This is a genomic window from Peribacillus sp. NPDC097675, assembly GCF_050277655.1.
Lineage (GTDB): Bacteria > Bacillota > Bacilli > Bacillales > DSM-1321 > Peribacillus.
Window position 1 is genome coordinate 57,672 of record NZ_JBNNSK010000001.1, and the last position, 57,671, is coordinate 115,342.

Here is a 57,671-nt window from a genome sequence, read left to right on the forward strand (position 1 = left end):
CTCAATATTATGAGATGTCTATTAAAATTCATGAAATCGTGACTGGTCAAAAAAATCTTCCACCAAACGTAGATTTCTATTCTGCTTCTGTATACCACAGTTTGGGTATTGAGCATGACCTATTCACACCAATCTTTGCAGTGAGCCGTGCATCTGGATGGATCGCTCATATCCTTGAGCAATATTCAAACAACCGCCTTATCCGTCCACGTGCAGAATATGTTGGACCAGGTATGCAAAAATACGTACCAATTGAAAACCGATAAAAAATTCGAATAAATTAAATTTTTTTCGAAATTTATATTTAATTTCATCAAATTTGTAGTAAATTAATAGATGTGGGTAAAAAAGGTTAGTGGTTCTGTCGGAATTATAGGGCAGACCAGCTAGCCTTTGAATTTGAATCGGAGGTAAAGAGACATGACACAAAGCCAAAAAATCACAGTTACTAACGGTGTTCTTAACGTACCAAACAATCCAATCGTTCCTTTCATTGAGGGAGACGGAATCGGTCCTGATATTTGGGCAGCAGCAGTACGCGTTTTAGATGCAGCTGTTGAAAAAGCATACAACGGCGAAAAGAAAATCGAATGGAAAGAAGTTTTAGCTGGACAAAAAGCATTTGACCAAACGGGCGAATGGCTTCCACAAGAAACTCTTGATGTCATCAACGAATATCTAATCGCTATCAAAGGACCACTTACAACACCAATCGGCGGTGGTATCCGTTCATTGAACGTAGCATTGCGCCAAGTACTAGACTTATTCGTATGTCTACGCCCAGTACGTTACTTCGACGGTGTACCTTCACCAGTTAAACGTCCTGAAGACACTGACATGGTTATCTTCCGTGAAAACACTGAAGACATCTATGCTGGTATCGAATATGCAAAAGGTTCTGACGAAGCGAAAAAATTAATCGACTTCTTACAAAATGAGTTTGGTGTTAAAAACATCCGTTTCCCAGAAACTTCTGGTCTTGGTATCAAGCCAATTTCTGAAGAGGGTACAAAACGTCTTGTTCGTGCAGCACTTAACTATGCAATCAAAGAAGGCCGTAAATCGTTAACACTTGTTCATAAAGGTAACATCATGAAGTTCACAGAAGGTGCATTCAAAACTTGGGGTTATGAAGTTGCTGAAACAGAATTCGCTGACAAAGTGTTCACTTGGAACCAATATGACCAAATCAAAGAAGCTGAAGGCACAGAAGCTGCTAACAAAGCACAATCTGCTGCAGAAGCTGAAGGCAAAATCATCGTTAAAGATTCTATTGCCGATATCTTCTTACAACAAATCCTAACTCGTCCAAAAGAGTTTGATGTTGTTGCAACAATGAACTTGAACGGAGACTACATCTCTGACGCACTAGCTGCTCAAGTTGGCGGAATTGGTATTGCTCCAGGAGCTAACATCAACTATGAAACTGGACATGCTATTTTCGAAGCGACTCACGGTACTGCTCCTAAATATGCTGGTCTTGATAAAGTTAACCCTTCTTCAGTTCTTCTTTCAGGCGTTCTTTTACTTGAGCACCTTGGTTGGAATGAAGCAGCTAACAGCATCACTAAATCAGTAGAAAAAACTATTGCTTCTAAAGTTGTTACATATGACTTTGCCCGCCTAATGGAAGGTGCAACAGAAGTAAAATGTTCTGAGTTCGCTGACGAACTTATCAAAAACCTTTAATTTTTACTTATCACGCCTTTTGGAAAAGAGCCGATACCGGTTCTTTTCCGGAAGGCGTATAATTATATATTCAGACGTTAAAAATTTTCTGAAATATTTGCATATTTCAAGGGGGAATTCATATGTCTACACGTAAAAAAATTACAGTGGTTGGTGCTGGTTTCACCGGTGCAACCGCAGCATTCCTTGCTGCTCAAAAAGAACTTGGTGACATCGTTTTAGTTGATATTCCACAAGCAGAAAACCCTACAAGAGGTAAAGCACTTGATATGGCTGAAGCAGGTCCGGTCCTAGGATTTGATGCTACTATCATTGGTACTTCCGACTATTCGGATACAGCTGATTCAGACGTGGTTATCATCACTGCCGGCATCGCTCGAAAGCCAGGCATGAGTCGTGATGATTTAGTACAAACAAACCAAAAAGTTATGAAGGCTGTAACGAAAGAAGTGGTCAAACATTCTCCAAATACAACAATCATCGTTTTAACTAACCCAGTAGATGCAATGACTTACACCGTTTATAAAGAATCGGGTTTCCCTAAAGAACGGGTGATTGGACAATCCGGTGTTCTGGATACAGCACGTTTTCGTACATTCGTCGCTCAAGAGTTGAACGTATCGGTTAAAGATGTCACGGGTTTCGTGCTTGGTGGGCATGGTGATGATATGGTTCCTTTAGTTCGTTACTCAACCGCCTGTGGGATTCCTTTAGAAACTTTAATTTCGCAAGATCGTTTAGAAGCTATCGTTGCTCGTACGCGTACCGGCGGCGGAGAAATTGTCAACCTCCTTGGTAATGGTAGTGCCTATTATGCGCCGGCAGCTTCTCTGGTGGAAATGGCTGAATCAATCCTTAAAGACCAACGTCGCGTTCTTCCATCAATCGCTTACCTTGATGGGGAATATGGTTTTGAAGGAATTTACCTGGGTGTGCCAACCGTACTGGGTGCCAACGGAATTGAAAAAATCATCGAATTGGAATTGACAGAGAGTGAAAAAGCAGCACTTTCTAAATCAGTTGATTCTGTTAAAGCTGTCATGCAAATATTGAATTAAGATAAATTCTCTATACGAGACTGCCTAGGTAAACAGCAGGGAAGGCTAAGCCTTTCTCTGTCATTTATCTAGGTGGTCTTTATATATATGGAGGTGAGATTTCTTTAGGTGGAGGATTTTTTAAGTGTGATTTTTCGTTATTATTCTTTATAATAGAGTTGGATGAGTAGACAATGAAAAGTCTTTAGGGTAATACAAAATTCAGGAGGATCTAATGTCAAAGAAAATTCTCGTAGTGGATGACGAACAATCAATTGTTACCTTACTGCAATACAATTTAGAGCAGGCTGGTTATTCTGTTATTACAGCTTTGGATGGGGAAGAAGGTCTACGGGCTGCTGTGGAGCTTCGTCCTGATTTGGTCGTATTGGATTTAATGTTACCCAAATTGGATGGGCTGGAAGTATGTAAACAGCTTCGTCAACAAAAACTCAATATCCCAATACTGATGCTGACTGCCAAAGATGATGAATTTGATAAGGTTCTTGGTCTGGAGTTAGGGGCTGATGATTATTTAACGAAGCCCTTTAGCCCTCGTGAGGTTGTTGCACGGATTAAAGCGATACTCAGAAGATCACAGTTATCTAATGGTATTGAGAGTCAGGTTGATCAGGAGAATCAACCACTTAAAATAGGTGATTTGAAAATTTTCCCTGATCGTTATGAAGCATACTTTGATGAAGAACAATTAGAATTGACTCCAAAGGAATTTGAATTGCTTTTATATCTATTGAAGAATAAAGGAAGAGTTTTGACCAGAGATCAGTTATTAAGCACCGTCTGGAATTATGATTTTGCCGGCGATTCACGTATCGTAGATGTTCACATCAGTCACCTTAGGGAGAAAATTGAACAGGATACAAAAAAGCCTCTCTATATAAAAACGATAAGGGGCTTGGGTTATAAGTTTGAGGAGCCTAAAAAGGAATGACGACGTACCGTAAGAAACTTTTATTCACCCTTATCGCATTGGTGATGGTAGTCCTGATGGCCGTTGGTTTATTATTGGGACATCTTTTCAAAAGTTACTATATTAAGACATTTAATGAACGTATTCAAAATGAAACGTTTTTCATTTCTACATATATTAATGAGCATGGCGGAATCACATCCTTTTTGAAAAAAGGCAAAACGGATAAATTAACGCCATTGCTCGAATCCAACTTAACCATTCTCTCAGCGGACGGAGAAATCTTATATGATTCGACTTCTTCCGACGAGTTGCGTGAAAACCATGCGGATGTCTTGGAAAAGATTACCCTGGAAAAAGGGAAAAATCAAAGGGAAGGCTTCGAAGTGGTGGATGGAGAATCGGATCTTCACTATTATTGGAGTGCCATTGAAAAGGATGGTCAGCTAGAAGGGTTTGTCGTCCACAGTAATGAAATCAAGGCCATTCACCAGGTCAATCGACAAATGTGGAGCATATTGGTGGTTTGTTTAGGGACCGCCTTGATTATCATCTTAATGTTGGCAAGTAAGATTACTTCCTATTACACTCGGCCGATAGAAGAGGCTACAATGGCAGCTATCGAAATGTCGAAAGGAAATTATCGAACGCGTAAATTCGAGCAGCATTCTGACGAAACAGGCATGTTGACGTCTTCATTGAACAAATTGGCCAAAAATCTACAAGAAACAGAAATGGCGAGGGAAATGAACCAAGACCGTTTGGAAACACTTGTTGAGAATATGGGAAGCAGCGTCTTGTTAATTGACAGCAAAGGGTATACAACACTCATTAATCGGGAATACAAGAAAACTTTTGATGTGGACTCACATACGTTCTTATATAAAGACTATTACTCGGTGATTAAAGACGAAGAAGTCATAGCCTTAATCGAAGAGATATTCAGAACGGAAAAAACGATTAAGCGTCAGGTGAAAATTCCGCATTCTCTTAAACGTAAACATTTCGAAATCTATGGTGCCCCAATTATAGGTGATTATGATGAATGGAAGGGTATCTTGCTTATTTACCATGACATCACTGAATTGAAAAAGCTTGAGCAAATGAGGAAGGATTTTGTGGCTAATGTCTCCCATGAATTAAGGACACCGATTACTTCGATTAAAGGATTCTCAGAAACGTTATTAGATGGGGCTTGGAAAGATGAAGCAACGTTGAAACACTTTTTATCGATCATTCTAAATGAAAGTGATCGGCTCCAAGAGCTCATTCAGGCACTTCTTAATTTATCCAAAATGGAACAACAGGAATTTGTTCTGAAAGCAGACAAGGTAGATATCACAAGTACCTTGAAGGAAATTCAGGAAATGCTGATTGGCAAGTTACGAAAAAAGAGAATCTCCCTTGAAATTCAGGTTCCCAAGACTCCGGTATTTATTGAAGGGGAATCAGATCGAATCAAACAAGTGTTCATCAACTTAATTACTAATGCTGTAGCCTATACTCCTAATGGTGGGACTGTATCAGCGACAGTCAGGGAGAATGAACAAACCGTGGATATCATCATTCAGGATAATGGAATCGGGATTGAGGAGAAAGAGCTTCCAAGGATTTTTGAACGATTTTATCGAATTGATAAAGCAAGAAGTCGTGATTCGGGAGGCACTGGAATCGGTCTTGCCATCGTCAAACATATCGTAGAAGTTCATAAAGGTAAAATTACCGTAGAAAGTAAACCTGGAACCGGTACGACGTTCACGGTGACATTCAATAAAAGGTTGAAAGGGAAGATGTAGAGTTTACAAAGGCTTTACACTCCCTTAAAACGAACTTCATAATGGTGGGTTACAATTATTGTACAACCCCTCATCCAAGGAGTTTAGTAAGGCAGGGAGATACTCGTCTCTGCTTTTTTTTATGCGGAAAATTAGCGTGGTATGTCTGATGATTTATTAAATATTTTAAATTTTACGAAACTTTGATCCTTTATTTGCGTAAATAAGATATAACACCAAATAAGGGGTGATACATATCGTTAGCTTAAAAAGGATTTATACGATAACGGGACTTGTTATTCTCATTTTAATTCTCGGAGTGGTGGCCATAACCACTTGGTACACGGTGGATGAATCAGATCAATCCGTCATTATGACGTTTGGTAAAGTGGAAGAGACGATAACTGAACCAGGCCTTCACTTTAAGTTGCCTTGGCCGATTCAATCGGTTCATAAACTCTCAAAGGAAACCTTCAGTCTCCAATTTGGCTACAAGGAAGAAGGCGGCAAGGTAACGGAATACCCGAGAGAGACGAAGATGATTACCGGTGATGAGAACATCGTGTTGGCTGACTTGGTAGTTCAATGGAAAATTACCGATCCACCCAAATACTTATTCAATTCAGATGATCCACAGAAAATTTTGTATGACACGACTTCCGCTGCTTTAAGGAGCATAATCGGAAGTACGGAAATCGATGACGCCCTCACCTCAGGGAAAGCGAAAATTGAAGCGGACGTTCGTGAGTTACTATCAGAGTTAATGGGGAAATATGATGTTGGCATTTCCATCTCCGCGGTTAAGTTACAGGACGTGGAACTACCGAATGAAGAAGTGCGAAAAGCCTTTACGAATGTAACAGACGCCCGGGAGACAGCGAATACGAAATATAATGAAGCCAATAAATATTCAAATAAACGGATTAATGAAGCAGAAGGGGAGAAAGACGCCCTTATTTCTAAGGCTAACGGCGAAAAAGCTGCCCGTACCGAAGCAGCACGCGGTGATGTGGCGGTATTTGATAAGTTGTATAGTGAATATAAGGGCAATAAGGATATTACAAGAGATCGTCTGATAATAGAGACGCTTGAACAAGTATTGCCGAACGCGGATATATATATCATGAACGATGACGGAAATACTATGAAATATTTGCCGCTTCGTCCATTGGAAAAAGAAGAAACGAAAACATTGCCTGCGCCTAGTGAAGAGGAAACGAAAGCACCGGATAGTGTAAAGACTAATGAAGAGAAACCGAGTGACGGTTCGGCAGTGAAAGGGGGCACCCAGCCATGAGCGGAAAAGTGATAGATTTTAATGAGCTCAAAAAAGGTGACTTTCAATGGAGAGGCTATGTCAAGATAGGGATTTTTCTCATTATCTTCATCCTCTTAATGCTCATCATCATCACGAATGTGTATATTGTCAAAGAAGGGGAATACAAAGTCGTACGCCAATTCGGTGAAGTGGTTAGAATTGATAAAACGCCAGGCTTAAAGGCTAAGGTACCTTTCATTCAAAGTGTTGTGACTTTACCTAAGTATCAAATGAGTTCTGATGTGTCCGAAGCTGAAATCAATACGAAAGATAAAAAACGGATGCTGATCGATAATTATGCAGTCTGGCGCATAGAAGACCCGAAAAAATTGATTACGAATGCGAGGACGCTTGAAAATGCGGAAACGAGGATGGAAGAGTTCATCTATTCGGCGGTCCGTTCAGAATTGGGACAGCTGGATTATGATGAAATCATCAATGATGAGAAGTCTTCTAGAGGAAGTTTGAACGACCGAATCACGGAAAAGGTGAACGACCTACTAGTGAAGGATAATTACGGAATCAGCCTTACCGATGTCAGAATCAAACGAACTGATTTGCCTGCGGATAATGAGGAATCGGTCTATAAGCGGATGATATCCGAGCGGGAATCGAAAGCGCAGGAGTATCTATCAAAGGGAGACGCGAAGAAAAACCGAATCATAGCAGATACGGATCGAAAGGTAACGGAATTACTTTCAACTGCACAAGCCAACGCAGAAGTCATACGTGCCGAAGGAGAGGGAGAATCGGCCAAGATTTATAATAAATCCTTCTCCAAGGATCCTGAATTTTATAAACTATACCGGACGCTGGAATCTTACAAAAAAACGGTCGGTGATCAAACGGTGATCATCTTACCGTCTGATTCCCCTTACGCTAGCTTGTTAATGGGAAATACTAAATAATCATATGGCCGTTCATTTTTCTTTCCACTTCTACTCATGGTAGAATGGAAAGAGAAGATGAACGGTTTTTTGTGTGTTTATAGAAGCCGACCTACATAAAACGGGTGTGACTGGAGGAAGACAAATTTGAATAAAAAGCTAGTACTTATAGATGGAAACAGCATAGCCTACCGCGCATTCTTTGCGCTTCCGCTTCTGAATAATGACAAGGGGATCCATACGAATTCAGTATACGGATTCACCATGATGCTTAATCGCATTCTTGAAGAAGAAAAGCCAACGCATATACTCGTGGCTTTCGATGCTGGTAAAACGACATTTAGACATGCTTCCTATAAGGAATACAAGGGTGGGCGTCAAAAAACACCGCCTGAACTATCCGAACAATTTCCTTTTATCCGTGAGCTGCTTGACTGTTTTCAAATCAAACGGTATGAATTGGAAAATTACGAAGCCGATGATATTATCGGCACGCTTTCCCTTCAAGCCGAGAAAGATGGTTTTGAAGTGAAGGTCATTTCGGGAGATAAGGACTTAACGCAACTAGCTTCACCGAACACGACCGTTTCAATCACGAAGAAGGGCATTACGGAAATCGAAGAATACACACCAAAGCATATCCATGAAAAATATGGCCTTTCTCCCGTGCAAATCATTGATCTAAAAGGATTGATGGGTGATTCGTCTGATAATATACCGGGCATTCCAGGGGTAGGCGAGAAAACGGCTCTTAAATTATTACACCAATTCGAAACGGTTGAAAACCTGCTTCAATCGATTGATGAGGTAAGTGGCCAGAAATTAAAAGAAAAGATTGAAGAGCATAAAAATCTTGCCATCCTAAGTAAAGAGCTAGCGACGATTACAAGGGAAGCTCCTATAGAAGTGGCAGTGGACGAAACTGAGTACAACGGAATGGACCAGGAAAAGGTCATAGGTTTCTATAAAGAATTAGGTTTCTCCACGCTGCTTGATAAATTGGACGTTTCAGGGGGGGAACCGCTTGAACAGGAAGACATCTATGTTCAGACGAGTTCTGAAATGAAACCGGAAATGTTCTCTGATAAAAATGCCCTGTACCTCGAAATTCTCGAAGATAATTATCATCATGCAGAAATATTGGGCATTTCCATCAGTAATGAACAAGGGAATTTTTATTTCCCGGGTGAAACAGCCCTGACGTCTGATTTGTTCAAGGCGTGGGCGGAAGATGAGACCAAAAAGAAAACGGTCTATGATGCGAAGCGTACGGTTGTGCTTCTGCGGCATCGTGGAATTGACATAAAGGGGATCGATTTTGATGTATTTTTAGCATCCTATATCTTGGATCCTGGAGAGTCTGTAGATGAAGTGGCAGAAATCACAAAAACTCAGGGGCTGGTCCGTCTTGAAAGCGATGATGTTTTTTATGGAAAAGGAGCAAAGCGAAAGATTCCTGGAGATGCCGAACTTAGTGAGCATATTGCTAGAAAAGCGAAGGCTATTTTTGGATTAAAGGAACCGATGGTCGAAAAACTGCATGAATACGAACAATATGACTTGTTAACCGATCTAGAGTTACCATTGTCCATCATTCTTGCAAATATGGAGTGGCAGGGCGTTAAAGTCGATATCGGGAGATTGAACAAGATGGGACAGGAATTGGCTGTCCGCTTAAGAAGCATTGAAGAACGGATATTCGACTTGGCCGGAGAAGCATTCAATATTAACTCCCCTAAACAACTTGGGATGATTCTTTTTGAGAAATTGGAGCTTCCTGTATTGAAAAAAACAAAGACTGGCTATTCCACGTCAGCTGATGTACTCGAAAAACTTGAGAGTAAGCATGATATCGTTAAAGAAATTCTGCTGTACCGTCAGTTGGGGAAACTTCAGTCAACCTATATCGAGGGCTTGCTCAAAGTTGTGAATCGGGATACGGATAAGGTACACACCCGTTTCAATCAGGCATTGACCCAAACAGGGCGTTTGAGTTCCACGGACCCTAACTTGCAAAATATCCCGATTCGCCTGGAAGAAGGTCGGAAAATCAGACAGGCGTTCATTCCTTCTGAAAAGGATTGGATTATTTTCGCAGCCGACTATTCACAGATTGAGCTCCGCGTATTGGCGCATATTGCTAATGACAGCGGGTTGGTTGACGCGTTCAGGGCGGGTATGGATATTCATACAAGGACTGCGATGGATGTATTCCATGTGCCTTCGGAAGAGGTGACCTCGAACATGCGTCGCCATGCTAAAGCCGTAAACTTCGGAATTGTTTATGGAATAAGTGATTATGGACTTTCGCAAAGTCTTGGAATAACACGAAAAGAAGCTGGTGAGTTCATCGAGAGATACTTTAAAAGCTTCCCGGGTGTGCAAGATTATATGGAAGAAAGCATTCATGAAGCACGTAAGAACGGATATAGTACAACGTTATTACAAAGAAGGCGCTACATTCCGGAAATTACGAGCCGTAATTTCAATATACGCAGTTTCGCTGAAAGGACAGCGATGAATACCCCAATCCAAGGAAGTGCAGCAGATGTCATCAAGCTTGCGATGATCAATATGAACGAGCGTCTGAAAAAAGAAGGTCTTAAAACGAGAATGCTCCTGCAAGTACATGATGAATTGATTTTTGAAGCTCCACCGGAGGAACTTGAGATTCTGATGAAAATCGTACCGGAGGAAATGGAAAGTGCGATTGAACTGAATGTTCCACTAAAAGTGGATTATGCATACGGACCAACATGGTTTGATGCCAAATAAATAAAGATAGGTGATAATGAATGCCAGAACTTCCTGAAGTGGAAACCGTCAGAAGAACATTAGAGCAGCTTGTTTTGGGAAAGGAAATCGTGGAGGTTTCCGTCTTATGGCCGAAAATCATTAAGGCACCTGAACCGGTTGAGCAATTTCAAGATGCATTAAGGGGCCAGACGATTCAAGATATTGGTCGTAGGGGCAAGTTTCTCATTTTTACCTTAGATGATTATGCCATGGTCTCTCATTTAAGGATGGAAGGGAAATATGGAGTGCATCCAAAAGAAGAACCATATGACAAGCACACTCATGTCATTTTCACTTTCACGGACGGCAGTGAACTTAGGTATCGGGATGTCCGCAAATTCGGGACGATGCATTTATTTCGCAAAGGAGAAGAAATGGATCAAATGCCTCTTTTGCATTTAGGTCCTGAACCCTTATCAGACGAGTTCACTGTAGAGGGACTGAGTGCGAAACTTGCTAAAACAAGTAGGAAGATCAAGCCTGTTCTTCTCGATCAAACCGTTGTGGTTGGAATCGGTAATATTTATGTGGACGAATCATTGTTCCGATCCGGCATCCATCCGGAGCGTAAGGCCTCTTCCCTTACCTTGGAAGAAATTATAAGGCTGCATGCCGAAATCGTCGCTACCTTGAGCGAAGCGGTGGAAAAAGGCGGAAGCACAATCCGTTCGTATGTCAACTCACAAGGTCAAATCGGTATGTTTCAATTGGAACTAAATGTATACGGACGCAAAGGGGAGAACTGTAAGGTTTGTAATACCCCTCTAGAGAAGTTAGTCGTGGCCGGACGAGGTACACATATATGTCCGTCCTGTCAGCAGAATAAGTAGTCATATATAAAAACACATCGGATGGGCTCCTTCCATATACTAGGGTAGCAATAAGATGGGAAGGAGCAATCATTCCGATGTGGCTACAAATCATTTTCCTTGCTTTTGCAGTGAGTATTGACGGTTTTGGTGTAGGTTTGACATTTGGTATGCGAAAGATCAAAATACCCTTGAAATCAATTGCAGTGATATCAGTCTGTTCGGCGATGAGTTTGGGGATGGCGATGGTCATCGGTGAATTCATCAGTCAGCTAATCTCTGTCGGGGCCGCTGAAAAAACAGGGGGCATTATCCTTGTTCTTTTGGGTTCCTGGATGGTGTACCAATATTTCAAGCCTGAGAAAGAAACGAATGACGAGCGATATCATGAAAAAATCATCTTTAACTTCGAAATTAAATCACTTGGCGTGGCTATCAATATCCTACAAAAACCATTGAATGCCGATTTTGATAAATCAGGAACAATTACTGGAATCGAGGCACTTGTGCTTGGATTTGCCTTGTCACTCGATGCATTCGGTGCGGGTGTGGGAGCGGCCATGATGGGAATCTCCCCTATCATTCTTGCGCTCTGCATAGCCGTGATGAGCTTCATCTTTATAGGGAGTGGACTTCAATGCGGAAAATTACTTTCTAATAATAAACTTGTGCAGCATTTGACCTTTCTTCCGGGCTTATTACTGATTCTAATTGGCTTATTCAAATTATAAAGAGACGAGATAAAGGGGGAGCTTATGGGACAAATCATTGGAATCACTGGAGGCATTGCCAGTGGGAAAAGTAGTGTCAGCCAATATCTAAGGGAATTGGGATTCACGATAGTGGACGCAGATGTGGCTTCTCGTGCTGTCGTGGAACCTGGTGAAAGTGCCTATCTACAAGTGGTCAAGGCTTTCGGTGAAGGTCTTTTATTACCTGATGAAAGTATTGACCGGGCTAAATTAGGTTCCATTATATTTCATGATCAAGAAAAAAGACTGCTTTTAAATAGCATCGTACATCCGGCTGTGAGGAATTGGATGCGTCAGGAAACGGATAAGGCCCTTGCAACAGGATTGAAAACCGTATTTATGGACATTCCGCTCTTGTTCGAAAGCAAGCTGACGTCCATGGTGGAAAAAACCCTCTTGGTCTATGTAGATGAATCGGTTCAACTGGAGAGGTTAATGAATCGGAACATGTTAACTAAATCCGAGGCATTAGCAAGGATTCATTCGCAAATGCCTTTGAAAGATAAAAAAGCACTAGCGGATGCCATTGTCGATAATAATGGGAATAGGGAAGAAACGAAAAAGCAGGTTGATGACGTACTTAAGAAATGGAATGTCTTATAAAGAATTCGGAAAAAGGAAGAACCCGCAAAGGGTTCTTCCTTTTTTTTACTAAAAAAGAACAAATCCGCTTTTTTATTAACACATTTAGGATTAAATATGTTATACTAATTACATATGAAGGGTAATAAGTATAACATTAATATATTCAGGAGGGTCCGATAAATGAATTCAAGAATAGCAATTAACGGATTTGGAAGAATTGGAAGAATGGTTTTCCGTAAGGCAATTTTGGATGAGAGTCTGGACATCATTGCCATTAATGCAAGCTATCCTGCTGAAACGTTAGCCCATTTATTGAAGTATGATACAGTACATGGGAAATTTGATGGTATGATTGTTGCTGAAGATGATTCCCTTGTCGTGAATGGGCGACGTGTACAACTGATTAATAATCGCGATCCAAAGTTATTGCCTTGGAAAGAGATGGATATAGATATTGTAATAGAAGCTACGGGCAAATTCAATGACCGATCTAAAGCAGCGATGCATCTAGAAGCAGGAGCAAAAAGGGTCATACTTTCCGCGCCGGGTAAAAATGAAGACGTTACCATTGTGATGGGCGTTAATCAGGAAGCGTTAGAAATCGACAAGCACTTTGTTATTTCGAACGCATCTTGCACGACTAATTGCCTTGGACCGGTTGCGAAAGTGCTCGAACAGAAATTTGGTATAGACAACGGCCTAATGACGACCATTCATTCTTATACGAATGATCAAAATAACATTGATAACCCACATAAAGATCTAAGACGTGCTCGCGCTGCTGCTGAAAGTATCATTCCTACGACTACAGGTGCAGCTAAAGCTCTTTCGTTGGTGTTGCCTCAACTGAAAGGCAAGCTTCATGGTATGGCCATACGTGTACCGACGCCTAACGTATCATTAGTCGATCTTGTTGTGGATTTAAATTGTGATGTTACGATTGATGAAGTGAATCAAGCTTTCATTGACGCTTCAGAAAATGAGCTTAACGGAATTATGGAATATACAACAGAACCGCTTGTTTCAAGTGATTTTAAAACCAATCCTCACTCTGCAATCATCGATGGCTTATCGACCATGATGATTGGTGAAAGAAAAGTGAAAATCCTTGCTTGGTATGATAATGAGTGGGGATATTCTAACCGTGTAGTCGATCTTGTCAAATTAGTGGCTTCTGAGTTGAGTAAGGTTTCCGAAGTTCAGATGTCAGCGAATTAGAAAATGATTCAGGGCCCGTTACATCCTTAACGGGCTGTTTATTATGGGATGATTAGTCTAGTCATGAAACAGTTCTGTTGTCTAGGTAAGGATAAAAGTCTGAATGAAATAGTAATTACTTTTAACAATTAATGATTAATTTACCAAAAATGCTAAATGTAGTTGCAAAAGAAAACCATACATTATATACTATGAATCGTGAACTTCTTATATAAGAATGTTTACATAATGGCTACTTAAAGGGTTAGGACCTCTTTGGACTAACTTTCCCCCGTGGTAGTTATTAAGGATTCTGAATTTTTAATCACGGTTAAGGGGGAAACATAATATGGAATCAGCTTACACAATGGAAACTATGGGTAGACATGTCATTTCTGAACTTTGGGGTTGTGACTTTGAAAAACTGAATAATATTGATTTAATTGAAAGAATCTTCGTCGATGCTGCACTGAAATCGGGTGCTGAAGTTCGAGAAGTGGCGTTCCATAAGTTTGCTCCACAAGGAGTGAGTGGGGTTGTCATCATTTCTGAATCACATCTTACCATTCATAGCTTTCCAGAACATGGATATGCCAGCATTGATGTCTATACATGTGGCAACTTAGATCCAAATATCGCTGCTGATTATATTGCAGAGGCTTTGAATGCACAAACGCGCGAAAACATTGAACTTCCACGTGGTCTAGGTCCCGTACAAATGAAAAAAACTAAAATGAGTGTACTATAATATACGAATTAACAGAGATGCCATAAATGCATCTCTTTTTTGATGCAATTGAATGGTTTCCTTCACTTATATCAAGCTCAACTAGCGGACATTACGGGGGATTTGAAAATTACCTGCTGCTGGAAGTTTCACTTTTTACTTGTACTGGTTGCCCCTTTTATATAAGATTAAGATTAAATAGTATTCCTTAGGGAAGTTTGAAGGAATATCACTTAAAATACGGAGCTGGTAATGATGAAATGTCCATCATGTCAATACAATGGAACTAGGGTGCTCGATTCCAGGCCTGTCGACGAAAGTAAATCAATTCGACGGCGCCGCGAATGCGAGGCATGCAGTTTTCGATTCACGACATTTGAAAAGGTCGAGGAAACACCGCTGATCGTCGTGAAAAAGGGTGGAGCACGGGAAGAGTTCAGCCGTGACAAAATCCTGCGCGGACTTATCAGGGCTTGTGAAAAACGTCCAGTTCCGTTAAAGGAACTAGAGCAAATCACAAGTTATGTTGAAAAGGAACTGCGCAATCAAGGTATATCGGAAGTGAAAAGTGATAGTGTCGGTGAAATGGTGATGGATCAACTGGCTGAAGTGGATGAAGTTGCTTATGTGAGATTTGCTTCCGTTTACAGACAATTTAAAGATATAAATGTTTTCATCGATGAATTGAAAGATTTGATAAATAAAGAAAGAAAGTAGAGCTGAAGATTTACTTTGGCTCTTTTTTAACTATATCTTTTGAAAGGTTTGAAGGAAGATGTCCATGCATTGGCAGGAACTGCTCCCCGCGGATTCATATTTGGTTTCCTCTGCGGGGCTGCTTCATGATTATGATCGGAAAATACTCACACGACTGTACCAGCCACTTATAGGACCGATCTGTATTAGCCTATACATGACGTTATGGAGTGAGATGGAGGAGAATCGGCTTTGGTCGGAGGCTTCCTCACATTATCAATTAATGAATACGATCGGCCTTAATTTAAGCGATATTTACGAAGCAAGGCTATTACTCGAAGGTATTGGATTGCTGAATGTGTATAAGAAATCCAAAGGGGATACGAAGGAATTTATTTATGAACTAAATCCCCCTTTAACACCCCAGCAGTTTTTCACGGATGGGATGCTGAATATATATTTATATAAAAAAATCGGAAAGGTCCAGTTCAATCGGCTAAAAAGATTCTTTTGTGTGGACACTATCGCAACAGATGAATTTGAACATGTGACGAAATCATTCGCAGAGGTGTTTGCGTCGGACCATCTAGATTCATTGTACGTGACGGATGAAGCGAAAAACGAATGGGATCCAGTACCTGACCAGCGATTCGTTGATCAATCTGACGGAGTTGAGCCATCAGGGTTCGACGGCCTGTTTGATTTTGGCCTTATGTTTGCAGGCATGAAGAACTCAATCGTGCCCAAAAAAGCTTTTACACCCAAAATAAAAAATACGGTGGCCAAACTTGCCTTTTTATATGGAATCAATCCACTTGAGATGCAAAAACTAGTGATGGATGCAGTAACATTGGACGATGAAATTGATGAAGAGTTACTCCGAAAAGCGGCAAGGGACTGGTATCAAATTGAACGGCAGGCCGATATGCCTTCTTTGGTTAACCGTGTACAGCCAGTAAGGGAACGCACGCAAAAAGAGGAACCTAAAACTCAAGAGCAAGAGCTGATACGGCATTTGGAGACTACTTCACCACGAGATCGACTCATGCAGCTATCCGGAGGAGCTGAGCCGACAGGCGGAGATTTAAAAGTGGTTGAGGGTGTGATGATCAATCAAAAGCTGAATCCTGGAGTGGTGAATGTTTTAATTGAATACGTTATGCTTAAAACAGACATGAAATTCACGAAGGGCTATGTGGAAAAACTGGCTGGTCATTGGGCACGCCTGAAGGTCTCTACTGTCATGGAAGCGATGGAACTAGCTAAAAATGAACACCGGAAATATCAAGAGTGGGCACAAGGAAGTAAAAATGTTGCAAAAGGTGGCCGGAAAAAATCAATAAGAGAAGAAGTGATTCCGGACTGGCTTGAGCAGAAAGAGGATAAACAAGAACAGAAAGCTGAGCAACCTGAACTGAATGAACAAAAACGTGAGCTGCAAGAGAAATGGAAGCAGTGGAAAGCTGGAGGTGAAATGAACGATGGAAAAGATTAATAGATCGCTTAGTAAGCTGGCCAATACGGGTGACTTTCAGCAGCGCTATGAACAGTTGAAGCAGGAAATTTTCGAAAATGAACAAGTGCGTCTGTTTTTGAACGCCAATAGCTCAACAGTCACAGACGAAATGATAGACAAGAATTTAGGGAAGCTTTATGAATTTATTTCTCAAAGCAACAAGTGTGATAAATGTCCAAGCTTGGATGGATGCATCAATATGATGAATGGGTATTATCCAAAGCTGGTTGTTCAAGGGAAGGCTCTTAATCTGAATTATGAGGTCTGTCCAAGAAAATTGGCGGAAGATGAAAAGCGGAAACGGGAAAAACTCATCCGTAGTCTTTATGTTCCTAAGGACATTCTGAAGGCGACCATTGATGATTTTTCTCATACAGACGATGAAAATAAACGGCTTGGCGTATTAGGCAAAGCGATATCGTTCATCATGGAATATGAGCCAGGAAAACGGCAAAAAGGTTTGTATATTTACGGGAAATTTGGCGTTGGTAAAACGTATTTATTGGGGGCGATTGCCAATGAACTTGCGCAAAGGCAAATTTCCTCGATGATTGTCTATGTGCCTGATTATTTGCGGGAGTTAAAGGGTTCAATTGGTGATAATACCGTCAATGAGAAGATCGAGATGGTCAAAACGGCACCCATCCTCATGCTTGATGATATTGGTGCAGAATCGATGACGAGTTGGGGACGGGATGAAGTCATAGGTCCAATCCTTCAATTTAGAATGCTTGAAAACTTACCGACGTTCTTTACATCCAACTTCGATATGAAGGGTCTTGAGAACCACTTGACCTATTCCCAGCGCGGTGAGAAGGAAGAAGTGAAAGCGGCAAGGGTTTTAGAAAGAATTCAATATTTGGCGGAGCCAGTCAGGCTTGATGGCGTGAATCGCAGAAGATAAAGAAAGGCGGTCTCTAAAAAGAGGCCGCTTTTTTTGGTTCATTGACACCATCCTACTTCTAAAAAAGCCTTTATTCCCATATACATGAAAAAAGTAAAGCAAGGGGGAAGGGGGGATGTCGTAGTGCAAATATCGTTCCAAAATGATTCGGAAGCTTTAAGACTATTGAAATTCGTTTCTGTCCATCCTTTCGGGGCAGAATTTGAACCATATATAGAATTTCTCCCACAACAAGGGCTGTTGGTTGATATGACCGGGTTAGAAGATGAGAAATGGCTAACGCTGCTTAGTGAAGTATTTCATTCCTTTTTGCTCGAAGAAAAAACGCTACCTGTTCTAAAACAAATTATCGTCAGTAAATTTTTTTACAAGGAACAAGAAGAAATCGATGCGATATTGGAAATTGCTTTATCCATAATCGAAGGGGAAAAGTCCGAAGGTGGGGGTGTTTTATTTTGTAAGGAAAAGCAATCGATCCAAGATGGTCTCAAGAGTATAGTAGCAGGAAAAGTATCATTTTCATTTGATGCTTTTACTACCTTTCGGTTAAGGTCCTTTCGACATGCGCTGGAAAAGTATGCGGGTCTTGCCATTGATGAATACAAGCTCGAACAGGATTATCAGAATTTCATTGCGATGCTCCGGGATCGCCTACATGAACAGAAATCAAAATTATCAAGGCTTCACCTTGTCTATCATGATGGATTTCAATTCTATGATCATGAGCTTGGTCGTCTCGATCGCCGAAAACTCACTAGCATGATTGACAGGAAATTGCTAGCCGATAGTTCATTCTTTCTAGACACCGTGATCTGGGCACCTCTGCTGTCCATCGCACCCACTAGCTTATATATCTATACGGATAACAAGGAAGAGGGTCTGATACAAACGATGACACGAATCTTCGAGGAACGGGCGACGGTCCTGCCGCTTTCAGCCTTTAAGCAGGCCACTGAATAATCGTCTTGGGAATTTTGGGGAAAACCTAAATTTAACCTTGATTTTCAATGCATAACGAATTATAATTTCCTACATACTATTAAAAACAAAAGTTATGATGAGGACATGGGTATTCTAATCGCCAATTTTCAGAGAGGGAAGTCATTAGGCTGTAAGCTTCCTATTTGCATAGAACACTTACCACCTTTAAACTTCGGTTCGGAAAGCAACTATTTTGCGATTATGAACTGACGGGAAGCTGCCGTTATTAAGTTACAAGTGTCATTTTGCCGTGAAAAGCAGAGTGGAACGAGGGTGGAACCGCGGGTTAATTTTACATTACTAAGCTCGTCCCTGTTTTATACAGGGGCGGGCTTTTTTGTGTTTTTTCCACGCAATTGCTGGGGTATCCCCCTGAGACTTGAAACGGATGGCAATTAAAAGAAGGAGTGAAGCTACAATGTCAGAACAACTGAAAATATCTTTTCCTGATGGAGCGGTGAAGGAGTTTGCTAAAGGCACAACAACTGAAGACATCGCAGCATCTATCAGCCCAGGACTAAGAAAAAAATCCATTGCAGGTAAATTCAATGGTGAACTATATGATTTGAAACGGCCAATCGAAGAAGACGGTACCATTGAGATTGTTACCCAAGATGCTGCGGAAGCGCTTGAGGTTCTTCGCCACAGTACTGCCCATTTAATGGCACAAGCCATCAAACGTCTTTATAAAAATGCAAAATTTGGTGTCGGTCCAGTCATCGAAGGCGGATTTTATTACGATATCGATCTTGAGGAATCGTTGACTCCTGATGACCTTTCAGCGATTGAAAAAGAAATGAAGAAAATCGTCAATGAAAACCTGGAAATCTCACGTATTGAAGTAACCCGTGATGAAGCCATTTCCCGTTTTAAAGAGATTGGCGACGAATATAAACTGGAACTGATCGATGCGATTCCAGCTGAACAGCAAGTAACCATTTACGAACAAGGCGAGTTTTTTGACCTTTGCCGGGGAATTCATGTACCTTCCACTGGAAAGATTAAAGAATTCAAGCTGTTAAGCATTGCAGGGGCTTATTGGAGAGGCGATAGCAAGAACAAAATGTTGCAACGTATTTATGGTACGGCTTTCTTCAAAAAAGAAGAACTGGCTGACCACCTACGTTTCTTAGAAGAGGCAAAAGAGCGTGATCACCGCAAAATCGGTAAAGAATTGGACCTATTCATGACTTCACAAAAAGTCGGTCAAGGGTTACCTATGTGGTTGCCAAAAGGTGCAACAATCCGCCGTACAATTGAACGTTATATTGTAGACAAGGAAGAACGCCTAGGCTATGACCATGTGTACACACCTATAATGGGTAGTGTGGATCTTTATAAAACGTCCGGACATTGGGATCACTATCAAGATGGCATGTTCCCAGCGATGGACATGGATAATGAACAGCTTGTTCTTCGTCCGATGAATTGCCCGCACCATATGATGGTATATAAAAACAGCATTCACAGTTACCGTGAACTTCCAATCAGGATTGCTGAACTTGGTATGATGCACCGCTACGAAATGTCAGGTGCATTGTCTGGTTTGCAACGTGTGCGTGGAATGACATTGAATGATGCTCATATTTTCGTACGTCCGGATCAAATCAAAGACGAATTAAAACGTGTAGTGAACCTGATTTTAGAAGTATATAAGGATTTCGATATCAAGGATTACTCGTTCCGTTTATCTTACCGTGATCCCAATAATACTGAAAAATACTTCGACGATGATGCGATGTGGGAAAAAGCGCAAAGCATGTTAAAAGGTGCGATGGACGAGCTTGGCCTGGATTACTTTGAAGCGGAAGACGAAGCGGCATTTTATGGTCCAAAACTGGACGTTCAAGTGCGTACTGCTTTAGGGAAAGATGAAACGTTATCGACTGTTCAGCTTGATTTCTTGCTTCCTGAACGTTTCGATCTAAATTATGTCGGTGAAGATGGCAAACATCATCGTCCGGTCGTTATCCACCGTGGTGTCGTTTCCACAATGGAACGTTTTGTCGCTTACTTGATTGAAGAATACAAAGGGGCATTCCCTACTTGGTTGGCGCCAATCCAAGCACAAGTGATTCCTGTCTCACCTGAAGTGCATCTTGAATATGCAAAAGAAATCCAAGATAAACTGAAGGCGGCAGGCATTCGTGTTAATTTGGACACGCGTGATGAGAAAATCGGGTACAAAATCCGTGAAGCACAAATGCAGAAAATCCCTTACATGCTTGTCGTTGGTGATAATGAAGTCAACGAAGGCAGTGTGAACGTCCGTAAATATGGCGAACAAAAGTCAGAAACGGTATCTTTCGAAAATTTCGTTTCTATGATTAAAGCAGAAGTGAGTCGTTAACAAAAAAGGGAGGCACATATAGTTGTGTCTCCCTTTTAATTAAGGCATGATAAACATAAACAGTCTGACACATAAGAATAAGGAGTGACACCATGAAGAAGAAATTTTCCTTTTTGTTTGGTCCAGCATTTTTGTTAGTCATCATTTTATTGATGTTCGATGATTACCGACAATATGCGATTTTTCCAGTCCTGCTGTTCTGGATAGCACTATTTTCATGGGATGCAATCGAGAAAAAGAAGAAGGCAAAGGAACAATCCTGACTTGCAATTCACATTAGGTATATTCATTACGGACCATATAGTGGACGAGGTAACACCACAGTTATTTTTAAAGAGCGTTAGCGTGTGAAAATTATTTATTGAAAATACTTTTAAAAAATGTATTGTCAAATCTCGTAATGTTTGATAATATTAACTCTGTTGTGAAAAACGAACGAATTAAAACGAATTAAGCATTTGACAATCATCAGTGTTTATGATATATTTCTAAAGTGAATTGAATACGGTTTGAAGAAAGAAGAGGCACCCGCTTCTCACCTGGTTGACGCAAGCAATGCAGTTAACAGGTCATGATTTGATTATTTGGATCTTTCTAAATTAGTCTATCAGTGTGGGTGCTGCATGCATCCACACTTTTTTTATTTTATTATATCCTGTAAGCGAGTTGTGAGCGTGACCTAATTGATTCAAACGTTCGTATTCGCCAATATCTTTGGAGGTGGCTAACTATTAGTAAAGACGCGATGGTAAACGAGGGCATCCGAGCCCGTGAAGTTCGTCTTATTGACCAAAACGGAGAACAACTTGGAATTAAAACGAAATTCGAGGCAATGGAAATAGCTGCTCGTGTAAATCTTGATCTAGTTTTAGTTGCTGCAAATGCAAAGCCTCCGGTAGCCCGGATTATGGACTACGGAAAACACCGCTTCGAGCAGCAAAAGAAAGACAAGGAAGCTCGTAAAAATCAAAAAGTCATCAGTCTGAAAGAGGTTCGCTTGAGCCCGACGATTGAAGAACATGATTTCAATACGAAACTTCGCAACGGAATTAAATTCCTTGAAAAAGGCGATAAAGTAAAAGCTTCTATCCGATTCAAAGGACGTGCAATCACGCATAAGGAAATCGGTCAACGCGTATTGGTTCGTTTTGCTGAAGCATGTAAAGAAGTGGCTACAATCGAGCAACATCCAAAAATGGATGGACGCAGCATGTTTATTATTTTAGCACCAAAAGTCGAAAAGTAATTGTTAAGTATTTTGTAATGAGGAGGAATACCTTATGCCTAAAATGAAAACTCACCGCGGTTCAGCTAAACGTTTCAAAAAAACTGGATCCGGCAAACTTAAGCGTTCTAACGCTTACACAAGCCATTTATTTGCTAACAAATCTACTAAGCAAAAGCGTAAGCTTCGCAAAGCTAGCCTTGTAAGCAAAGGTGACTTCAAACGTATTCGTCATATGTTAGATAACATTAAATAAGTTCGATTTATCGAGTTAAATAGGAGGGAAATAACATGCCACGTGTAAAAGGCGGTACTGTTACTCGCAAACGTCGTAAAAAGGTTATAAAATTAGCTAAAGGTTACTATGGCTCGAAACATATTCTTTTCAAAGTAGCTAACCAACAAGTAATGAAGTCAGGAAACTATGCTTTCCGTGACCGTCGTCAGAAAAAACGTGATTTCCGCAAACTTTGGATCACTCGTATCAACGCGGCTGCTCGCATCAACGGACTATCTTATAGCCGTTTAATGCATGGCTTAAAGCTAGCTGGTATCGAAGTGAACCGTAAAATGCTTGCTGATCTTGCTGTAGCTGACGAACAAGCTTTTGCTCAATTAGCAACTGCTGCTAAACAACAATTAGACAAATAAGTCTGACTGATATAAGTCGCTCTCTTTTTAAGAGGGCGGCTTTTTATATATAAGGAGGGATAGTGATGGAAGCAATATGGATCGTTCCTGCCTATATCATCATCGCTAGCATCATCAGTTTTTCCCTTATGGGAATCGATAAGAAGAGAGCACGTAAGGGGGAATATCGGATCAGCGAAAAGACCCTTTGGACGTGGGCCATCATTGGCGGAGGAACGGGAGCGTTTATAGGGATGCGCCATTTTCGCCATAAAACGAAGCATTTCACTTTCAAATGGGGGCTACCTGCATTAATGGCCATTCAGATCTTGCTAGTAATCACGATAACCATTCGTTAGTCATATGTTAATGAAATTGCGTATATGCTTGTAGAAGCAGCAAGAATAAGCTGGAGGTAGAACATGGATGATAAACTGACATTTTTAATGAGCTACGTTCAATCCGGCAGTGTGTTTGCACCATTGATTTTTATCACTTTCCATTTGTTACGGCAATTTTTATTCATCCCTGTCATCGTCGTTTGCATTTCAGGTGGCATTTTATTTGGTGCGGCCTTTGGAACAATCTATTCACTCATCGGTCTGACGCTTGCCAATATGATTTTTTATTTCGTGATCGGAAAATTCCCCAAAATGCAGGAGAAGCTGTTTCGCCTTAAAAATAAGTTATTTGGGAATCGAAAACTTAACAGTCGCCAAATAGCGGTATTACGGCTTATTCCATTCATCCACTACTATTTATTGTCCCTCTGCCTTTTGGAATCCAATAAAGGATTAAAAAATTATTTTTATTTAACCTTTTTGACCAATATCCCTGTGGCCTTCGTCTATACGGTTTTCGGGCATTATATTGCCGATTTCAGCCCGACATTAATCATTATTATCCTATTATCCTTAACCTTATTGCTGTATTTATTGAGGGAAAAGCAGACGGTCGTGCCCTGGAAAGAATTTTTTCAATCTCATGATAAATGAAGGCCTTGAGTGAACATCACTCAAGGCCTTAAACTTTTTAATCGTTTAAAAACTCCTTAACAGGGCTTTTCCAGTCAATGATGGCGTCTGGATATTGTTTTTTTAGGGATCTTTCAATCTTTAAAAAGTCTTCACGTTTTAAACCTTTCAAAGCGGAAGTTTTCTTCGGCCAGATAAAAATGGAAATAACCTCGAAGGAGCGCTCCGTTGTACCTAAATACTTCTCTCCTTCGAACATGACCCCGTTATAGGTCAATAAGAAATTTTTTCGGATATTTGAAGTATCGTCAAGCAGAAAGTACTTTTTCTGTTCATGAGCAAGTTCTAGTTTTCGTTGTGGATTTAATAAATATTTGATCGTCGTGTATATTAAAAAGATGATAAGAGCCAAAAGAAAGAGCCGTAGTATTAATACCATGGTGTTTCCTCCTCTAACAGAGTGATTTCTTTCTTTTACGTATGGGTTTTTAATAAGTTTCATTTATTTGATATAATTTAGGAATGAATGAAGAAAGTAGTGATGAATATGAACATAGAAAAATTGATGGACATGCAGGCGGGATTGGATAGACATATCGAAAAGAAGCATGAATTACATAGAGAAGATCTGGTAGAGAGGAAGATTCTTGCTCTTCTTGTAGAGCTTGGCGAGCTAGCCAATGAAACAAGATGTTTTAAGTTCTGGAGTCTTAAAGGCCCTTCGGATAAAGAAACGATTTTAGCCGAATATGTGGATGGTATTCATTTTATCCTGTCACTTGGAATTGAAAAAGGATTTGTGCCCATAGTTGAATCGGCTACTCTTCAGGTAGATGGCGATATGACCACACAATTTATACTGATATACGGATGCATTAATGAATTTCGTTTACAGTTGGATGGGCCCGCATTTCAAGCGGTATTTACTGAATACCTGCGTTTAGGAGAAATGCTTGGATTTTCTGCGATGGATGTAGAGACGGCGTATGTCAGCAAGAATGAAGTGAATTACGAACGTCAGAAAAATGACTATTGATTGTTAATTTAAACCATATTTTATATAATGAAGGTTAGAGTGCAAGAAGGGGGAATGGGAATGGGAATGGTTCAATTAGATGAAACGCTAAAGATGTTAAAAGATTTAACGGATGCAAAAGGGATTGCAGGAAATGAAAGTGAAGTAAGAAAGATCATGACTGAATACATAACTCCATATGCGGATGAAATATCTACCGATGGATTGGGAAGTTTGATTGCTAAGAAAACAGGTGAGGAAAATGGGCCGAAGATTGTCGTGACGGGACATATGGATGAGGTCGGTTTCATGATTACCCAAATCGACGATAAAGGATTTTTACGTTTTCAGCCGGTTGGAGGATGGTGGTCACAGGTCATGCTCGCACAGCGTGTGACAATCGTGACGGGCAAAGGTGACGTGACAGGTATCATCGGGTCAAAACCGCCGCACATCTTAACACCGGAAGCGAGGAAAAAGCCGGTAGAGATTAAAGATATGTTCATTGATATCGGAGCGACCAGTAAGGAAGAAGCACAAGGATGGGGTATTAAGCCGGGCGACATGGTGGTGCCTTATTTCGAATTCACGGTCATGAATAATGATAAGATGCTGCTTGCGAAAGCATGGGACAACCGAATCGGTTGCGCCATCGCGATTGATGTACTGAAACAATTGAAGGATAGCGAACATCCGAACGTAGTGTATGGAATCGGAGCAGTACAAGAAGAAGTCGGCCTGAGAGGATCTAAAACATCTACTTTCAAAATACAACCTGATATCGGCTTTGCCGTTGATGTAGGCATTGCGGGGGATACGCCTGGTGTGAGCGATAAAGAGGCGATGAGTAAAATGGGAAATGGCCCGCAAATCGTCATTTATGATGCATCGATGGTGGCTCATAAGGGATTACGTAATTTCGTTACCAACACGGCTGACGAAATGAATATTCCATATCAATATGAATCGATCCCAGGTGGTGGGACGGATGCCGGCTCCATTCACTTAACAGCAAATGGAGTGCCTGCATTAGCCATTACGATTGCAACGCGCTATATACATTCCCATGCTGCTATGCTACACCGTGATGATTATGAAAATGCCGTCAAACTTATAGTTGAAGTGATCAAGCGCCTCGACCGAGAAGCGGTGGACCGGATCATCTACGAATAACCAAAGAAAAATGGAGAGCTTCCTAATTAAAGGAGCTCTCCATTTATTATGATTTTTATTTATCGTCAACGATAATATAGACGGCTTTAATCGGGCCATGCACACCTACAACTAGATCCATTTCGATGTCAGCGGAGTTGCTAGGCCCTGTAATGAAATTAATGCAAGAAGGAACGAGTTCTCCTTGCTCAACTTTGGACCTTAGAGCCTTAGCTGCCTGGGTCATCCGCGGGACGATGCTACTCTTTGGAATGATGGAAACATGGCAGGCAGGTAAGAAGCTAATGGAACGGCCGTGGTCCTTGTCGCTATATAGAACAACTGTGGCAGATTCAGCGAGCGTAATCTCACTGAAAGTAATGCCGATGTTGGCCCGTTCAGCCCGTTCAATATTTTCTCTTCCAATCTGATGATCCCACACATGGACGCCGTTACCGTTCAACACGTCCATTAGTTGATAATCTAGGAATCTTTGATCTTTCGGTATGATGACAGGTCCATGTCCAAGTTCTTCAATGACCTGTTGCAAAACATGTGCAACTTGACTTGAATCGGTAAGGTGAACCTTGGTATGAACCCGTGTGCTCTGTTCTCGTAATTCCTCGACAAGTTCATCTTGCGTCGCATTTTTTAGGACTTCCATCTGTGGAGCATGTTTCCAGACGGGACGGGATATCCCTTCTGTAATGGGTTCCCTACCTAAATTCTTGGCTATTTTCGCTAAAAAAGTATCCTCGTTTTGGATGGTTCCTGTCATGATGATTGCCCTCCTTTGTCACGGTTCTTGAACCAATCACGGAAACTTTCTTTATTTGGAGCGGGGAATTCACGGCTTTCCGTCCAAGATTTAAGCGGCCCTGGTCCTTTTGAAATAATATCCCCCGTCTTGAAGGGAGACATGGCTGAAGGAGCCATTTTCGATCCTAATTTATATAGCATTGGAGAAGCAGCACCAATTCCGAATGCCTTCATGGCCATTTTTTCAGAAAATGGAGCCATCTTTTCTTTTTCAACAATGACTTCACGATGTTTCCTCAACAGATCATGAAGCGGAATCTTTACTGGGCAGGCATCAGTACAGGCTGCACAAAGTGTTGAGGCATAAGGCAATTCCTTATAATCTTCATACCCTCCAAGAAGTGGTGATAGCACCGCTCCAATTGGACCGGGATAAATCGAACCATAGGAATGGCCGCCAACCTGTCGATAGACCGGACAGACATTAATACATGCGGCACAGCGAATGCATTGAAGTACCGATTGGAATTCAGTCCCTAAAATCTTGGAACGTCCATTATCCACGATAACAAGGTGAAATTCCTCGGGGCCATCAATGTCGCCTTCATCTCTCGGTCCGGTAAGGGCGGTAATGTAGCTGGTCAATCTCTGGCCGACTGCACTCCTGGTCAATAAACTGACGAGAATTTCAAACTCATCGAATGTCGGGACGAGCCGCTCCATCCCCATTACGGTAATTTGAGTTTTTGGAAGTGCTGTTACTAAATCCGCGTTACCTTCATTCGTCACCAAACCGATGGATCCGGTTTCTGCAATGGCAAAGTTACAGCCGGTGATTCCAATATCGGCACTCAAGAACTCTTTCCGCAGAATTCCGCGTACATGGTCCGTCAGCTCTTCCGGCTTTTCAGTTTTCAAATAGGCAAGCTTTTCTTTAAAGACATCTCTAATTTGTTCTTTATTTTTATGAAGAGCGGGCGCCACGATATGTGAAGGAGGGTCATTGTCATCAAGTTGCAGGATATATTCGCCAAGGTCCGTTTCGATGACATCAACTCCAGCTGATTCAAGAGTGGAGTTCAAATTGATTTCTTCCGTGACCATGGACTTGGACTTCACGACTTTCTTGGCATTCTTTTTTTCGATGACGTCCTTAACATATCCACTGGCTTCTTCGGCCGTTTCCGCAAAAAAGACATGACCGCCCCTTTTGGATACGTTTTCGGCAAGTTGATGCAAATAGAAATCAAGGTTACTGAGAACATGCTGGCGAATTTCTTCACCGAGTGAGCGCCATTCCTCCCAGTTTCCTAATTCATCAACGGCGGTTAGCCGGCGTCCATGTAAACGTTCTTGGGCACTCGATACGGCCAACCGCATAAAGTCGTTTTGTATTCCTTCATCCACTCGGTCTTTAAACTTGGCGGAACTGGTTTTCATAGACATCGTTTTGCCTCCTTGGTTTCTTTTAAATACTATTTAATACTTCAGCAATATGTAAAACCTTGATGGGCTGCCCCTTACGTTGGATACGGCCTCCGATATTCATTAAGCATCCAGCGTCTCCACCGATAAGAAAGTCCGCACCGGTATCTTCCACGTTACAGGCCTTTTCTTCCACCATTTGTCCGGAAATATCGCCCATCTTGACAGAAAAGGTTCCGCCAAATCCACAACAATTCTGGGCATCCGGAAGCGGTGTCATTTCGAGTCCCTTCACATGGCTCAATAGAATGGCCGGAGCTTCTTTTACCTTGAGCAACCGAGTCATATGGCAGGAAGTGTGATAGGTCGCTTTCCCTTCAAGTTTGGCACCCACATCCGTTACTTTTAATACATCTACGATGAATTGAGTCAACTCATACGTTTTATTTGCTAATGTAGAGGCTTTCTTTTCCCAAATAGGATCCCCTTTAAAAAGGACAGGGTATTCTTTGAACATGGCAGCACAAGAACCGGAAGGGGTGACGATATATTGAGCATCCTCGAATGTTTGAATCATTTTTTTCATCGCTTCTTTAGAAGCTTTCGTATACCCACTGTTATAGGCCGGTTGTCCACAGCAAATCTGTGATTCTGGAAAGTCAATCTCGCAACCTAGCCTTTCAAGCAGTTCCACCGTTGCTTTTCCAACATTGGATTGAAATAAATCCACTAAACATGTGGCAAATAGAGTCACTTTCAAAATATTTTCCTCCTTTTTCGAACAGGTTAACAGGTCATCTGATGACTAAAACAGAAAAAGGAAATGGATTGAAGAACATGCCATTTTCCCTAAAATATTGGAACCGTTTTCAGAATAATATATCAAATTCTTTATATTTTGTATAGTTTATTTTTTAAAAAAGTCCTAATCTTATATTCCCTCAATGGTTTGTAGAATGAACTTATCAAATGATTCTTCGACATTTTGTAAATGTAAAAGCATCGCATGACGGGCTCCAGCTTCATCCCTATTGGCGATTGCTTCATAAATCTGGCTATGTTGCTGATAAAGTCGTTTAAGTGACATTTCTTCTGAATAGAGAGCCAGTCGTCGAATGTCACGCATCTTTTCCGTCATCATGACAGACACTTGACTCATCAATGTAATAAGTAACTCGTTTTTAGAAGCATTCGCAATGGCAACATGGAAGGCTATATCTGCTTTATCACTCAATTCTTCATCGTCGGCTACCTTTTGCATATCCGAAAGCTTCGCCTTAATTTCAACCAGGTCATCGTTTGTCCGCTTTTTTGCGGCCACTTCAGCGGTACCAGATTCAAGGATCTTTCGGACTTCGAGCAAATGCTTAATGTTCTCCTTATCCATCAACAGAGCCGTAGTTAAGGGGTAGTTCATGATGCTAGGATCGAATGTTTTAACGAATGTTCCTTCGCCTTGCTTGATTTCGATGAGCCCCATAGAGCTAAGTGCACTTAATGCTTCACGAACAGCAGGGCGCCCGACTTGGAAATTCTCCGCGAGCTGTTGAATGGAATCTAATTTATCACCCGGTTTTAAAGAACCGGAACGAATCATTTCATAAATTTCATCACTTACTTCTTCATAAATTTTCTTTGGCTTTATTTTTTTGTAGGCCAAGTAACATACACCTCAATTTTCTTTGCATTTCTCTAGTTATATTTATTATATAACACATTCTGACTCCTCATCTGTAGATAAGTAAAATGATAGAAAATAAAAAAAGCCTTGATTTTCCATTTCCAATCATTTACCTTATATTAATAATCATCAAGTCATCTGATGACTACGAAAATATGATTTTGAAAGGGTTTTCACTGCACATAAATAACTGAAAGTTAAAAAAATATGGTGAATGGAGTCGAAACAAATGGCATGGACGCAAAATTTTACACCGATTATTGATAACCTGGTACTATCATCTCTGGTAGCTCTTATTCCTATTTTATACTTTTTCTGGGCTCTGACCATCAAGCGGATGAAAGGATACATGGCTGGTTTGACGACATTGCTTGTTGCCTTTGCAGTTGCCATTTTTGCTTATGGAATGCCTGTAGGAAAAGTCGTGATGTCTGCTTCACAAGGTGCCGTTTATGGACTGTTGCCTATTGGATGGATCATTATTACATCCGTATTTTTGTACAAGATGACCGTAAAAAGTGGACAATTTAATATTATCCGATCTTCGGTTCTTTCCCTTACAGAAGATCGTCGGCTTCAAGCTTTATTGGTGGCCTTTTCATTCGGCGCCTTTTTAGAAGGGGCTGCTGGATTTGGAGCGCCAGTTGCCATTTCTGCGGCTCTTTTAGTGGGGCTAGGATTTAATCCGCTATATGCAGCAGGGATTTGTTTAATCGCCAATACGGCACCGGTCGCTTTCGGCGCTGTAGGGATCCCGATTATTGCCATGGAGGGGCCTACGGGAATTGCTGCCATGGAAATCTCAAAAATGGTCGGCCGCCAGTTACCTTTCCTTTCGGCTTTCATCCCGCTGTACCTTATCTTGATTATGTCGGGATGGAAAAGGACGATTGAGGTGTTACCCGCTATCGTGGTTTCCGGCCTATCTTTTGCAATAACGCAATACGTAAGTTCTAATTTTATTGGACCGGAACTACCGGATATTCTTTCGGCTTTAGTATCGTTGTTCGCTTTGGCTATCTTTTTGAAATTTTGGAAGCCCAAAACGATCTTTCGATTTAAGTCTGAAGAAACAGCAGCTGCTGTTGAAGAATCTGCTTCTCCTAGGGAGACAGAAAAAAAGTATACGAAATGGCAGGTATTCCATGCATGGTCTCCATTCCTATTGTTAACGCTTTTCATTACCATTTGGGGAATGAATCCAATAAAACCGGCACTATCCGGTCATTATGAAGGAACTAATGCATTTTTGAAGGGAATCAATGAGATTGGTAAAATAGTAACCTTCCAAATTGAAGTGCCCGGTCTTCATAATGAGATTATAGGAAGTGGGGGCCTACCCATTGCCGCTTTTTATAAAATTGAACTGCTAGGAGCAGCAGGAACGGCTATTTTATTGGCTGCGATTGTGACAAAGTTCATTGTACATATGTCCTCAAAAGATTTCTTGGCTACCTTTGTTGAAGCGATGAAAGAATTAGCAAAGCCTATCTTAATGATTTCATCCGTTGTTGCTTTCGCTTACGTGACGAATTCTTCTGGGATGTCGACGACTTTGGGAATGACACTGGCAAAAACAGGAGACTTTTTCCCGTTTTTCGCTCCAGTTCTCGGCTGGTTAGGTGTGTTCATAACAGGATCAGATACGTCTGCGAATCTATTATTTGGTGGTCTGCAAAAAGTTACCGCTATAAAGATTGGAATGGAGCCCGTTCTGGCGCTTGCGGCGAATTCGTCCGGTGGTGTAACCGGCAAGATGATTTCCCCTCAGTCAATTGCCATCGCCTGTGCAGCAGTCGGCTTAGCTGGAAGGGAGTCAGAGTTACTGAGATTTACGCTCAAGCATAGCTTATTCTTATTACTTCTCGTTTGTATCATAACCTTCTTGCAAAATGGCTTCCTTGCTTGGATGATTCCCTAATAAAGAAACAGCCCATCCGATTCGGTGTTCATCGCCCAGTCGGATGGGTTTTTCTATTTTTAAATCTAGTTTTTGAAGTGTGGCGCTTAATATTAATAGGAGAAAGTGAAAGAAAGGGGGACTCGGCAATCTAGTAGAATCGAAAGACGAGTTTAAACATTACATTAATATAAATCGGGAATACCTTGTTACGATGGGATTAGTAAAGGGGTCCATTCGTTTTTGAGAACATAATGTAATGTTATAACAAAAATGTAATATGCACCTTCGTTTAGTTAACAACCAAGCGGGTACATTCTAAATATAGCAACTACCAAACAGAATAATCTAACACAAGGAGGAATTTAATATGAATAAAACAGTTTATGGAGTATACGAATCCAATGCAGAAGTGATTCAAGCAATCAATGCACTTAAAGCGAAAGGCTTTGAAGGAGAAGATATAACAGTTGTAGCAGACAAGGAAGAAACATTAGACTTTACAAATGGACAAAGGGAAACGGATGTTCATACCATAACGAATGTAACAACTGAAGATACTTTCATGGACAAGGTGGCACGGTTCTTCATGCCAGATGAGAGTGCGAATCTTTCTACTAGACTAGCGGACGCAGGACTTTCCAATAGTGAAGCGGCTGAATACGTGTATGATGTGGAACGTGGAAAAATGTTGGTTTTAGTTGAAGAAAATGCAGGTCATCTAACTTCACCAAGAGATTCATTCAAAGCGGGAACAGAAGATAGTTCTCTTAGAACAGGCGAAACAGTGGATACTAACTCGAAAAATCCTCTTTTCAACGAAACCGTCCAAAACGGTCGTTTGAATGACACAGACACTACCGTCCTAAATGGACATGGTCGTGGAACGACAGAAGATGAAAAAACAATCAGACTGCGTGAAGAACAGCTGAATATTGATAAAGAAAGAGTTCAGGCTGGAGAAGTGGTCATTGATAAAGAAGTGAAGGAACAGCCTAAATCAATTAACGTACCAGTCGAACGCGAAGAAGTAACAATCGAACGTCGCCCTGTTACAGGAAAAGAAAGTGGACTAGAAACAGAAACTATTAAAGATGGTGAAACTGTACGAATTCCAGTAGTTGAGGAAAAATTAGAAGTGACAAAGAAACCAGTTGTCACGGATGAAATTGTAATCAACAAACAAGTGGTAGAAGAAACAGAACAAGTGCAAGATACGCTCAAAAAAGAAGATATTCAACTCGATAGCAGTGACTCTTCCATTGTACGTGAAAAAAATGATAGTGTAACAGCATTTGACAAGAATGATGTTGTCACAACATTTGATGAGAATGACCGTGAAACTTTACGTGATAATCATGATAGTCCTACTGCACGTAAAAAAAGTGGTGGTGCAACAAATAAAAATTATGCCTTCGATAAAACGTATACAGTGATGGATAAAGATTATCCTAATACCGACGCCGACGAAGCGCCATTTGTAGAGAAGAAAAGTACGGACACTCTTGATGAACAATCAAAAATTCGATAAGAGTATTCATTAAAACAAGAGAATGGACCTGCAGTTTTCTGATACTGCAGGTTCTTTTTTGTTTTGTGGGATGGGGTTGTTGACCGATTTGAAAGAGTCCATATTGTTTAATTTTAGGTGGTTAGGGTATAACAAGATTAAATAGTACTGTTACAAAAGGAGGAATAGTTCATGGCAAAAACATTGCATGGTGTTTATGATTCTAGTTCGGAAGTAAACAAAGAGATTCAGTCGCTCCATTTAAAAGGCTGGGACAGTGAAAAAATTACCGTCATCACGAATAGGAAAGAAGATGTGGCTTTTGTGAGTAAGGGTCAAAACGCGGACGTGGATATTATCACGAACGAGGATGATGACTCCTTTATTGAAAAAGTGAAGCATTTCTTCTTGAATGAAGGCTCAAGCGATATCAGGAATCGTTTAGGAAATCTTGGTCTTACCGATAGTGAAGCCACCGCTTATATAAATGAAGTCGAAGCTGGAAAGTTCCTGATTCTTCTTGATGACGAGACGCCTATAGATACTGAGGAACATATTAGCGTCCAAGAAAACAACCCACTTAAAACCGGTATCGTGAATAATCCGGACCCGAATCTTTTTCCGGAAACGACGGCAAATGCCTATCAAGCAAGTGAAGTAGATACACAGCCGGGCAAGAACGAAGAGCTTCATGGGAATTCTGCCAATATATTTGGTGATCAAGAGGTAGGCACAAAACGGGACCAGAACAAAGAAATCAGATCTAATTCTTCGGAGCAGTATAAAAAACCTATCCCTAAGGATTATGAGGGAACGATAGCAAGTGATCCTCACATCGATCCATTCTCCGCAGACACCAAAAAGGCATTGAATGCAGGTGATTCACTAAATCGTACCACGTTGCCTCCTGAAGGAAAAGTGCCTCAAGATAGCGATGATAATCCTGATTTAACTGATAAATATATCAAAAACCGCATTAACACAGATCATCTATAAGCCAAAAAAAATAACAGCCGTTAATGGCTGTTATTTTTTTAAACCAGATTCGAGTGCCGTTATCATTTCCTGCTTTTCCTCTTCGGTTGAGTTTTCCCAGATGACTTCGAATAATACACCTAGACCTGGCAGCATTTTCTCCTCGCCATTTTGAATTGCGTCGACTATCGTGTCTTCTAGTTGTTCTTGCGTATTCCCAGATACATTCTGAATAATGGCATTGCGTAAATTTAAATTCACAAAATTTCCTCCTCTAACACATAATGACTCACAGGAATAGCATTTCACAAACAGGCATGCAATATGTATGCTAATTACGTTATAATAGGATAATTAATGTGAAAAATTAAAGGAGCGTTTACCTTGAAATATATTGAGTCTGTAAAAAACCCTCAAGTGAAGCAGTGGAAGAAATTATTAACAAAAAAAGAACGGGATAAAACCGGTAAGTATTTAGTGGAAGGTTTTCATCTTGTGGAAGAGGCATTGAAGGCAGAAATCGTCATGGAAGTCATCATGAATGAAGAAACAGAGATGCCGGCCCATTTTTCGCTAGAAGGTACGGATGTCATCTATGTCAAAACAGATATCATGAAAGCAATTTGCGATACGGAAAGCCCACAAGGAATAGCCGCTGTTTGTGAACAGAAAACGATTAGCATGGCTTCCATTAATCCGGACAAACTACTGTTGATTGATGCGGTACAAGACCCAGGCAATATCGGCACGATGATCCGGACAGCTGATGCAGCTGGAATCGATGCTGTCATTCTAGGAGAAGGGTGTGCTGACCTATATAACCCGAAAGTGGTCCGTTCCACGCAGGGAAGCCTGTTTCATATGCCAGTGGTTAAAGGGAATCTTTCCGAAATCATGGATGAACTGAAGCAAAAAGGCATACCGGTTTACGGTACGGCACTAGAAGGGGGTTCGCCCTTTGAAGAGGTGGAAAAATCTTCTCGATTTGCACTGCTCGTCGGTAATGAAGGCCAGGGAGTTTCCAAGGAATTATTGGCGAAGACGACGAAAAATCTTTATATTCCTATATACGGGAAAAGTGAATCACTGAATGTCGGAATCGCTGCAGGTATTTTAATGTATTATTTAAGAAAATCGATTTGAAACGGCCGGTAATTTATAATATAATGAAACAGAATTTTATAATGAAAACAACAATGACAAAGAGTAGTAACTTAAGACATCCATAACCAGGGAAAAAATGCCGTGACTGAAAGCATTTTTATGGCAATGCTTAAGGGAATTCACCTTTCGAGTTGGCATTGGGAAGACATACTGTCCGAAAAATGTTCCGGTGAAGAGCCGTTATTTTTTATGAGTGAGTGCTTAAGGCTTTAGCTGATAGCACTAATAAGGGTGGTACCGCGATACATAAACCTCGTCCCTTTCTGGGAGTGGGGTTTTTTTGTGTTCATTTTTACAATAGGAAAAATAAAGGAGGAAGACATGATGCAGGAACGTTTACTAGAACTGCAGGAAGAAGCGTTGCAAAAAGTAGCCACAGCTTCCGAACTAAAAGAACTGAATGAAGTCCGTGTTGCATATTTAGGGAAAAAAGGACCGATTACAGAGGTATTGCGCGGAATGGGGAAACTCTCAGCCGAAGAACGTCCGAAAATCGGGGCGCTAGCTAATGAAGTCCGTGGAGCAATCGCTTCGAAAATCGAGGAAAAACAAGCAGCTCTTGAAATAGCGGCGGTTAATAAAAAGCTTGCCACAGAAACAATTGATGTCACATTGCCAGGACGTACGGTCAAAAAAGGAAATCTTCATCCGTTAACACGGGTCGTCGAGGAAATTGAAGACTTATTCATCGGTATGGGATACACCGTGGCTGAAGGTCCTGAAGTAGAAACGGACTATTACAACTTTGAGGCATTGAACTTGCCAAAGAGCCATCCAGCACGTGATATGCAGGATTCCTTCTACATTACAGACGAGATTTTAATGCGTACCCATACTTCTCCAGTACAGGCAAGAACGATGGAAAAACATAAAGGCCAAGGTCCGGTTAAGATCATTTGTCCGGGTAAAGTGTATCGTCGCGATAATGATGACGCAACGCACTCGCATCAATTCCAGCAAATTGAAGGCTTGGTCATCGATGAAAACATCAGCATGAGCGACCTGAAAGGGACGCTTGATGTATTTGCCAAGAAGGTATTCGGCCAAGACCGGGAAATCCGTCTTCGTCCAAGTTTCTTCCCGTTCACGGAGCCATCCGTAGAGGTGGATATCTCATGTAAGATCTGTGGCGGTAAAGGATGTAGTGTATGTAAACAAACAGGATGGATCGAAGTGCTCGGTGGAGGAATCGTTCATCCAAATGTACTTGAAATGGCCGGATTCGATTCAAAGAAATACTCCGGATTCGCTTTTGGAATCGGTGTAGAACGGATTGCGATGCTTAAATACGGTGTGGATGATATCCGTCACTTCTATACAAACGATGTTCGTTTCTTAAAACAATTCCATCATCACGAAGCATAAATTAAATTTTAAAAAGGAGGACCTACCATGTTTGTGTCTTATAAATGGTTGCAGGATTATGTAGACCTTTCCGGCATCAATGCAACAGAGCTTGCGGATAAAATCACGAAAAGCGGTATTGAGGTTGAAGGGGTAGAAAAGAAGAGTGAAGGGCTTAAAGGGATTGTTATCGGACATGTGCTAGAACGCGAACAGCATCCGAATGCCGATAAATTGAATAAATGCTTAGTTGATATCGGGGCGGAGAACCCGGTACAAATCGTCTGTGGTGCGCCGAACGTCGATAAAGGCCAAAAGGTTGCAGTGGCAACTGTTGGGGCTGTGTTACCAGGGAACTTTAAAATCAAGAAAGCTAAACTTCGTGGAGAAGAATCACACGGAATGATTTGCTCGCTTCAAGAATTGGGCTTCGAATCCAAGATCGTTTCCAAAGATTATGCAACAGGCATTTTCGTATTCCCTAACGATGTGGAAGTCGGAAAAGATGCACTAGAAGAGCTTGGCTTAAGTGACGAAATACTCGAACTTGGCTTGACACCAAATCGTTCAGACGCATTAAGCATGCTTGGTGTGGCTTACGAAGTCGGAGCTATCCTTGGTCGTGACGTGAAATGGCCAGTCATCGAAAAAGTGGAAGCAACCGAAAAAGCTGCTGATTATATCAACATCAAAGTGGAAGCAAAAGAAGATAATCCACTATACATCGCTAAAATCATCAAGGATGTAAAAGTTGGTCCTTCTCCGCTTTGGATGCAGACCCGCCTTATGTCAGCAGGCATTCGTCCGCATAACAACGTGGTCGATATCACGAATTACATTTTACTTGAATATGGTCAACCACTTCATGCCTTCGATTATGACCGTTTGGGTTCAAAGGAAATTGTCATCCGTAGAGCGAATGAAGCGGAAAAAATCGTGACATTGGATGAGACGGAACGCACCTTGTCTCCAGATCATTTAGTCATCACAAACGGCACTGAGCCAGTTGCGATTGCAGGAGTGATGGGCGGAGAAAATTCAGAAGTGAAGAATGATACAACGACTGTCATTATCGAAAGCGCATATTTTGCTGGAACAGTGGTACGTAAAGCTTCGAAAGACCACGGATTACGCAGTGAAGCAAGTGCACGTTTTGAAAAAGGGGTTGATCCAGCTCGCGTCCGTGAAGCAGGAGAGCGTGCAGCTCAACTGATTGCACAATATGCAGGCGGAACGATTTTACAAGGGTCGGCAGGGGTCGATGAATTGGCGATGGAACCGGCTGTCATAAGCATTACCCTTGAAAAAATCAATACCCTTCTTGGCACAGATATGTCTGTTTCCGAGGTGGAATCCATCTTCAAACGTCTTCAATTCGGAGTGGCTCTGGACAATGAAACGTTCACCATCACCGTTCCAACACGCCGTGGAGATATTACCATCGAAGCGGATTTGGTGGAAGAAGCTGCACGTCTATATGGATATGACAACATTCCAGCAACATTGCCAATTGGGGCAGCGATTCCGGGTCAATTGACTGATTACCAAATGAAACGTCGTAAAGTCCGTCGTACTCTTGAAGGAGCTGGACTTTATCAAGCGGTAACGTATTCGTTGACAAGCGAGGAAAAAGCGGCTCAATTTGCTTTGAATGCCCTTGATTCCATTCGTTTGGCAATGCCGATGAGCGAAGAACGGAGCCAGTTGCGTTTAAGCATCGTTCCACAATTGTTAGAAGTCGTGAAATATAATAATGCTCGTCAGCTTGACTCACTTGCATTATATGAAATTGGGTCTGTCTTCTTCAAAAAAGACGATCAAGAGCTTCCTGAAGAGCAAGAGCATGTAGCTGGAGCCATCACTGGACTGTGGGAATCACAACCTTGGCAAGGTGAAAAGAAATCCGTGGATTTCTATGTGGCTAAAGGCGTGATTGAAGCATTATTCGATACTCTAGGGGTAACAGATCAAATTAGTTACCGTCAAGCGGAAATCAAAGATATGCACCCAGGACGTACGGCGGAAGTACTTTTAGCTGGTGAAGTGATAGGCTTCATCGGTCAAGTGCATCCTACCGTTCAGAAAGACTTGGATATTAAAGAAACCTACATTTTTGAACTTTCCTTTAAGGCCTTGGCTGAAGCGGAAGTGGCGCCAATTGCGTATCAAACCATCCCGCGCTATCCATCGACCACACGTGATATCGCGCTGGTAGTCGATCAAGCAACGAAAGCAGGCGACATTCAAAGCATCATTGTAGAAGCCGGTGGCAAGCTGTTGAAAGAAGTTAGCATTTTCGACTTATATGAAGGTGAGAAAATGGAAGAAGGCAAGAAGTCCCTTGCTTACTCATTGAAATACTTTGATCCAGAACGCACATTAACGGACGAAGATATCACGAAAGCCCATGAGAAAGTGCTTGTAGCGGTTAAAGAAAAAGCCGGAGCAGAATTACGAGGATAACATGTAACAAAAAAAGGTAGCCCCCTGATATATCAGGAGGCTACCTTTTTTATGGGTTTGGAATTTATTGTCCTAAACCTTATTTGTATTGACTAAGAAAAGAATGGAGGGAAAACTTTCTAGGTTGAAGAAAGGTAAGAACTCTGTTTCATTTGTTCTCCATTATTTTGCAATCATGATGGAACTGGCTTTGATGACTGCTGTTGCCTCATCATCCACTTTCAGGTTCAAGGATTCTGCAGATGCAGTAGTAATACTGGATACGATGTCTACACCGTTAATATTCATTGTTATTTCTGTAGATATGGGTCCCGTTTTTACATCCGTAATTTTCCCAGTTAATTGATTTCTCGCTGATAATTGCATAATACCGCCTCCTAAAGAAATATGTACTTTCTTATGGTGGTCAAGATTTTGCAAAAACATTCAATCACCTATGAAAATAATCCTCTTTCCGTATCAAAACCGTATCAAACAAAGAGCATTAGTACGATTGCTTTCCTCATTTTCCGTATTTCTTCTGATAGATTCTCTTCGCTTTTTCCGTATTGGCAAAATGTGTTTTCGTAAAGTCATTCAAGGCGTCGATCCCTTTTTCATGGATTAAGCGAGCTGCTGCTTCATCAACCGCAAAGCCTGCTCCTTTAGGAATTCTGAAGCCCGCTTTTTCGCTTAACAGATCAAAGCGTTTTACAAATGCGTAACGAGCAAGAATTGAAGCAGCGGCGACGGAGAGGTGAATGCCTTCCGCTTTCGTGCTCAGATAGGTAGCATTTGCCTGGAATTGCTCCTGGCCTATTAAATAATTGAAAAATACATTTGGCTGGGCGAATTGATCGATCAGGACGGCTTCCGCTTGTTCTGGTTGGATCTTTTGAATCAGATGCTTGATGGCTTGATTATGAAGGAGTGCTTTAATCTTCCCTTGAGACATCCCTTTTGCCTGAAGCATATTATATTTTGGATTATCACACGTCAGCAGGCTAAATGGGACGACATCCTTAATTTGTTTAGCGATTTCAATGATTTGCGGGTCTTTCAGGTTTTTTGAATCTTGAACGCCGAGTTCTTTCAATAATAATAACTGTTCCTTTTTGGCATAGGCAGCAACAACGGTAATTGGACCAAAATAATCGCCAGTCCCGACTTCATCAGAACCAATAACCGACATGGTGGCGATGTTAGCAGGTGGTAAATAGCCATGGACCTTTACTGTAGAAGTAGCTGAGGCTGGCTTTTCCTTAGGAACGGCTGCATCCTTCTGCCATTTTGCAGCTTCTATTTCTGCATTTTTTCCTTGAAAAAGGACCTTGCCCGATTTATAGGCCGTTACCGTACAAAGCGGAGGCTTGGCAGAAAATATGCTTCCAGGTGGAAGCTTGGAGACTAGTGCATTTACATAGTGAACTTTCATTGCCTGTATTTGGACAGGGCTTGTAAGTAATACAACATGGGACATATTTAATGGACTCCTCACTCAATTTAAATTATTAAGGGAACATTCATACTAAAGATATTAGAAACTGACAAATTATTGCAATTTTTATACGAGAAATGACAATGTACTCTCTTTCATGACGAAAAACTTCATGATATGATAGAAATAGGATTGTTTTAGATTGGAGGCATCATTTTGTCAGACGATAAACGAAATAAAACGACAGTTGACATATACGGACAACCATATACTATCGTCGGTACTGAAAGCGCAAGCCATATGCGCCTTGTTGCTTCAATGGTTGACGAGAAAATGAGAGAAATCGGTATGAAAAACCCATATTTGGATACGAGTAAGCTTGCGGTATTGACCGCGGTGAATACAATTCACGAATATATTAAACTAAAGGACGAACTAGACCAGCTCCAACTGGAATTAAAGAGAGAGAAGGACTGAGTAGATGCTTGATTTAGCAATTCTGGCCATTCTTTTAATCGGTTTACTAATCGGTTTGAAGCGTGGCTTTATTTTACAACTGGTTCATATGACAGGTTTCATTGTGGCTTTCATAATCGCTTATATCTTCTATGGCGATATTGCGCCCAACTTGAAAATGTGGATTCCATTTCCTGCAATAGGAGATTCTTCGACACTTAATATGTTTTTCGAATCCGTTGGCCTTGAGACGGCTTATTATAATGCCATTGCCTTTGCCATTGTGTTCTTTGCCACTAAGATCCTCTGGCACATGATTGGGTCCATGCTCAATTTCATCACCTACCTGCCGATTCTAAAACAGCTGAATCGTTGGGGAGGAGCGATATTGGGCTTTGCCGAAGTCTATCTTATCATGTTTATTATATTATACATAGGCGCCTTGCTGCCAATGGATTCCATTCAGGAACCACTAACCAACTCCTTTATGGCAGAAACGATTGTGAAACATACACCATTCCTGTCTGAACAGGTGAAAGACCTTTGGTTTAATAAGTAAAACAATCATAACCACATTAAATTAGGGTCCATTACCTCTTACAAAGTTGTAGATCATTATACTTTGTAAGGGTAGGGCCCTTTTCTATGGATTAGCATGAAACTTCATAATAGTTGATTCGTATAAGTAATAATCGCGCTGCTTGTACTTTGGCCTTAAGAAAGGTATCTTTAAGACAGTATATAAGGGAGTTCCCTACTAATTTTGGTGGTGAAAAAAATGACAGTCAATAAAAAAGATATTATTAAATTATTAGAAAAGATTGCCATATACATGGAACTGAAAGGAGAAAATCCTTTTAAGGTATCCGCTTTCCGTAAGGCTGCAGGTGCTTTAGAAACGGATGACCGGAGCCTGACGGCCATTGAGGATTTTACGGCGTTGAATGGCATCGGGAAAGGAACGGCGTCCGTCATTGAAGAATATATCAATGAAGGGAAGTCGACTGTTCTGGAGGAGCTTCAGGAGCAGGTGCCAAAGGGTTTGATCCCACTTTTGCAGCTTCAAGGTTTAGGTGGTAAAAAAATCGCCAAGCTACATAAGGAATTACATATCAATGATGTGAATGACCTCAAACTGGCATGCGTGGAAGGGCGTGTCGCGGCATTGACCGGCTTCGGTAAAAAGACGGAAGAAAAGATTTTGTCTGCCATTGCTGAAGCGGGATCAAGACCTGACAGGCTTCCACTCGCCTTCATGAGACCGATTGCTGACGATATCGAAATGGCTATTGCGAATATGGAGCATATCACGCGCTCATCACGAGCCGGGAGCATGAGAAGGATGAGGGAAACGATAAAAGACCTTGACTTCATCATTTCCACGGATCATCCCGATGAAGTCAAGGACCAACTTCTTTCATTGCCTGGCATTAAGCAAGTCATTGCCGCGGGCGATACAAAGGTGTCGGTCGTTCTTGATTATGAGTATGATATTTCCGTCGATTTCCGAATCGTTCAAGATAAGGAGTTCATTACGACTCTTCATCATTTCACCGGTTCGAAGGATCATAATGTCCGGATGCGCCAGTTGGCTAAAGACCGGGGAGAAAAGATTAGTGAATATGGTGTAGAAGTGGCTGAGACGGGTGAAATCTTGACATTTGAAACGGAAGAGCAATTTTACAACCATTTTGGGCTTCCTTTCATCCCGCCTGAATTACGCGAAGATGGAACGGAAGTGGAACATTATAATGAAAGTGAACCACTTATAAATGTTGAGGATATTCAGGGTGACCTGCATATGCATACCACTTGGAGCGATGGCGCTTATTCCATTGAAGAAATGATTGAAGCTTGCCGGGCCAAAGGCTATAAATATATGGCCATCACCGACCATTCACAGTATTTGAAAGTGGCGAATGGTTTAACTGTGGAGCGTTTACGTGAACAGAAACAAATCATTCATGACCTTAATGAAAAATATGAGGATTTCACTGTGTTATCAGGAATTGAAATGGATATTCTTCCTGATGGAACCCTCGACTATGATGATGAGTTACTGGCAGAGATGGACTTGGTGATTGCATCCATCCATTCGAGTTTTTCACAACCGCGTGAAACGATCATGGAAAGGCTGAAAACGGCTTTGAATAATCCTCATGTCGATATCATTGCTCATCCGACAGGGAGAATCATTGGCAGACGGACTGGCTATGATGTCGATATGGATATGCTTATCGAACTTGCACGTGATACGAATACGGCACTGGAATTGAATGCAAACCCGAATCGACTGGATTTGGCTCCGCCAAACTTACGTAAAGCACAGGAAGCGGGCGTTACGGTTGTCATTAATACAGATGCCCATAGTATTGATATGCTAGAACATATGCCGGTAGGTGTTTCTTCTGCCAAAAAAGGCTGGATAAAAAAATCATCTGTTCTTAATGCGATGGATACGGATGGATTGTTGACGTTTTTAAAGAGGAATGACTAACTATTTACTCACTTAGGAGGAGGAGCTTTAACTCCATGCATAATAAAGCTTTAAAGACATTGGAATTTCATAAAATTAGAGAACAGTTAGTTTCTCATGCTTCATCTGCGATAGGAAAGGAGAAGGCACAGCAATTAATGCCTTCGACCGACTTCAAGGAAGTATCAAAATGGCAGGATGAAACGGATGATGCGGCTAAAATTGTCCGGTTAAAGGGCAATTTGCCATTGGGAGGAATTTTCGATATTCGCCTTCAGGCTAAGCGGGCACAAATAGGTGGCATGTTATCCCCGATGGAATTAATGGAAACGGCCAGCACCATTCGTGCCGGACGGATCCTGACTCGATTTTTCGAGGAAATTGCTGAACAGGAGATTGAAGTTCCACTATTGGCAGAATATATTGATTCCCTCCATCCCTTGATTGAATTACAACAGGAAATTACCTATGCCATCAGCGAGCATGGGGAAGTGATGGATTCAGCAAGCGATAAGTTGCGAACGCTTAGAAATCAGATTCGCACGAATGAAAGCCGGGTTCGAGAAAAACTTGAAAGCATGATTCGTTCTTCAAATGCGACGAAAATGTTGTCAGATGCCATCATTACGATTCGTAATGACCGCTTTGTCATCCCAGTGAAACAGGAATACCGGAGTGTATATGGTGGGATCATCCATGACCAATCTTCATCCGGGCAAACCCTTTTCATTGAACCACAGGTGATTGTGCAATTGAATAATGTCCTTCAGGAAACACGTGTGAAGGAAACGCAGGAAATCGAACGTATCTTGGTCGAGATATCGGAAAAGGTAGGCGAGTTCACACCCGAGCTATTCCATAACGTCAAGGTGTTAGCGCATGTGGATTTCCTTGTTGCAAAGGCGAAATATGCTAAAGCAATAAAAGGATCGAAACCACTTTTAAATGATGAAGGTCGAGTGAAATTATTTAAAGCGAAACATCCGCTCATTCCAAGCGACGTTGTGGTAGCCAATGATATCTTCCTTGGAGAAGACTTTACGACGATTGTCATCACTGGCCCGAATACAGGGGGTAAGACGGTCACGCTCAAGACCATAGGCATTTGTACGTTAATGGCCCAGGCCGGACTGCAAATTCCGGCTCTGGATGGTTCCGAAACAGCCGTTTTTTCTTCCATCTATGCGGATATAGGGGATGAGCAGTCGATTGAGCAAAGCTTGAGTACGTTCTCGTCTCATATGGTCAATATTGTCGATATATTAAAGAAAGTCGATCAGGAAAGTCTTGTATTATTCGATGAACTTGGAGCGGGAACTGACCCCCAAGAAGGAGCTGCACTTGCGATTTCCATATTGGATGAAGTATTCAAGCGTGGAGCACGTGTGATTGCTACGACTCACTATCCTGAGTTGAAGGCTTATGGTTATGATCGTGAAGGAGTCATTAATGCAAGCGTTGAATTCAACGTCGAGACCTTGAGCCCGACATACAAGCTACTAATCGGTGTTCCAGGTCGGAGTAATGCGTTTGAAATTTCCAAGCGACTTGGCTTGGAAGATAGCGTGATTAACAATGCCCGCAGCCACATTGGCGAGGATACAAATAAAGTGGAAAATATGATAGCATCTCTTGAAGACAGCCGCAAGAAGGCAGAAGAAGAGGAATTGGAAGCTGCTGAGCTTCTAAAACAGGCTGACATTTTGCACAAAGACCTACAAAAACAAATGAATCAATATAATGAAGAACGAGATGCATTGAGTGATAAAGCAGCTAAAGAAGCTGCGGCCATCGTTGAAAAGGCAAAAGAAGAAGCAGAAGCGATTATTGGTGAGTTGCGCAAACTTCGACTTGAGAAGCACGCCGATGTAAAAGAGCATGAATTGATCGATGCGAAAAAACGGCTTGAAGAAGCGACACCAAAAGTGAAGAAATCAACGAAAAAAGTAGCTAAGCCTCTGGAAAAAACATTGAATCCAGGCGATGAGGTTAAGGTGGTAAGCTTTGGTCAAAAAGGTAATTTGATTGAGAAAGTGTCGAATAATGAATGGCAGGTACAAATCGGGATCATGAAAATGAAAGTGAAGGAATCCGATCTTGAATTCATTAAGACGACAAAAGTAAAAGAAACGAAGCCATTAACCACGATAAAAGGAAGAGACTACCATGTTAGTCTGGAGCTAGACCTTCGTGGGGAGCGTTATGAAAGTGCATTGTCGAGAGTCGAAAAATATGTCGATGATGCTCTGCTGGCTGGATATTCGCGTGTGTCCATCATACATGGTAAGGGGACCGGTGCGCTTCGGTCTGGGGTTCAGGAATATTTGAAGAATCACAGATCAGTCAAAAAAATTCGTTTCGGAGAAGCCGGAGAAGGCGGCACAGGTGTTACCGTCGTTGAATTTAAATAAAGGAAAAGCGGTCATTCCGGCATGCTGCCCAGCCGGGATGGTCCCATACCGTTAGGGAGTTGACTCATGGAGAACATATGGGGAAATGAATATGTGTATATAGCTGCCCGATATAGTGTCGTTATATTATGCATAATTGTTTTTTTAGCCATTTTTGAACTTGTCACAAAGTACAAAAACTGGGAGGAAATCAAGCAGGGAAATCTATCTGTCGCGATGGCCACCGGTGGCAAAATTTTTGGGATTGCCTATGTGTTTCAACAGTCCATTCTCCATCAGGATTCGCTGCTTACCATGATTGGCTGGGGTGTATACGGTTTTATCCTGTTACTCATCGGTTATTTTATTTTTGAATTTATGACTCCTGGATTTAAAATAGATGAAGAGATACAAAAAGATAATCGGGCAGTGGGATTTCTTGCGATGATCATCTCAATCGCATTATCCTTTGTTATTGGTGCCGGTATATCTTAATGTCCTGGATGAGAGGGAGAAAACAGTGGAGAAGCTTGCAAAGGTTTTAATTGTTTTTTGCGGAATTTTTTTTCTGCTTGGAATCATTTATATGGTATTCTTGACCTGAAAAGAAGCGACCTCTGTGTCGCTTCTTTATTTGGGCTCTATTAGCCTATTATTATTATTTATCGGAGTAATTTGTTCGAACATGGAGGAAGAACTATGAATCAGGCAAAACTGACAAGGAAAATCGAAGAGCTATCAATGAACGCTTTGCCGGCACTGCAAACGCAGATGGATGATGGGTGGATTCTGCGTTATGCCAATGGTTATACCAAAAGGGCAAACTCCGTAAATCCTCTCTATCCTTCTTATGATGAAGATGTGAATGGAAAAATAGAAAGAAGTACAACAGCATTTACCGAACGGAACATCCAGGTGGCTTATAAAATAACCCCGCTAACTAGTCCAAGCGAATTGGATCACATTCTTGAAACGATGGATTATAGTGTGGCGAGTCTAACCGGTGTGCAAGTATTATCATTAGAAGATATAGAAGCACCGAGTGAAACCCATGTGCTGATATACAATGAGATGCCGGAAGCGCGCTTTCAAGATTTTTGTAGGTTAAATAACATACATGAGCGTGACCATTCCATTTTCAGGAACGTGTTGAGCAACATCATTCCGACTACCTGTTTTATTTTTTTGGTGGATGAAAAGGACTCGACACTAGCCTGCGGCCTCGGTGTTCTAGAGGATGAATTCATAGGTCTATTTAATATCGCCACGGATGAGGAAGTCCGAAACCGTGGACATGGAACGAAACTCGTGAGAAATCTCTTATATTGGGGAAAGAGGAATGGAGCGAAAAACGCCTATCTCCAAGTGGTGCTCACGAATGAACCTGCACTGAACCTTTATACAAGACTAGGGTTTAAAGAACTCTATAGATATTGGTTTAGGGTTGAAAATTAAATCAAAAGGATTTGAGGAGTAGAGATACTCCTTTTTTTAGTTGTCCAGATTAAGGACAACTTAGAACATTCATTAATTAAATAATCAAAAGCACAAAAAATGCTAGTGAAAGTTAAATGTGTCTAGATACATAGATTAATCAGAATATTATAATAAATCAAAGAAATATAAATTTGATTTTGTAAAAAAGTCATTAAGATTTGGCAGATGCCTTAAAACATGCTTAGTGGAAGCTGTAATTTTAGCAAAAAGGATGGACTACTTCTTTAGAATCTTTCGTTTGTGGAAGCAAATAAAAAATCATAGAAAGAAGGTACCGCTTATGCAACGCTCAAAACGATTTGAGATTTTAGAAGAAAGACCGGTAAATAAAGATGGATTCGTAAAAGAATGGCCCGAAATGGGTTTTGTTGCCATGTCCAGTCCTAATGATCCTAAGCCATCAATTACAGTAAAAGATGGCCACATAATAGAGTTGGATGGGAAAAGAAGAGAAAACTTCGATATGATTGATCAGTTTATAGCAGATTATACAATTGATTCAAGCTTAACCGAACAAGTCATGGCCCTGGATTCTTTGGAGATTGCTAAGAAACTCGTAGATATAAATGTTTCCCGTTCAGAGATAGTTAAACTATCAAAAGGTCTCACCCCGGCAAAAGTTCTAGAAGTACTCAATCATATGAATGTTGTCGAAATGATGATGGCTTTACAAAAAATGAGGGCAAGGAAAACGCCGTCTAACCAATGTCATGTGACGAACGTGCGCGATAATCCTGTATTAATGGCAGCGGATGCTGCAGAAGCGGGGCTTTACGGATTCGATGAACAAGAAACAACGGTTGGCGTTGCCCGTTATGCTCCCTTTAATGCATTAGCATTACTCGTAGGTTCCCAGACTGCAAGGAATGGAATCTTAACACAGGACTCCTTAGAAGAAGCAACCGAGCTTCGCTTAGCTATGCTTGGAATGACTTCCTATGCGGAAACTGTCTCGATTTATGGTACGGAATCTGTATTTATGGATGGAGATGACACGCCTTGGTCGAAAGCATTTTTAGCTTCTGCCTATGCTTCACGCGGTGCTAAAATGCGCTTTACATCTGGGACGGGTTCTGAGGTGCAGATGGCGGGAGCAGAAGGGAAATCCATGCTTTATTTAGAGATTCGCTGTGTCATGATGGCAAAAGGGGCAGGCGTTCAAGGGTTGCAAAATGGGTCAATCAGTTGTATTGGGATACCGGCCTCGGTACCGAGCGGAATCCGAGCAGTTTTAGCAGAAAATCTAGCCACTACATTGTTTGATATGGAAGTTGCTTCGGGAAATGACCAAACCTTTTCTCATTCGGAAATTCGACGTAGTGCTAAAATGTTATGTCAAATGCTTCCTGGAACAGATTTTATTTTTGCTGGATACTCGGCAGTACCAAATAACGAGGATATGTTTGCAGGTTCTAATATGGATTCAAGCGATTTGGATGATTACTTAATTATTCAACGAGATATGATGGTAGACGGTGGATTAAAACCGGTGGATGAAGAAGACCTCATCAAAATACGTTATGAAGCTGCTAAAACCCTACAGGTTATTTTTGAAGAGCTAGGCTTCCCTGTGATTACAGATGAAGAAATAGAAGCAGCGACTTATGCTAACAGCAGTGAAGATATGCCCCAACGAAACGTTGTCGAAGATCTAAAGGCTGCAGAGCGAATCTTACGAGACGGAATTTCTGGTTTTGATGTGGCTCTTATTCTGGCTAAGCGTGGTTATCGACAAACGGCTGAACGAATCTTCAATATGTTGAAACATAGGGTAGCTGGTGATTATTTGCATACCTCTGCCATTATTAATAAAGACAATGAGGTTATAAGTGCGGTGAATAATGAAAACGATTACATGGGACCCGGAACAGGCTACCGACTCAGTCCAGAAAGATGGGCGGAAATTAAAGACATTCGTCAAGCCATTAGTCCGCAAGATTTTGATTAAGGGGGAATGAATATGTCGACAGCTTTATCAATTGAGATGCAATTAACGGAAACTGGATTTGCCTCAAAAGGAACGAATCCCAAAGAAGTCATCGTTGCTATCGGTCCAGCCTTTGGGAAAGAAATGAATAAAACAATTGTGAAAGTCGCGCATGCTTCTGTCCTACGGGAAATCCTATCAGGGATTGAGGAACAAGGAGCTGTTCCTCGTGTGATTCGTAGCTTGGGTACTGCCGATTTGGCTTTCATGGCACATGGAGGAGCCCAATTAAGTGGTTCAGGTATTAGCATCGGCTTGCAATCGAGGGGAACGGCAGTGATTCATCAAAGAGATTTAGACCCACTCACCAATCTTGAACTATTTCCACAATCCCCATTAATTTCTTTAGAGATGTACAGAGCGATTGGACGAAACGCAGCGATGTATGCGATAGGGGAAAGCCCGAATCCTGTACCAGTTTTAAATGATGAAATGACACGACCAAAATACCAAGCGGCAGCAGCTCTTCTCTATCTGAAGGAGTGCCAAGCCCGTATACCTGATAAAAAGCCAGTTGAAATAAATGTAGATTTCTCAATAAAAGACTAGGAGGGTAAACATGGAAAAAATGATAAAGAACCATAAGGTGAAGCTAACAAAAACAGATTATCCACTCGGGAATAAAAGACCTGATTTATTATTCAGTCGTACAGAAAAACCTTACAATGACTTGACTCTCGATGCCGCTTTAAAAGGAAAAGTGACAGAAGCGGATTTACGTATCAGTCCTGATACGCTTGAAATGCACGCTGATATTAGTGAAACGCTAGGAAGACCACAACTCGCCAAAAACTTTCGTCGAGCAGCTGAAATGATTAATATATCCGATGCCCGTATCTTACAAATTTATAATGCGATGCGTCCTAATCGTTCGACTAAAGAACAACTCTTAGAAATTGCTGATGAATTGGAAGAAGAGTATGGAGCATTAGAAAATGCAAATTTAATTCGTGAGGCTGCAGATGTGTATGAAAGACGAGGAAGATTAAAGAAAGATGAGGATTAAAGAGTTATGAAAAAGATTTTAGCTGGTGTAGATATCGGCAATTCATCAACGGAAGTGGCAATTGCAAGTGTGAATGGCAATGATATAAAGTTCCTTTCACAGTGTTTGGTAAAAACTACTGGTATTAAAGGGACTTCTGACAACGTTGAAGGTATTCGAACTGCATTGAAGGAAGCGGCTAAAAAAGCAGATATAGGGTTGAAAGATATTAATCTTATCCGATTGAATGATGCAGTACCAGTTATAGGTGATTTGGCTATGGATCTTATTAGCGAAACCATTATCACAGAATCCTCCATGGTCGGACATAATCCCGATACGCCGGGTGGAGCAGGATTAGGTGTGGGAATAACGGTGTTAATTGACCAAATAAGGAATGTGAAACAACTGGATCAAGGTTATATTGCAGTGATTCCTGAACATTTCGATTATGAATGGGTTGCAAACCGTTTGAATCAGGCTACAAATGAAGGAATTTTAATTACTGGTGCGGTTGTACAAAAAGACGATGGGGTTTTAATCCACAATCGTCTAAATAAAAAAATTCCGATTGTGGATGAAGTCGCATTGATTGAAAAAATCCCACTTGGGAAATTAGCTGCAGTTGAAGTGGCTTTACCAGGTCATGTAATCAGGACTTTAAGCAATCCCTATGGTCTTTCCACTATTTTTCATTTGGATCCTGACGAAACGATACAAATTGCGTTAATTGCCAAAGCATTAGTTGGTAACCGATCAGCCGTGGTAATTCGAACGCCAAAGGGGGAAGTGGTCGAACGCAAAATAGAAGCGGGAAGGATTTTTTTAAAAGGATCGAATAGTCTAAAACTAGAAGTTTCCATTAACGACGGTGCTGAGGCGATAATGAACACATATGGAAGAGTTGAATCATTGGTAGACGTATATGGGGAAACAGGCACCAACGTTGGTGGAATGTTTAATGGCCTAAGGCATGATTTATCTCAACTGACCGGACAATCACCAAATGAAATTACAATCTCGGATTTCCTTGCTGTGGACGCAGTCATTCCAAACTCGATAACAGGGGCAATGGCGGGTGAGCTTTCCATGGAAAGCGGTGTAGCTTTAGCCTCCATGGTGAAAACGGATAAGGTCCCTGTCCAAAAAGTGGCTTCTTTATTGGAAAAAGACCTTGGTGTCGAGGTAGAAATTGGTGGGGTTGAAGCGGAAATGGCCATTTGTGGCGCCTTAACAACTCCAGGAACGAGAAAACCAATTGTGATTCTAGATATGGGAGGTGGGTCTACTGATGCAGCGATGATGTATGAAAGTGGAAAAATCAACTCCTGTCACCTAGCCGGAGCAGGAGCCATGGTCACCATGCTCATAAATTCTGAACTTGCTTTAGGTGACAAGGAACTGGCTGAAAAAATCAAAAAAAACCCTCTAGGAAAAGTACTCAGCTTATTCCATATGCAATTAGAAGATGGAACGATGCTATTTTCAGAGAATCCCTTTCCTCCCTATACCTTCGGAAAAGTGGTGGTTCGAGAAGGAGAAGACCTTATCCCTTTAGCAACTAAAGCAACTATGGATAAAATTAGAGAAATACGTAGAAGTGCAAAACGAAGGGTATTTGTTACCAATGCACTCCGAGCCCTTAAGCGGGTAGTCCCAACAGGTAATTTAAAACACTTATCCTTTATCGTTATGGTAGGAGGGTCGGCCTTGGATTTTGAAATTCCGCAAATGTTAACAGAAGAATTAGGGAAGTATGGCATTGTGGCGGGATTCGCCAATATTAGAGGGACCGAGGGTCCAAGAAATGCAGTGGCCACTGGATTGGTATTGGCTTCTGTGGGGCAAGAGGCTGTGAAATGAATAAACGTGAAGTATACATCACTATTTTATATCACAGTGCCCTCGATTCGAATCAGATTAGAGAAGTATGTGCAGGTCTAGAAGAAGAAGGGGTTTCATTTTTATTGAAGAAATGCAATAAAGAGAGCAACTTTACTGAACTAGGTAATATAGCAGCAGGTATGTCCCCTTTAAATGTTGGAATTGGCATCGAACTTGGACATTTATGTGTTCATCACGAAAAATTAAAGACGGAAGAGCCTTATATACAAGACATCCTTCAAAATGGCCGGAAATCAGGAAAAAATGCAGCTCGTTTAGTTAAAGGGTTACCATTATCTTTTTAGAGGAAAGGATGATTGTTATGAGTCAAATCAATTTAAAGATAGCTAAGCAGCTCATTGAAAGTGCTGAAAAGAAAGCAAACGAAATGAATGTTCCCATGGTTATATGCATTGTGGATGAAGGTGGGAACTTTATTGCTTCTCACCGAATGGATGACGCTTTATTGGTAAGTATAGAACTTGCACAAAACAAAGCGTGGACCTCAGTGGCCATGAAAATGACGACGGAAAGTTTAGCAAAAGTTACTTCAAATGGAGAAGAGCTTTATGGAATCAATACGACTAATAATGGACGGGTCGTTGTATTTGGCGGTGGTATCCCATTGTATAATAACAGCCGTATCATTGGGGCAGTTGGTGTAAGTGGTGGTTCCGTTGAAGAAGATATATTGGTAGCTCAGAGTGCAGTGAATGCACTGAGTGATGAAATCGATTGGGTTTCTCTTTGAACAAAACAAATTCCATCAGTGAAGATTCTTTATCTTCACTGATGGTTAATCGTATAAAACTAAATGTTCATCTGGTATTTGAATATCTTCTTAATCCCCCGAAATGGACCTTATTTAACAAACTATCAGTGAACATCCATTACATCGCCTCTAGTTTTGATCTTATCCATTTATATAAAAGACGGTAGTGTTGTTTTTGCTTAAAGACGTTTATACCAAGACTAACGGTAAATGTATCCTTCACACATTTACCAAAACTATTTCTGGAACTCTAGGACATTATCCTTTTTAATGAGAATTAATTAGTTATAATAAGGGTTATAGAATGAATAGTTTTCTGAATAAATAGAAAATGATTGTGGAGGTATAGGGTGACTATGTTGACTTTACGTAATATTGTGGATGTAGAGATGCTTCAGGATATCCAGAAACGCTTTTCAGACGCTACCGGTTTTGGAGTAATAATTACGGATCAGCAAGGAATACCTGTTACCATACCAACTAATTTCACAAGCTTTTGTAACCACATACGTTCCACCGAAGAAGGATTGAGATGCTGTGTATTGTCTGATCGGAAAGTGGGGCTAATTGCAGCTGAAAAAGAACAGCCTTTTATGCACTATTGCCATTCGGGTCTAGTTGATGTAGCTGCACCTATTATTCTTAAAGGTGAATATCTTGGATCGGTTCTATGTGGTCAACTGTTGGTAGAGGATAGAGATGATAAGCGTATTGAACAGATTGGCAATGAAATAGAACATCTACCAATTGATCAAGAACTACTTCAACTTTATTTGAATGAAATTGAAATCACCAGTCGCAAGCGGATTGAAGCAGTAATGGAAATGCTGGAACTGATAGCGAATTATATCAAAAAATTAGCAGTTGATTTTCTTGCACAGGAAGAATTAAATACTATGAATCAGAGGTTGATGGAGGAGATGGATGCCCGTGCATCACTGGAAGAATTACTAGAGGAAGCACAGGTGAAAATCCTGCAATCACAAATTAATCCTCATTTTTTATTTAACACGTTAAATACCATTTCCCGACTAGCTTATTTAGAGAATGCGGAACAAACACAAAACGTTACATATTCCTTGGCTAGAATCATGAGGTATAGTCTACGAAATATTGACAAGCCTGTAACGCTAAAGGAAGAGCTAGATTACGTGAAAGATTACATTGCTATTCAACAATCTCGTTTTCGTAGCTTAATTCAATATGAAGAAATAGTTGAAGTAGATATTGAGACATTACACATACCTATCCTTTCGATTCAGCCTATTATTGAAAACGCTATCATTCATGGATTTGAACCAAATAATAGTCCTGTTATGATAAAAACTCACATATTTTTAGATAAAGGAAATGTAGTAATTGAAGTCTCGGATACGGGTGTTGGAATGACGAAAGTGAAATTAGCTTCTATTTTTTCACATGCAAGTGAAGGAAAGAATGGCCATACAACGGGAATTGGGATAAATAATGTAAAGAGACGACTTCAGTTTTGTTTCGGAGAAGAGTTTGGTATGACAGCCATCGAAAGTAAGCCAGGAAAGGGCACACTGGTTCGAATCGTCATTCCAGATTCCGGAGGTGTTTATCTTGAAAGTAATGATTGTAGATGATGAACCATTGGAACGAGAAGTCCTTATAAGGATAATTAAAAAAGAAAATATGTGCATTAGCCAATTATTCGAGGCCACAAATGGGGCGGAAGCTTGGGAACTTGCTAAACAAAATCAAATGGATGTTATTCTTATGGATGTTAAAATGCCTATTATGGATGGCTTAGTTGCAGCGGATATGATAAAAAAGGATGTTCCGGATTGCCAAATCATTTTTCTTACGGCGTATGATGAAGGGAACTTCACTCAGGAAATTATTGAATCAGGAACAAATCATTATTTATTAAAACCTGCTCACCCGAATGATATAAAAAAAGCCTTATTAAAATATATACCTGTGGTAAAACGCTCGGTTTCAAGCTCATTAGAGACAGTCTGTAATCATGACGACATTTTAACGATTCTGGAGTATATTGAAAAAAATTTTCATTTGGATATTAAATTAGAAACTCTATCTAAGTTGGTCTTTCTCAGTGGACAATATCTTAGCAGGCTTTTTAAACAAGAAACTGGCTACACAATCACACAATACATTACTGTCCATCGCATTGAAAAAGCAAAAAAATGTTTGTTTAGCAGGGAAAATGTAATGGAAGTAAGTGAGAAATGTGGATTCTCCGACCCAAATTACTTTGCAAGGGTATTCAAGAAATACGAAGGGGTCACACCATCGCAATATCAGCAGCAATCACTTTTAGGAAGAAAAAAGAGAATCAATTCATTCAATAATTTTGTCATGTAGTGTGCTCGTGACTTCTTCATAAAATAAAAGAATCCAGGCTCATCGTGGCAGAAGTATTCAAGTCATGTAACAACCTTCTTATAAACACATAAATTTTAGTTTTCGTTAATGGCCCCGAATTTAAATGGACAAGTACTTTCACACCTTTAGACCTGTTCATCCTCCTTTATGCTTATCTTTTTCAAATACAATAATTGTAAGAAAATACCGACTGTATTATAATGAGTAAGAGTATTGAGAATATTCAGAAGGAGGGGGCAAATGAGCAATAAGCCATGGCAAGCCATATATCCGGAACAAATACCGACTGCTTTATCTTATGATGACAAACCGCTATATTCATTATTGAAGGAAGCCGCAGATGAATTTCCAGATAAGGTGTCCATTCACTTCCAAGGGAAGGAATTAACGTTCAAAGAAGTATATGAATCTTCGACTAAATTTGCATCCTATTTAAAGAGTATCGGCCTTAAAAAGGGAGAACGCGTTGCCGTAATGCTTCCCAACTGTCCACAGGGTGTCATTAGTTTCTTTGGAATATTGATGGCAGGTGGTGTAGTCGTCCAAACGAACCCTACTTATACGGAACGTGAACTGCACCAACAATTGAAGGACTCAGGAGCCAAAATAATCTTGGCGATGGACATATTATTTCCGCGCGTCACAGTTGCTTCCCAAGGTACAGAAATTGAACATATTATTGTAACCGCTATCAAAGACTACTTGCCCTTCCCGAAAAATCTTATCTATCCTTTCATTCAAAAGAAGGAATATGGCATTGTGGTCAAGGTGGAGCATGCGGGGAATCACCATTTATTCACTGAAATCATGAAGCAAAAAATATCTGGAGAAGTTGCTGAGCCGATTGATGTGGACAACGACCTGGCCCTATTGCAATATACTGGGGGAACAACCGGTACCCCTAAAGGCGTCATGCTCACCCATAAGAACTTAATTGCCAATACGGCAATGTGCAATGCTTGGCTGTATAGATGTAAACGTGGTGAAGAGCGGGTTCTGGCCATTCTACCATTTTTCCATGTGTACGGAATGACGACTGTTCTGGTTCTTTCCGTTATGGAAGGGAACACCATGATTATCATGCCGAAATTTGATGTTGAATCCACCTTGAAAACCATTCAAAAGCAGAGACCGACACTGTTTCCAGGAGCACCGACGATGTATATCGGTCTTTTGAATCATCCTGATGTTTCCAAGTATGACCTTTCATCAATCGAAGCTTGCCTAAGCGGATCGGCACCACTGCCATTAGAAATTCAGGAGCAATTTGAGACAGTGACTGGCGGAAAGCTAGTTGAAGGTTTTGGTCTCTCGGAGACATCACCAGTTACTCATGCCAACTTCATTTGGGATCAACCACGAGTTAAAGGAAGCATTGGTTTGCCTTGGCCGGATACAGACTCGGTCATTCTATCCTTGGAGACGGGAGAGGAACTTCCGCCTCATGAAATTGGTGAAATAGCGATTAAAGGCCCACAAGTGATGAAAGGGTATTGGAACCGTCCGGAGGATACAGAAAATACATTTAAAAACGGCTGGCTTCTTACGGGTGACTTAGGATATATGGATGAAAGAGGTTTCTTTTATGTGGTCGAACGTAAAAAGGATACAATCATTGCCGGAGGATTTAACATTTATCCACGTGAAGTGGAAGAGGTACTTTACGAACATGAGGCGGTCCAGGAAGTGGTAGTGGCAGGAATCCCTGATCCATATCGTGGTGAAACGGTCAAGGCTTATGTTGTATTGAAGAAAGGTGTAAGCGTAACGGAAGAGGAATTGAATCAGTTTGTGAGAAAGAGCTTAGCATCCTATAAGGTACCGCGTCTTTATGAATTTAGAGATGAGCTTCCTAAAACAGTAATTGGTAAGATTTTACGTAGAGTCCTTATTGATGAAGAAAAGAAAAAAGTCCCGACTGAAAAAAAACAGGCGTAAAATTCTTACGGAGCTAGTTTCAATTGGGCTCCGTATACAGATCAACTGGACAACCTGATGGTATGAGAGGTAAAATATAGAAGGATGTTACAGTCTAAGAGACTTTCTTCTTGACAGTAGAGAGTCATCATTTTATGATAGAAATATGAATGATGGTTCATTCATTTTCTGAAAGGGGACATCCAGTGAAACGCAACAGACCAAAGTATAATCAAATTATTGACGCAGCCGTAATAGTCATTGCCCAAAATGGTTATTATCAAGCACAAGTATCCAAAATCGCCAAGCAAGCAGGTGTGGCAGATGGCACCATTTATCTGTATTTTAAA

At 41.0% G+C, this 57,671-nt stretch carries 56 protein-coding genes and 2 other annotated features (2 of these 58 cut by a window edge); of the genes, 48 read left to right on the forward strand and 8 right to left on the reverse strand.

What is annotated here, in order from left to right; all coding sequences use genetic code 11:
- The 24 genes from citZ to ACQKL5_RS00380 form a co-directional block, all read left to right on the forward strand.
- Nucleotides 1–266, forward strand: the 3' portion of a protein-coding gene (gene citZ / locus ACQKL5_RS00265) for a citrate synthase (protein ID WP_427605868.1). Its footprint begins 850 nt before the window's first position; 266 of the gene's 1,116 nt are visible here — the last part of the coding sequence; the start codon falls outside the window, past its left edge; the stop codon is at nt 264–266.
- A 154-nt stretch (nt 267–420) separates the two neighbouring features.
- Entirely contained in the window at nt 421–1,689 is a 1,269-nt protein-coding gene (icd, locus tag ACQKL5_RS00270) for an NADP-dependent isocitrate dehydrogenase (RefSeq protein ID WP_427605870.1), read from the forward strand.
- A gap of 122 nt (nt 1,690–1,811) precedes the next feature.
- Nucleotides 1,812–2,747: a malate dehydrogenase gene (mdh, locus tag ACQKL5_RS00275; RefSeq protein ID WP_427605872.1), complete on the forward strand. Its 936-nt coding sequence runs from the start codon at nt 1,812–1,814 to the stop codon at nt 2,745–2,747.
- 214 nt (nt 2,748–2,961) lie between these two features.
- A complete protein-coding gene (locus ACQKL5_RS00280) occupies nt 2,962–3,678 on the forward strand; it encodes a response regulator transcription factor (protein WP_427605873.1) in 717 nt (238 codons plus the stop codon).
- Entirely contained in the window at nt 3,675–5,453 is a 1,779-nt protein-coding gene (pnpS, locus tag ACQKL5_RS00285; protein WP_427605875.1) for a two-component system histidine kinase PnpS, read from the forward strand. The genes ACQKL5_RS00280 and pnpS overlap by 4 nt, the downstream gene beginning before the upstream one ends.
- Before the next feature lie 235 nt (nt 5,454–5,688).
- Nucleotides 5,689–6,729 carry an FtsH protease activity modulator HflK gene (gene hflK / locus ACQKL5_RS00290; RefSeq protein WP_427606581.1) on the forward strand — a complete coding sequence of 347 codons (1,041 nt, stop codon included), beginning with the start codon at nt 5,689–5,691 and terminating at the stop codon, nt 6,727–6,729.
- A complete protein-coding gene (gene hflC / locus ACQKL5_RS00295) occupies nt 6,726–7,658 on the forward strand; it encodes a protease modulator HflC (protein WP_427605877.1) in 933 nt (310 codons plus the stop codon). The genes hflK and hflC overlap by 4 nt, the downstream gene beginning before the upstream one ends.
- A 126-nt stretch (nt 7,659–7,784) precedes the next feature.
- Nucleotides 7,785–10,412 (forward strand): DNA polymerase I, encoded by a 2,628-nt coding sequence (polA, locus tag ACQKL5_RS00300; RefSeq protein ID WP_427605878.1) that lies wholly within the window; start codon nt 7,785–7,787, stop codon nt 10,410–10,412.
- A gap of 20 nt (nt 10,413–10,432) precedes the next feature.
- Nucleotides 10,433–11,263: a DNA-formamidopyrimidine glycosylase gene (mutM, locus tag ACQKL5_RS00305; RefSeq protein ID WP_427605880.1), complete on the forward strand. Its 831-nt coding sequence runs from the start codon at nt 10,433–10,435 to the stop codon at nt 11,261–11,263.
- Between the two features lie 77 nt (nt 11,264–11,340).
- Complete coding sequence (gene ytaF, locus ACQKL5_RS00310) at nt 11,341–11,973, forward strand: sporulation membrane protein YtaF (RefSeq protein ID WP_427605882.1); 633 nt, start codon at nt 11,341–11,343, stop codon at nt 11,971–11,973.
- Nucleotides 11,974–11,997: 24 nt separating this feature from the next.
- Nucleotides 11,998–12,597, forward strand: a complete 600-nt coding sequence (gene coaE, locus ACQKL5_RS00315; protein ID WP_427605884.1) for a dephospho-CoA kinase — start codon at nt 11,998–12,000, stop codon at nt 12,595–12,597.
- A 162-nt stretch (nt 12,598–12,759) separates the two neighbouring features.
- Nucleotides 12,760–13,797 carry a glyceraldehyde-3-phosphate dehydrogenase gene (locus tag ACQKL5_RS00320; protein ID WP_427605886.1) on the forward strand — a complete coding sequence of 346 codons (1,038 nt, stop codon included), beginning with the start codon at nt 12,760–12,762 and terminating at the stop codon, nt 13,795–13,797.
- 346 nt (nt 13,798–14,143) lie between these two features.
- The gene (gene speD / locus ACQKL5_RS00325; protein WP_402961702.1) at nt 14,144–14,524 is read left to right on the forward strand and encodes an adenosylmethionine decarboxylase; all 381 of its coding nucleotides are present in this window, start codon (nt 14,144–14,146) and stop codon (nt 14,522–14,524) included.
- 234 nt (nt 14,525–14,758) lie between these two features.
- Entirely contained in the window at nt 14,759–15,220 is a 462-nt protein-coding gene (nrdR, locus tag ACQKL5_RS00330; RefSeq protein WP_427605888.1) for a transcriptional regulator NrdR, read from the forward strand.
- Between the two features lie 64 nt (nt 15,221–15,284).
- Entirely contained in the window at nt 15,285–16,694 is a 1,410-nt protein-coding gene (locus tag ACQKL5_RS00335; RefSeq protein WP_427605890.1) for a replication initiation and membrane attachment family protein, read from the forward strand.
- Nucleotides 16,681–17,619: a primosomal protein DnaI gene (gene dnaI, locus ACQKL5_RS00340; protein ID WP_427605891.1), complete on the forward strand. Its 939-nt coding sequence runs from the start codon at nt 16,681–16,683 to the stop codon at nt 17,617–17,619. The genes ACQKL5_RS00335 and dnaI overlap by 14 nt, the downstream gene beginning before the upstream one ends.
- A gap of 123 nt (nt 17,620–17,742) precedes the next feature.
- Nucleotides 17,743–18,579 carry a sporulation protein YtxC gene (gene ytxC / locus ACQKL5_RS00345; RefSeq protein ID WP_427605893.1) on the forward strand — a complete coding sequence of 279 codons (837 nt, stop codon included), beginning with the start codon at nt 17,743–17,745 and terminating at the stop codon, nt 18,577–18,579.
- A gap of 439 nt (nt 18,580–19,018) precedes the next feature.
- Nucleotides 19,019–20,950, forward strand: coding sequence for a threonine--tRNA ligase (thrS, locus tag ACQKL5_RS00350; protein WP_427605895.1), 1,932 nt, complete (start codon nt 19,019–19,021; stop codon nt 20,948–20,950).
- A 92-nt stretch (nt 20,951–21,042) separates the two neighbouring features.
- Nucleotides 21,043–21,213: a hypothetical protein gene (locus ACQKL5_RS00355; protein ID WP_427605897.1), complete on the forward strand. Its 171-nt coding sequence runs from the start codon at nt 21,043–21,045 to the stop codon at nt 21,211–21,213.
- 247 nt (nt 21,214–21,460) lie between these two features.
- Nucleotides 21,461–21,597, forward strand: a sequence feature (ribosomal protein L20 leader region).
- A 98-nt stretch (nt 21,598–21,695) separates the two neighbouring features.
- Nucleotides 21,696–22,196, forward strand: coding sequence for a translation initiation factor IF-3 (infC, locus tag ACQKL5_RS00360; protein WP_427605898.1), 501 nt, complete (start codon nt 21,696–21,698; stop codon nt 22,194–22,196).
- 34 nt (nt 22,197–22,230) lie between these two features.
- Nucleotides 22,231–22,431 carry a 50S ribosomal protein L35 gene (gene rpmI, locus ACQKL5_RS00365; protein ID WP_034309070.1) on the forward strand — a complete coding sequence of 67 codons (201 nt, stop codon included), beginning with the start codon at nt 22,231–22,233 and terminating at the stop codon, nt 22,429–22,431.
- Nucleotides 22,432–22,466: 35 nt separating this feature from the next.
- Nucleotides 22,467–22,826 (forward strand): 50S ribosomal protein L20, encoded by a 360-nt coding sequence (gene rplT, locus ACQKL5_RS00370; protein WP_402874442.1) that lies wholly within the window; start codon nt 22,467–22,469, stop codon nt 22,824–22,826.
- 65 nt (nt 22,827–22,891) lie between these two features.
- On the forward strand, nt 22,892–23,164 hold the full coding sequence (locus ACQKL5_RS00375) for a DUF1294 domain-containing protein (RefSeq protein ID WP_427605900.1): 273 nt from the start codon (nt 22,892–22,894) through the stop codon (nt 23,162–23,164).
- Nucleotides 23,165–23,227: 63 nt separating this feature from the next.
- A complete protein-coding gene (locus ACQKL5_RS00380; RefSeq protein ID WP_427605901.1) occupies nt 23,228–23,800 on the forward strand; it encodes a TVP38/TMEM64 family protein in 573 nt (190 codons plus the stop codon).
- A gap of 37 nt (nt 23,801–23,837) precedes the next feature.
- Here ACQKL5_RS00380 and ACQKL5_RS00385 read toward each other — a convergent pair whose 3' ends face one another.
- A complete protein-coding gene (locus ACQKL5_RS00385; protein ID WP_427605903.1) occupies nt 23,838–24,218 on the reverse strand; it encodes a sigma-w pathway protein ysdB in 381 nt (126 codons plus the stop codon).
- Nucleotides 24,219–24,326: 108 nt separating this feature from the next.
- On the opposite strand from ACQKL5_RS00385, the gene ACQKL5_RS00390 reads away from it, so the two are divergent.
- Nucleotides 24,327–24,815, forward strand: coding sequence for a dUTP diphosphatase (locus tag ACQKL5_RS00390; RefSeq protein ID WP_427605905.1), 489 nt, complete (start codon nt 24,327–24,329; stop codon nt 24,813–24,815).
- A 66-nt stretch (nt 24,816–24,881) separates the two neighbouring features.
- Nucleotides 24,882–25,967 carry a M42 family metallopeptidase gene (locus tag ACQKL5_RS00395; RefSeq protein WP_427606582.1) on the forward strand — a complete coding sequence of 362 codons (1,086 nt, stop codon included), beginning with the start codon at nt 24,882–24,884 and terminating at the stop codon, nt 25,965–25,967.
- 55 nt (nt 25,968–26,022) lie between these two features.
- On the opposite strand, the gene ACQKL5_RS00400 is transcribed toward ACQKL5_RS00395, so the two are convergent.
- The 4 genes from ACQKL5_RS00400 to ACQKL5_RS00415 all read right to left on the reverse strand — a co-directional run bounded on the left by ACQKL5_RS00400 (nt 26,023) and on the right by ACQKL5_RS00415 (nt 29,790).
- A complete protein-coding gene (locus ACQKL5_RS00400) occupies nt 26,023–26,727 on the reverse strand; it encodes a LutC/YkgG family protein (RefSeq protein ID WP_427606583.1) in 705 nt (234 codons plus the stop codon).
- Nucleotides 26,721–28,151 carry a LutB/LldF family L-lactate oxidation iron-sulfur protein gene (locus tag ACQKL5_RS00405; RefSeq protein WP_427605907.1) on the reverse strand — a complete coding sequence of 477 codons (1,431 nt, stop codon included), beginning with the start codon at nt 28,149–28,151 and terminating at the stop codon, nt 26,721–26,723. The genes ACQKL5_RS00400 and ACQKL5_RS00405 overlap by 7 nt, the downstream gene beginning before the upstream one ends.
- A gap of 22 nt (nt 28,152–28,173) precedes the next feature.
- Nucleotides 28,174–28,890: a (Fe-S)-binding protein gene (locus ACQKL5_RS00410; RefSeq protein WP_427605909.1), complete on the reverse strand. Its 717-nt coding sequence runs from the start codon at nt 28,888–28,890 to the stop codon at nt 28,174–28,176.
- Nucleotides 28,891–29,061: 171 nt separating this feature from the next.
- Nucleotides 29,062–29,790: a FadR/GntR family transcriptional regulator gene (locus ACQKL5_RS00415; protein WP_427605911.1), complete on the reverse strand. Its 729-nt coding sequence runs from the start codon at nt 29,788–29,790 to the stop codon at nt 29,062–29,064.
- A 250-nt stretch (nt 29,791–30,040) separates the two neighbouring features.
- Between ACQKL5_RS00415 and ACQKL5_RS00420 the strand changes: the two genes are divergently transcribed.
- The 3 genes from ACQKL5_RS00420 to ACQKL5_RS00430 all read left to right on the forward strand — a co-directional run bounded on the left by ACQKL5_RS00420 (nt 30,041) and on the right by ACQKL5_RS00430 (nt 34,217).
- Nucleotides 30,041–31,732 carry an L-lactate permease gene (locus tag ACQKL5_RS00420; protein WP_427605913.1) on the forward strand — a complete coding sequence of 564 codons (1,692 nt, stop codon included), beginning with the start codon at nt 30,041–30,043 and terminating at the stop codon, nt 31,730–31,732.
- 349 nt (nt 31,733–32,081) lie between these two features.
- The gene (locus tag ACQKL5_RS00425) at nt 32,082–33,242 is read left to right on the forward strand and encodes a YsnF/AvaK domain-containing protein (protein ID WP_427605915.1); all 1,161 of its coding nucleotides are present in this window, start codon (nt 32,082–32,084) and stop codon (nt 33,240–33,242) included.
- A gap of 171 nt (nt 33,243–33,413) precedes the next feature.
- A complete protein-coding gene (locus tag ACQKL5_RS00430; RefSeq protein WP_427605917.1) occupies nt 33,414–34,217 on the forward strand; it encodes a general stress protein in 804 nt (267 codons plus the stop codon).
- A gap of 30 nt (nt 34,218–34,247) precedes the next feature.
- Here the strand turns inward: ACQKL5_RS00430 and sspI are convergent, their stop codons facing one another.
- Nucleotides 34,248–34,457, reverse strand: a complete 210-nt coding sequence (sspI, locus tag ACQKL5_RS00435; RefSeq protein WP_402960734.1) for a small acid-soluble spore protein SspI — start codon at nt 34,455–34,457, stop codon at nt 34,248–34,250.
- Between the two features lie 123 nt (nt 34,458–34,580).
- Here sspI and ACQKL5_RS00440 point away from each other — a divergent pair, with 123 nt between their 5' ends.
- The 3 genes from ACQKL5_RS00440 (at nt 34,581) to pheT (ending at nt 39,167) form a co-directional block, all read left to right on the forward strand.
- On the forward strand, nt 34,581–35,339 hold the full coding sequence (locus ACQKL5_RS00440) for a TrmH family RNA methyltransferase (protein ID WP_427605920.1): 759 nt from the start codon (nt 34,581–34,583) through the stop codon (nt 35,337–35,339).
- Nucleotides 35,340–35,383: 44 nt separating this feature from the next.
- Nucleotides 35,384–35,624, forward strand: a binding site (T-box leader).
- A gap of 60 nt (nt 35,625–35,684) precedes the next feature.
- Nucleotides 35,685–36,725, forward strand: coding sequence for a phenylalanine--tRNA ligase subunit alpha (gene pheS, locus ACQKL5_RS00445; protein ID WP_427605922.1), 1,041 nt, complete (start codon nt 35,685–35,687; stop codon nt 36,723–36,725).
- 27 nt (nt 36,726–36,752) lie between these two features.
- Nucleotides 36,753–39,167: a phenylalanine--tRNA ligase subunit beta gene (gene pheT / locus ACQKL5_RS00450; protein ID WP_427605923.1), complete on the forward strand. Its 2,415-nt coding sequence runs from the start codon at nt 36,753–36,755 to the stop codon at nt 39,165–39,167.
- 162 nt (nt 39,168–39,329) lie between these two features.
- Here the strand turns inward: pheT and ACQKL5_RS00455 are convergent, their stop codons facing one another.
- Nucleotides 39,330–39,533 carry a TOBE domain-containing protein gene (locus tag ACQKL5_RS00455; protein ID WP_427605925.1) on the reverse strand — a complete coding sequence of 68 codons (204 nt, stop codon included), beginning with the start codon at nt 39,531–39,533 and terminating at the stop codon, nt 39,330–39,332.
- A 136-nt stretch (nt 39,534–39,669) separates the two neighbouring features.
- Complete coding sequence (rnhC, locus tag ACQKL5_RS00460; protein ID WP_427605926.1) at nt 39,670–40,626, reverse strand: ribonuclease HIII; 957 nt, start codon at nt 40,624–40,626, stop codon at nt 39,670–39,672.
- 174 nt (nt 40,627–40,800) lie between these two features.
- On the opposite strand from rnhC, the gene zapA reads away from it, so the two are divergent.
- The 16 genes from zapA to ACQKL5_RS00540 form a co-directional block, all read left to right on the forward strand.
- The gene (gene zapA, locus ACQKL5_RS00465; protein ID WP_402960722.1) at nt 40,801–41,061 is read left to right on the forward strand and encodes a cell division protein ZapA; all 261 of its coding nucleotides are present in this window, start codon (nt 40,801–40,803) and stop codon (nt 41,059–41,061) included.
- Nucleotides 41,062–41,065: 4 nt separating this feature from the next.
- Nucleotides 41,066–41,599 (forward strand): CvpA family protein, encoded by a 534-nt coding sequence (locus ACQKL5_RS00470; protein ID WP_427605928.1) that lies wholly within the window; start codon nt 41,066–41,068, stop codon nt 41,597–41,599.
- A gap of 219 nt (nt 41,600–41,818) precedes the next feature.
- Complete coding sequence (polX, locus tag ACQKL5_RS00475; protein WP_427605930.1) at nt 41,819–43,537, forward strand: DNA polymerase/3'-5' exonuclease PolX; 1,719 nt, start codon at nt 41,819–41,821, stop codon at nt 43,535–43,537.
- A gap of 35 nt (nt 43,538–43,572) precedes the next feature.
- Nucleotides 43,573–45,927: an endonuclease MutS2 gene (locus ACQKL5_RS00480; RefSeq protein ID WP_427605931.1), complete on the forward strand. Its 2,355-nt coding sequence runs from the start codon at nt 43,573–43,575 to the stop codon at nt 45,925–45,927.
- Between the two features lie 66 nt (nt 45,928–45,993).
- Nucleotides 45,994–46,401 carry a DUF350 domain-containing protein gene (locus ACQKL5_RS00485; protein ID WP_427605933.1) on the forward strand — a complete coding sequence of 136 codons (408 nt, stop codon included), beginning with the start codon at nt 45,994–45,996 and terminating at the stop codon, nt 46,399–46,401.
- A 204-nt stretch (nt 46,402–46,605) separates the two neighbouring features.
- Nucleotides 46,606–47,361 carry a GNAT family N-acetyltransferase gene (locus tag ACQKL5_RS00490; RefSeq protein ID WP_427605935.1) on the forward strand — a complete coding sequence of 252 codons (756 nt, stop codon included), beginning with the start codon at nt 46,606–46,608 and terminating at the stop codon, nt 47,359–47,361.
- A 322-nt stretch (nt 47,362–47,683) separates the two neighbouring features.
- On the forward strand, nt 47,684–49,351 hold the full coding sequence (locus tag ACQKL5_RS00495; protein ID WP_427605937.1) for a propanediol/glycerol family dehydratase large subunit: 1,668 nt from the start codon (nt 47,684–47,686) through the stop codon (nt 49,349–49,351).
- A gap of 12 nt (nt 49,352–49,363) precedes the next feature.
- Nucleotides 49,364–49,939 carry a propanediol/glycerol family dehydratase medium subunit gene (locus tag ACQKL5_RS00500; protein ID WP_427605939.1) on the forward strand — a complete coding sequence of 192 codons (576 nt, stop codon included), beginning with the start codon at nt 49,364–49,366 and terminating at the stop codon, nt 49,937–49,939.
- 10 nt (nt 49,940–49,949) lie between these two features.
- Nucleotides 49,950–50,396, forward strand: a complete 447-nt coding sequence (locus tag ACQKL5_RS00505; RefSeq protein ID WP_427605940.1) for a diol dehydratase small subunit — start codon at nt 49,950–49,952, stop codon at nt 50,394–50,396.
- A 6-nt stretch (nt 50,397–50,402) separates the two neighbouring features.
- A complete protein-coding gene (locus tag ACQKL5_RS00510) occupies nt 50,403–52,238 on the forward strand; it encodes a diol dehydratase reactivase subunit alpha (protein WP_427605942.1) in 1,836 nt (611 codons plus the stop codon).
- Complete coding sequence (locus tag ACQKL5_RS00515) at nt 52,235–52,564, forward strand: glycerol dehydratase reactivase beta/small subunit family protein (RefSeq protein WP_427605944.1); 330 nt, start codon at nt 52,235–52,237, stop codon at nt 52,562–52,564. Before ACQKL5_RS00510 ends, ACQKL5_RS00515 begins: the two co-directional genes overlap by 4 nt.
- Before the next feature lie 17 nt (nt 52,565–52,581).
- Nucleotides 52,582–53,010: a GlcG/HbpS family heme-binding protein gene (locus tag ACQKL5_RS00520; RefSeq protein ID WP_427605946.1), complete on the forward strand. Its 429-nt coding sequence runs from the start codon at nt 52,582–52,584 to the stop codon at nt 53,008–53,010.
- 377 nt (nt 53,011–53,387) lie between these two features.
- Nucleotides 53,388–54,641 carry a sensor histidine kinase gene (locus ACQKL5_RS00525; protein WP_427606584.1) on the forward strand — a complete coding sequence of 418 codons (1,254 nt, stop codon included), beginning with the start codon at nt 53,388–53,390 and terminating at the stop codon, nt 54,639–54,641.
- Nucleotides 54,628–55,383, forward strand: coding sequence for a response regulator transcription factor (locus tag ACQKL5_RS00530; RefSeq protein ID WP_427606585.1), 756 nt, complete (start codon nt 54,628–54,630; stop codon nt 55,381–55,383). Before ACQKL5_RS00525 ends, ACQKL5_RS00530 begins: the two co-directional genes overlap by 14 nt.
- A 261-nt stretch (nt 55,384–55,644) precedes the next feature.
- Nucleotides 55,645–57,342 carry an AMP-binding protein gene (locus ACQKL5_RS00535; protein ID WP_427605948.1) on the forward strand — a complete coding sequence of 566 codons (1,698 nt, stop codon included), beginning with the start codon at nt 55,645–55,647 and terminating at the stop codon, nt 57,340–57,342.
- 185 nt (nt 57,343–57,527) lie between these two features.
- Nucleotides 57,528–57,671: the beginning of a TetR/AcrR family transcriptional regulator gene (locus ACQKL5_RS00540; RefSeq protein WP_427605950.1), read on the forward strand. The gene runs 444 nt beyond the window's last position; the window shows 144 of its 588 coding nt (coding positions 1–144); it begins with the start codon at nt 57,528–57,530; its stop codon lies off the right edge, out of view.

Coding starts and splice junctions, on each gene's coding strand:
- rplT (WP_402874442.1), top strand. CDS start 22,467: ATGCCACGTGTAAAAGGCGGTACTGTTACTCGCAAACGTCGTAAAAAG.
- thrS (WP_427605895.1), top strand. CDS start 19,019: ATGTCAGAACAACTGAAAATATCTTTTCCTGATGGAGCGGTGAAGGAG.
- ACQKL5_RS00525 (WP_427606584.1), top strand. CDS start 53,388: ATGTTGACTTTACGTAATATTGTGGATGTAGAGATGCTTCAGGATATC.
- nrdR (WP_427605888.1), top strand. CDS start 14,759: ATGAAATGTCCATCATGTCAATACAATGGAACTAGGGTGCTCGATTCC.
- ACQKL5_RS00510 (WP_427605942.1), top strand. CDS start 50,403: ATGAAAAAGATTTTAGCTGGTGTAGATATCGGCAATTCATCAACGGAA.
- ACQKL5_RS00355 (WP_427605897.1), top strand. CDS start 21,043: ATGAAGAAGAAATTTTCCTTTTTGTTTGGTCCAGCATTTTTGTTAGTC.
- ACQKL5_RS00395 (WP_427606582.1), top strand. CDS start 24,882: ATGGTTCAATTAGATGAAACGCTAAAGATGTTAAAAGATTTAACGGAT.
- hflC (WP_427605877.1), top strand. CDS start 6,726: ATGAGCGGAAAAGTGATAGATTTTAATGAGCTCAAAAAAGGTGACTTT.
- ACQKL5_RS00455 (WP_427605925.1), bottom strand. CDS start 39,533: ATGCAATTATCAGCGAGAAATCAATTAACTGGGAAAATTACGGATGTA.
- icd (WP_427605870.1), top strand. CDS start 421: ATGACACAAAGCCAAAAAATCACAGTTACTAACGGTGTTCTTAACGTA.
- ACQKL5_RS00280 (WP_427605873.1), top strand. CDS start 2,962: ATGTCAAAGAAAATTCTCGTAGTGGATGACGAACAATCAATTGTTACC.
- ACQKL5_RS00505 (WP_427605940.1), top strand. CDS start 49,950: ATGGAAAAAATGATAAAGAACCATAAGGTGAAGCTAACAAAAACAGAT.
- ACQKL5_RS00375 (WP_427605900.1), top strand. CDS start 22,892: ATGGAAGCAATATGGATCGTTCCTGCCTATATCATCATCGCTAGCATC.
- ACQKL5_RS00320 (WP_427605886.1), top strand. CDS start 12,760: ATGAATTCAAGAATAGCAATTAACGGATTTGGAAGAATTGGAAGAATG.
- ACQKL5_RS00405 (WP_427605907.1), bottom strand. CDS start 28,151: ATGTCTATGAAAACCAGTTCCGCCAAGTTTAAAGACCGAGTGGATGAA.
- ACQKL5_RS00530 (WP_427606585.1), top strand. CDS start 54,628: ATGATTGTAGATGATGAACCATTGGAACGAGAAGTCCTTATAAGGATA.
- ACQKL5_RS00500 (WP_427605939.1), top strand. CDS start 49,364: ATGTCGACAGCTTTATCAATTGAGATGCAATTAACGGAAACTGGATTT.
- ACQKL5_RS00430 (WP_427605917.1), top strand. CDS start 33,414: ATGGCAAAAACATTGCATGGTGTTTATGATTCTAGTTCGGAAGTAAAC.
- speD (WP_402961702.1), top strand. CDS start 14,144: ATGGAAACTATGGGTAGACATGTCATTTCTGAACTTTGGGGTTGTGAC.
- infC (WP_427605898.1), top strand. CDS start 21,696: ATGGTAAACGAGGGCATCCGAGCCCGTGAAGTTCGTCTTATTGACCAA.
- ACQKL5_RS00495 (WP_427605937.1), top strand. CDS start 47,684: ATGCAACGCTCAAAACGATTTGAGATTTTAGAAGAAAGACCGGTAAAT.
- pnpS (WP_427605875.1), top strand. CDS start 3,675: ATGACGACGTACCGTAAGAAACTTTTATTCACCCTTATCGCATTGGTG.
- ACQKL5_RS00480 (WP_427605931.1), top strand. CDS start 43,573: ATGCATAATAAAGCTTTAAAGACATTGGAATTTCATAAAATTAGAGAA.
- ACQKL5_RS00425 (WP_427605915.1), top strand. CDS start 32,082: ATGAATAAAACAGTTTATGGAGTATACGAATCCAATGCAGAAGTGATT.
- ACQKL5_RS00420 (WP_427605913.1), top strand. CDS start 30,041: ATGGCATGGACGCAAAATTTTACACCGATTATTGATAACCTGGTACTA.
- ACQKL5_RS00380 (WP_427605901.1), top strand. CDS start 23,228: ATGGATGATAAACTGACATTTTTAATGAGCTACGTTCAATCCGGCAGT.
- dnaI (WP_427605891.1), top strand. CDS start 16,681: ATGGAAAAGATTAATAGATCGCTTAGTAAGCTGGCCAATACGGGTGAC.
- ACQKL5_RS00535 (WP_427605948.1), top strand. CDS start 55,645: ATGAGCAATAAGCCATGGCAAGCCATATATCCGGAACAAATACCGACT.
- pheT (WP_427605923.1), top strand. CDS start 36,753: ATGTTTGTGTCTTATAAATGGTTGCAGGATTATGTAGACCTTTCCGGC.
- ACQKL5_RS00490 (WP_427605935.1), top strand. CDS start 46,606: ATGAATCAGGCAAAACTGACAAGGAAAATCGAAGAGCTATCAATGAAC.
- polX (WP_427605930.1), top strand. CDS start 41,819: ATGACAGTCAATAAAAAAGATATTATTAAATTATTAGAAAAGATTGCC.
- ACQKL5_RS00335 (WP_427605890.1), top strand. CDS start 15,285: ATGCATTGGCAGGAACTGCTCCCCGCGGATTCATATTTGGTTTCCTCT.
- mdh (WP_427605872.1), top strand. CDS start 1,812: ATGTCTACACGTAAAAAAATTACAGTGGTTGGTGCTGGTTTCACCGGT.
- coaE (WP_427605884.1), top strand. CDS start 11,998: ATGGGACAAATCATTGGAATCACTGGAGGCATTGCCAGTGGGAAAAGT.
- ACQKL5_RS00485 (WP_427605933.1), top strand. CDS start 45,994: ATGGAGAACATATGGGGAAATGAATATGTGTATATAGCTGCCCGATAT.
- rnhC (WP_427605926.1), bottom strand. CDS start 40,626: ATGTCCCATGTTGTATTACTTACAAGCCCTGTCCAAATACAGGCAATG.
- pheS (WP_427605922.1), top strand. CDS start 35,685: ATGCAGGAACGTTTACTAGAACTGCAGGAAGAAGCGTTGCAAAAAGTA.
- ACQKL5_RS00470 (WP_427605928.1), top strand. CDS start 41,066: ATGCTTGATTTAGCAATTCTGGCCATTCTTTTAATCGGTTTACTAATC.
- ACQKL5_RS00385 (WP_427605903.1), bottom strand. CDS start 24,218: ATGGTATTAATACTACGGCTCTTTCTTTTGGCTCTTATCATCTTTTTA.
- ytaF (WP_427605882.1), top strand. CDS start 11,341: ATGTGGCTACAAATCATTTTCCTTGCTTTTGCAGTGAGTATTGACGGT.
- ACQKL5_RS00515 (WP_427605944.1), top strand. CDS start 52,235: ATGAATAAACGTGAAGTATACATCACTATTTTATATCACAGTGCCCTC.
- ACQKL5_RS00390 (WP_427605905.1), top strand. CDS start 24,327: ATGAACATAGAAAAATTGATGGACATGCAGGCGGGATTGGATAGACAT.
- ACQKL5_RS00520 (WP_427605946.1), top strand. CDS start 52,582: ATGAGTCAAATCAATTTAAAGATAGCTAAGCAGCTCATTGAAAGTGCT.
- rpmI (WP_034309070.1), top strand. CDS start 22,231: ATGCCTAAAATGAAAACTCACCGCGGTTCAGCTAAACGTTTCAAAAAA.
- mutM (WP_427605880.1), top strand. CDS start 10,433: ATGCCAGAACTTCCTGAAGTGGAAACCGTCAGAAGAACATTAGAGCAG.